Below are 57,671 nucleotides of genomic sequence, written 5' to 3'. Positions count from 1 at the left end.
ATGGACGTCGTCATAGGCATTGATGTGGGAACCGGCAGCGCGCGGGCGGGCGTTTTCACACTGGATGGACGCAAGCTGGGCGCGGGCACGACGCCAACCCGGACGTGGCGGCCACGCACCGACCACATGCAGCAGTCTTCCGCTGATATCTGGCGTGCGGTGTGCCAGAGCGTCGCCATCGCCCTGCCCATGGCGCGGGACACGGCGGGGGAGGCGCTGGCTGTGCGGGGCATCGGGTTTGATGCGACCTGTTCGCTGGTGGTGGTGGGGCCCGATGGCCAGCCACTTTCCATTGATGCGGACGGCGCACCGGATCAGGACGTGATCCTGTGGATGGATCACCGCGCCATGACGGAGGCGGCCGCGATCAACGCAGGTCACCACGATGTGCTGCGTTACGTGGGCGGCGTGATTTCGCCCGAGATGGAAACACCAAAGCTGCTGTGGCTCCGGCGCCACCTGCCCGATGTGTTCGATCGCGCCGCCCTTTTCCTTGACCTGCCGGATTACCTGACCTGGCGCGCAACCGGAGCCACTTCACGCTCACGCTGCTCAACCGTGTGCAAATGGACCTACCTTGCCCACGAAGACCGCTGGGATGACACCTATTTCCGGGCCATTGGCCTCGGCATGCTGGCCGATGAGGGTTACCGCCGCATCGGCACGGACATCAGGGCACTGGGCGATCAGGTCGGGAACGGGCTGGACATGCGGGCAGCCATGGAACTGGGGCTGCCGGTGGGTACCCCCGTGGCGGTTTCCGCTATTGACGCACATGCCGGCGGCATAGGTGTCATGGGGGCAACCCCCGATGACACGCCGCCCGATTTCAACCGGCGCCTGGCCCTGATTGGCGGCACTTCAAGCTGCCACATGGCGGTCTCCCCCCTGCCCCGCTTCGTGCCCGGTGTGTGGGGACCATACCGGGATGCCATGCTGCCCGGCATGTGGCTGAATGAAGCCGGGCAGTCGGCCACCGGCAGCCTGATCGACTTCATCATCGCCACCCATCCCGCCACCCCGGCCCTGCGCCAGCAGGCCGAAAAGGAAGGCAGGACGATCTATCAGGTCCTGAACGACCTGCTGGCCACCGCCGAAGGCGACCGGCCCGCCGGCACCCTGACGGAATCCCTGCATGTCATGCCCGATTTCCATGGCAACCGTTCCCCCCATGCCGACCCGACCCTGCGCGGCATGATCAGCGGGCTGGGCCTGGGTGCCACGGCGCAGGACCTGGCCGTCCTGTATCTGGCAACGATACAGGCCCTGGCCTATGGCACGCGCGACATAGTGCGCGTGCTGAACGGACAGGGCTATGCGATCGATACGGTCATCGCCACGGGCGGGGGCACGAAAAACCCCGTTTTCGTGCGTGAACACGCCAATGCCACCGGCTGCCGCATCCTGCTGCCAGAAGAACCGGATTCCGTTTTGCTGGGCAGTGCCATACTGGGGGCGGTTGCTGCGGGGGCCTATCCCTCCATCCGGGCGGCCATGGCCGGCATGGCACGCATACGGGCGGAAATTCGGCCCTGCGCCGGAAGCGCCCCCTTCCATGCCAGGAAATTCCGCGTCTTTACCCGGATGTATGCCGACCAGATCCGCTACCGGCAGATCATGAACAAATAAGACAGGCACCACGGGAACCGGACGGTTCCCGTGGCGCTTTACAGAAAAACCCAAGAACCGGACCTCCAGACCAAATACCGAAAAAAAACGGAACCAATCAATAAAGGGTATTGCAATGGTGACTTCCAGGATCCTGGCCGGCATGACCGTGCTCGGCATGCTGCTGGCCGGGCGCGCGCAGGCGGCCGGCACACTGACCATCGCCACGGTCAATAACGGTGACATGATCATCATGAAACAGTTGTCAGGTGAATTCGAAAAAGCCCATCCCGATATTCACCTGAACTGGGTCACGCTGGAGGAAAATGTCCTGCGCCAGCGGGTCACGACGGATATCGCCACCCATGCGGGACAGTTCGATGTCCTGACCATTGGCAATTATGAAGTGCCGATCTGGGCAAGGCAGGGATGGCTGGCCGAACTCAGGCCCGGTGCGGATTACGACATGGATGATATCGTGCCCTCCGTGCGCGCCGGGCTGAGTGTGGACGCAAAGCTGTACGCCCTGCCGTTCTATGCGGAAAGTGTCATGACCTATTACCGGACCGACCTGTTTCAGAAGGCCGGGCTGACCATGCCGCAGCACCCCACCTATGACCAGATCCGCACCTTTGCCGACAGGATTACGGACAGGGACAGCCAGACCTACGGGCTGTGCCTGCGCGGCAAGCCGGGCTGGGGGGAGAACATGGCCTATGTCACCGCGCTGGTAAATACGTTTGGCGGCCAGTGGTTTGGCGATGGGTGGAAGCCGATGCTCGATACCCCGGAATGGAATGCGGCGCTGACGTGGTATGTATCGGCCATGAAGGCCGACGGGCCACCCGGTGCGACATCCAACGGCTTTAATGAGAACCTGGCCCTGTTTGCCAGCGGCCATTGCGGCATATGGGTTGATTCAACCGTCGCGGGCGGCCTGCTGTTTGACCCCAAGCAGTCGCATGTGGCGGACAGGGTCGGTTTTGCCGCCGCCCCCATCGGGCCGTATGGCAAGGGACCGACATGGCTGTGGAGCTGGAACCTTGCCATTCCCGCATCGTCCAGACATGCGGATGATGCCCGTATCTTCATCGAATGGGCAACCTCCAGGGCCTATGTCCAGCTTGTGGCCCGGCATGAAGGCTGGGTGGCCGTGCCTGCGGGGACCCGTATCTCCACCTATGCCAGCCCCGATTACCAGAAGGCGGCACCGTTCGCGGCCTTTGTCCATACCGCCATCGACACGGCCGATCCCAACGGCCAGACAAAGCAGCCACGCCCCTATGGCGGTGCGCAGTTTGTCGGCATTGCGCCGTTCCAGGCCATCGGCACGCAGGTTGGCCAGAGCGTGGCCGCGACCCTGTCGGGCCAGATGACGGTGGAACAGGCGCTTGCCGCGGCACAGGCATCCGTGACCCGCACCATGCGCCAGTCCGGCTACCTGCATTAGGAAAGGGGACGAAGATGGACAAAGTGGCAATCCGCGCCCCCCTGACGGCCAGCCCTGCGGGCGGCGGTGCCCGCGGCCGGGGCCTGCAGGGTTTCCTGCTTCAGTCACCCGCCATCATGCTGCTGCTGGTATGGTCGGTGGTACCGCTGCTCATGACGCTGTGGTATTCGCTGCGCAACTACAACCTTGTGGACCCGACCCGGCAGGGCTTCGCGGGTATCAGCAATTACTGGTACCTGCTGACGGACCCGGATTTCCTGACATCGCTGGAAAACACCGCCATACTTGTGGGTGGCGTGCTGGCCATCTCGGTCGGGCTGGGGACGTTGCTGGCGGTTCTTTACAACGAGGAATTCGCGGGGCGCGGCATTGCCCGCATCCTGGTCATCTCGCCCTTCTTCATCATGCCCACGGTTGCCGCCCTGTTGTGGAAGAACCTGATGCTGCACCCGATCTATGGCGTGTACTCCGCCATGATGCGCGCCGTGGGCCTGACACCCGTTGACTGGCTGTCACGCTACCCGCTGGCAACGCTGGTAATGATCGTGGCATGGGAATGGCTGCCCTTTGCGGTCCTGATCCTGCTGACCGCCATCCAGTCGCTGGATACGGAACAGAAGGAAGCCGCGCGCATGGATGGCGCGGGCATGGTGGCGCAGTTCATCAACATCACCCTGCCCCACCTGTCACGCGCGATTACGGTCGTGATCATGATCGAGACCATTTTCCTGCTGACGGTATTCGCCGAAATCTCGGTCACCACGGCGGGCGGCCCGGGTGTGGCGTCGACCAACCTGGCGTTTCTCATCTATTCGCGCGCCCTCCTGCAGTTCGATGTGGGCGGGGCCTCGGCAGGTGGCGTCGTGGCCATTGTCGTCGCCAATATTGTCGCAGCCTTCCTGCTGCGCGCCGTGGCCCGCAATCTGGAGACCTGACATGGCAAGAACCCGCACACGCCTGCGCCAGGGCGTAGTCACCATCCTGGGCTGGGCCATTGCCCTGTGGATGTTCTTCCCCATCCTGTGGATGTTCCTGACGGGTTTCAAGAACGAACCCGATGCCATCTCCACGCCACCGCACCTGTTCTTCAGTCCGACGCTTTCAAGCTACCGGGACGTTTTCGCGCGGGAGGATTACTGGCATTTCGCCACCAACAGCGTCGTGATTTCGGTCCTGGCAACCGTGGTGGCCCTGCTTGTGTCCATTCCCGCGGCCTATGCCATGGCGTTCCTGCCGGGACCCCGCACGCGCATGACGCTGCTTTGGATGCTCTCCACGCGCATGCTGCCCCCGGTGGGCGTGCTGGTGCCGATCTACCTGCTGGCCCGCGCCACCGGCCTGCTGGACAGCCGGACGGGGCTGATCGTGATATACATGCTGACCAACCTGCCCATTACGGTATGGATGCTCTACACCTTTTTCAGGGAAGTGCCGGTACCCATACTGGAAGCCGGGCGGATGGACGGGGCAACCCGCTGGCAGGAAGTCACGCAGGTCCTGATGCCGCTGGCACTGCCGGGCATTGCCTCGACCGGGCTGCTGTCGCTGATCCTGTGCTGGAACGAAACGTTCTGGTCACTGAACCTGACGTCTTCCATCGCGGCACCGCTGACAACGTTCATTGCCTCCTTCTCCTCACCCGAAGGGCTGTTTTTCGCCAAGCTTTCCGCGGCCTCCACGCTGGCGGTCGCCCCCATCATGGTCTTTGGCTGGGCCAGCCAGAAGCAGCTTGTGCGCGGCCTGACATTCGGGGCGGTGAAATAGGACCAGGCGGCCCGCACCCCGCGTAGCAGCGACAGGAACAGACATGCCATGGCGACCGTAGAACTGCGCAACCTGCGCAAGACCTATCTGCATGAAGAAATCATCAAGGGCATCTCGCTTGCCATCACGGACCGGGAATTCGTGGTTTTTGTCGGCCCTTCGGGCTGTGGCAAGTCCACCCTGCTGCGCATGATCGCGGGGCTGGAGGACATAAGTGCCGGAGACCTGCTGATCGATGGGCAGCGGGTAAACGACACCGATCCCGCACGGCGCGGGGTCGCGATGGTTTTCCAGTCCTATGCGCTGTACCCGCATATGAATGTCTACCGCAACATGGAGTTCTCGCTACGGCTTGCCGGCATGCCCGAAGCCGAACGGCGGCGGCGCATCGGTGATGTGGCGCGCATCCTGCAGCTTGATCCCTACCTTGATCACAGGCCCGGCCAGCTTTCGGGCGGCCAGCGGCAGCGTGTGGCGATCGGGCGGGCGATCGTGCGCAACCCCAGGGTCTTCCTGTTCGATGAACCGCTGTCCAACCTTGATGCGGCGCTGCGCGGGCAGATGCGCGTGGAACTGGCCAGCCTGCACCGGCGGCTGGGCGCCACCACGATCTATGTCACCCACGACCAGGTGGAGGCCATGACCATGGCCGACAGGATCGTGGTGCTCAACAGGGGTGTTGTGGAACAGATCGGCACCCCGCTGGAACTCTATCACCGGCCACGCAACCTGTTTGTCGCACGCTTCATGGGATCGCCCGCGATGAACCTGCTGCCCGCGCGTATTCATGCCCTTACCCCCGACGGGATGGCACAGGTTCAGGCGGGGGCGGTCAGCGTCTCCATCCCCACGCGGCATGGTGGGCCGGAAGCAGGCACCGCGGGCACGCTGGGCATCCGGCCCGAGCATATCCTGATTGACCCGCAGGGGGCGATCACGGGCATGGTCACGATTAGCGAGCGGCTGGGGGCGATAACCCTGCTGCATGTCCGCCTGACTGACGGACAGATGATTGTCGTGCAGACGGGCGGGGACAATACGGACCGTGCCGATACCCCCATCCGCCTGACATTAGGCGAAGAACACTGCCACCTGTTTGACGCGGATGGCATGGCGCTGGCCCGTGAAGCGGACCATCCCCTGCTTTCGGACCTCTGAAAACGGCTTTCCTGTTCAGGATACAGACATATGTATACGCAAAAACTCCGCCTTGACGGGCGGGTCGCGGTTGTCACCGGTGGCGCGCGGAATATCGGCCTGGCCTGCGTTACGGCGCTGGCGGAATTTGGCGCCCGCGTCATCATTGCCGATCGTGATGCGGAACTGGCGGCTCGCGCCGTGACCGAACTGACCGCACAGGGGCTGGATGTATCGGCCACGGCCCTTGACGTGACCGATACGACGCAGGTGGATGCCTGCGCCACGCGCATCGGCGCCGAAGAAGGGCATGTCGATATCCTGGTCTGCAGTGCCGGACTCTGCATTTCCGAAGTCCGGGCCGAGGACATGACGGATGGACAATGGCTGAAACAGATGGATATCAACCTTAATGGCATTTTCCGCTGCTGCCGGGCGTTTGGGCGGATCATGCTGGCGCAGGGCCGTGGCGCGATCGTGAATATCGGGTCCATGTCGGGCCTGATCGTCAACCGGCCGCAGGAGCAGGCGGCCTATAACGCATCAAAGGCCGGCGTGCACCAGTATACCCGTTCGCTTGCGGCGGAATGGGCCATGCGCGGGATAAGGGTGAACGCGGTGGCACCCACCTATATCGAGACAACCCTGACCCGCTTTGGCATGGAAAACCCACGCCTTTACGCCGCCTGGCTGGATGGCACGCCCATGCACCGCGTGGGCCAGCCCGATGAGGTGGCCTCAGTCGTGCAGTTCCTGGCATCTGATGCAGCCAGCCTGATGACGGGGGCGATTGTCAGTGTCGATGCCGGTTTTACCGTATGGTAGAAAGCGGGCCACGACCCGTAATGATCCCCCATGACCCAGTCGGCCAGGGCCGGACAGAAAGATTTTTCTGGCCCGCCTATCGGCAATACCGCCCTGGCGGGCCATCAGGAAAGCGGATCGGCACGCCGCATGAAGGCGATGTAGCACAGGCCCCCGGTCAGGCACCCCGTAAACCAGGCAAAGCCGGACAGGGCCGATAGCGCAGGCACAAATACACTGGCCCCCCCTGCCACCACCGCGGCAAGCAGGGACAGGACCGCCGCTGGATTGACCCCGTTACGATACCAGTAACGCCCCTGCGGGCTGGTTGTATAAAGCGCATCCACATCCACCCGGCAGCGACGCACGATATAATAATCGCATACCAGAATGCCAAATAACGGGCCAATAAATGTTGCCAGCACGTCAAGTGTCAGATGCATCACCTGCGGACTGCCGTACAGCTTCCATGGCATGATGGCCATGGACCCGATGGCGGCAATCATGCCGCCACGCCGCAGGTTGATATGCCGGGGCGAAAGATTGGAAAAATCAAACGAGGCCGAAACGAAGTTGGCCACGATATTGATACCCGCCGTTGCAATGATGAAGGTCAGCATGCCGAATACGACCGCACTCAGGCTGTCGATATGCGCCACGGTTTCCACCGGATCAGTCATGACATGGCCAAAGGCTGGCGCCGTCAGCGCAATGGTGCAGACCGTCAGCGCTGAAAACCCGACGAAATTGAACGGCAGCCCCCAGAAATTACCACGCCTGATATCCGCCGCGCTGCGTCCGTAGCGGGCAAAATCACCAAAATTGAGCATCGGCCCCGAAAAATAGGAAACCACAAGCGCCACGGCATTCACGCTGGCCCAGACAAGCGCGCGCCCATGCAGGGGCGCACCGCCATCCGTGACATGAAAGGAAAAATGACGCCACCCCACACGATGGAGCAGATACACATCCAGCGCGATCATGACAGCATAGACTGCCGGCCCCGCCAGTTCGATGAACCGGCGGATCGTCTCGATCCCCCGCCAGAAAATGGCGGCCTGCACCAGCCATAACAGGCCAAACGCCCCCCACCCCACAGCGGACAGGCCCAGCATGCCATGGCGTTCAGCCTGCGCCCATGGCGTCATGCCTGGTGCAAGCCGCAGCGCCAGCACCACCAGCGCGTTCGATGCCAGCCACGTCTGTATGCCGTACCAGCACACGGCTATCACGCCGCGGATCAGCGCGGGAATATTGGCGCCCAGCACGCCAAAGGACATGCGGCATACAACCGGGAACGGCGTGCCCGTGCGCTGGCTGGGCACCGCCACAAGGTTGCACAGGGCATTGACGATCAGCACACCAGCCAGCAGGGCCGCAAAAACCAGTCCCGCCGGCAGGCCAAGCATGAACAGGTTGCCCGCCGTGACATAGCCACCAACACTATGCACGTCCGACATCCAGAAGGACAGATAGTCATACCAGGTCCAGTCCTGCATGGCTGCGGGCAGCAGGTCACGGTTACGCAGCCTGTCATCATTCCCCCCTGTTCGTGTGGTGGAAGAAAGGGAAACCGGTTCCGGTCGGACCTGCACATTCATACGCGTAACCTCCGCCGGTCAGTATGCTGTGGCGCACCCGCCATGTGAAGGTTGTACCAGCCCGCACGCCCCATTACATGATGCCCGCTCAGAACCCGGCCCGGAACGTGACAACCGCCGAGAACCGGCCCAGCGTGTTATAGGTTGGCGCGGTGCCCTGAATCCTGCCGATTGTCGTATTGGTCAGGCTGACACTATTGATGGCGGAATAGGCGTGGCTATCGATCATGTTGTTGACCCACAGCATGATTTCCGGGCTTTTGAGAAAACTCAGGCCACGGCCCACCAGGCTGTTGCGCGGCAGGCGGGCGCCCACGGTTGCATTCATGGTGTAAAGGGAAGGCAGCGCTTCCTGATTCATGAAGGTTGAATACTGCTTTGAAAAGTAGTTCAGGCCATAATTCCAGAAAAATATGCCGTTATCCCAATCTATGCCAAGTGATGCCGCCCAGGTCGGGGTATTGACCGCCATCTTGCCCTTGGTCGGCAGGCCATCAATGTTGTTGTCGATCGTGGAGTGAAGATACTGCATGGAGGCATAGGGACGGAAATGATGGATGGGCCGCGTCCCGATTTCCGCATCGAAACCGTTGGTGGTCTGGTTGCCTGCATCGATCACCTGTCCGATCGCCTCGTTCCCAAGGAACAGGGAGGTGGACACCTGGTGATGCGACAGGTTGTAATGGAAGTAGGTAAATGACCCGATGATATATTTCCCGGTATAGCGCACGCCCACTTCTTCGGTAATGTTGTATTCATCATGAATTTGGGTGGCACCCTGATTGGCGATCTGCCCGGTATTGGGGTTGATGGTCGTGATCATGGCGCTGTCGGGTGGCGCCTTGGCTCCGGTCGAGACACCGCCGAAGATCTGCACGTATCTGTTCAGCTGGAAATGACCACCCAGCGTGGGCAGCGGCATGAATTCATTGGCGCTGACCTTGCGCTGCAGGCCGGGAATGTTGTCCGTGCCATCACGGTGGATCATGGTCACGCGCATACCGCCGTCCAGCACCAGCCGCCCGTCAAGAAGTGTGACCGTATCCCCCGCATAGATGCCATTGACGGTGGAAATGTCGCTGTAATTCTGGGAATAGAAGACCTTGCCATTGCTCAGGCGCAGCGAGTCACGCGCCCGCCCCCATGATGTCGCGGGGTCCCCGCCACTGCTTACGCCCGTATAACCAACCAGGTTGGTTGAATTGTCGTAATCGAACCAGTAGCCCAGGTAAATATGGTGATGCCCGACCTTGTAACTCAACTTGGCGTTCACGCCGCCACGCATTTCATTCAGGCTGCTGTACTGTTCGGTCACGCCATAGGACTGTCCGGCCTGCTGGCCCGGAATGACAATGGATTGCGGGCTGCTGCCATATCCATCATAGACCTGATCGTTCAGTTCAAAACCCGAACCGTAAACCTTCTGGTTGGCCGCGACATAGGGCGTCACATCCAGCCCCAGCCGCCCGAAGTTGAAATGCGAGGGGGCTGCGATGTTGAAGGTCTTGGAATGCAGCCAGTTAAGCTTCCAGTAATCAGTGCCGCCATCAGCGTCATTCAGGTTGTACGAACCTGCCAGTTCGTTCTTGAGCCCCTTCTGGCGCCAGCTTGCCATGGTCATGTCCCAGTATGGCTCATTGCCGATGATACCGCGCGTAAAGCCACCAACCAGCGAAACCCGGTTGCCATCACCCCATTCCTTGAGGATCTTGAAGTCGATATGCTTGAAATCTTCCTGGCCCGGGCCATGGTAGAACGTGTCATGTTGGTTGGAAAACGAGATGTAGGAACGGATGCCCGTCTTGCCCCACTCTCCCGTATCCACGCGCAGGAACTGGCGCGTGTAGTCACGGTTACCCACACCGACATCACCCAGGCCGCCGAATTTCTTGGATGGATCGCGGGTCTTGAACTCGAACATCCCCCCCGAACCGTTAATGGCGGGCGTATCAAGGTTGGACGAACCGGGCTGCACGGATACGCTGCCAATATTTTCGCTATCGGTTACCCATGCCACATCAAGGTTATAGCCGCCAATACTGCTAAGCGGCATGCCTTCCCACACATTCGCGATCTGGTCCTGTGTCAGGCCACGCATGCTCAGGGCGGATTTTTCATGCCCGGCGGGATCTGTATTCGCCACCACGATACCCGGTAGCAGCTTGACCGCATTATAGGCGTTCTGTGCCGGGGACTGTTTCATGATATAGTCAGGGGTGACGGTGCTGCGGGCCTTGGGGGCTGTCTGCTTCTGGATCAGGCCGCCGCCGGGGGCACGCCCGGTCACGCCATCGGCGGAATGAACGATCGCGGCCCCTACATGGATCTGTTCGGCCGCGCCCGTGGCGCGTATGCCGCGTGGTGGCGTGGTGGCCGTATCCTGCGGCCGGGGAGTGGTGGCGCGCGAATGGGCGTCATGCCCCGCCACCGTGCGCGCAAGGGCCACCCCACGCGGCGCACCCAGCGCCAGCGCGCCTGTCAGCAGCAGAAGAAGCCGGAAACCGGATTGCGGGGCGGGCAGCGGGCATGTGCGCATGTGCGCATGTCATGTATGAAACAATATGATCCGGTCGGACTTTTTCCGTCAAGGCACATCGCGGGTGTCCTTATTGTCTATCCCGTACGGCAGGCGGGATTACGGCGGGAAATGATACTTGAGAGCAATATGTCTCGTTACGGATAGAGAATAATATGCACCCAAAATCCGAGTCAACGCATATTGTTTACAAAATTGGATTTCAATTATGGGTCACACAGATATCGGGCCCGGATACCAGATAATGCTGCAGTTCAGGTGACAGGCCCACCGTTTCCATCCCGCCCCGACAGGGGGTGGTGGACAGTGCAGGCCGCGCAAGCTGCCGTTGTGCTTCCAGCAGGCTTTCCCGCAACGAACACAGGACCGGGGCCACAACCTGCGACGCAATACGTGGGGCAAAACCCGCAAGCCCTGCCCCGCCCAGTACGATTCGGCTTGCGCCGTCCTCATGCACGGCCCGATTGCAGGCCTGGACCAGCTGACGGCACGTACCGTCCCCATCAAGGGCCAGCACGTTCCCCGTTTCGGGCAGAATACGGATGGATGCCAGACGGTCCCGCAGCCCCATGGCCTGTACCAGTTCCGCCAGCATGGGTTCCCATTTCGCCCCGCCCGTTACAATGGAGAACCGGCCCGGCAGGCGGGCTGCCCGCATGATGGAAGCCTGCGCCATGCCCATGACCGGCACCGGACAGATGCTGGCCAGTGCCTGCCGTCCCGGATCGCCAAAACAGGCCACCAGTACCCCGTCAAATGGCTCCTGCATGCATGCCAGTGCATCCAGTACTGCATGGCCTGCAATCGTAAGCGAAACCCGGTCCGTTATGTAGCGTGCGCCAAAACGTGCGGTTACAGCCTGAACCGTAACGGTCCCGGCAAAAAGCGCCCGGGCATGGGCCGCCATGCGTTGCGTCATGTCCATATCGGTATTGGGGTTGATCAATAGCAGGCGCGGCACGGGCAGGCATCCAATCATGAACTGAAAACAGGTCGGGACGGGAACCTGTCCATGATCAGTATGGTTTGAAAACCATTTACGTCAACCATGATTGTTTACAATGTTCAGGCTCTTGACGCAAACGCCAGACTGCCGCAACAGAATGCGTTTCTGTTCAAGGGGGGGGAGAGCGGGCCATGGGATCAACAGCCAAGGAAGAAACGCGCATTGCTGATGCTTTGTGCAAGGCTGTCCTTGAACGCAGGCTTGCACCGGGCAGCAAGCTGCCGGAAGAGGAACTGGCCCAGATCTTCCGCTCCAACCGCGCCAAGATCCGTCGGGTGCTGCTCTCGCTTTCGCGTTACCATATCGTAACGCTGGAACCGGGGCGGGGCGCGTTCGTCAGCCGTCCCTCCCCCCAGGAAGCCCGTGACGTACTGGCCAGCCGCCGGCTGATCGAGGTCAGCCTGCTTGCCAACCCCCATCGCAGCCTGTCAGCCGAAGGCGCGGAGCGCCTGCGCAAGATCATGGCGCAGGAAGCAAAGGCCCATGCCGACCACGATGCGGCGGCCATGATCCACACATCCGGGCAGTTTCATCTGACCCTGATCGAGGAGCTGGGCAATACGGTCATCAAGAACATTATCGAGGAACTGATCCTGCGCATGTCACTCATCATCACATTGTATGAGCGCCACAACACGACATGCTGCCTGTCATCCGACCATAATGACCTGCTGGACCTATTGCTGGCGGAAAAGCACGCGAAAGCCTCCGCGCTCATGGCCCGTCATCTGGAAGGGATCGAAAGCTGTCTCGATTTCCACCGTGAACCGGCCAGCACCACCATCCTGAGCCAGATCCTCAAGCCCGTCTGACGCCCGCGACATCACACGCCCCGCCAGGCACACGCCCCGCCCGGACGGCACGACCCTGGCCATGGCTGGCGGCTGCCCCCCCATGGGCGCGACGCATATCACGGGCCCTTACGCTGCGGGCCGCGGCCCTGATCCGGCAGACGGCACGCCCCCCATGACCGGGTCCGTCCGCCCCGGCTGCCCGGTCTCGATCCGCCCGGCAAACTGGTAGAGGAATTCCGGCTCATGCGCGCAGGTCAGGGAAATATCATACCATAGCAGGCCCAGCGCCAGATCGAATGGGAGTTCAGCCACATGGCCCGGCGCCACCTGCACGGACCGTGCCATACCCGACAGGGCCAGCGTGCAGGTCAGGCCAGCGGCCCTGGCACCATGGTTGCTTACGCGCACGACCAGATCCTGCCCCGGCCCGCAGAGATAACGGCATTCCACCTGTAACCGCAGGCCGCCGTACATCCCCCTGTAGCGCCGGTAAAAACCATTGGGCGCATGCACATCCACATCATACCGGCCACTGGCGGAATGTGTGCGGGCAAAGGCCGTGTCCAGCACATCTCCGGCCGCCACGGCATAGGTGCCAGCCTGCATGCCACCGCCAGCACCCGTGCCATGGCGGTAGATGTTGAACGGCACACCCGCCGCACGGGCGCCGAAACGGGTGTTGCCGGCACGCAGGCGAATGGCCACCCGCCTGCCATCTCCCGACAGGCCGCCATCGCAGTATGGTTCATAAGGCAGGGCACAGGCGGGGCGCGTGCCCGCTTCCTGCGTCAGGACGGCGCGCAGCCCTGCCGGATCGTTCCGCAAGGCCGCGACCTGGGTTACATCCAGCGCACTGAACCCGCCGGGCAGCGGCCGGTCACGTGTCTTTTCAATGGTGCGCAGGTAGGCATCGCGCCCAAGAAAAGGCAGGCGGGGTACGGTCCCGTCATAGGGGCGGAAGCATGAAGTCAGGTCACCGCTGATCGCGCGACGCCACGGGGAAATATTGTGCTCGGTAACATCCTTGCCGAATTTGTCCTGCACGAAAGCTTCAAGGAAACGCAGCGTGGACGTATGTTCAAACAGTTGGGAATTGACCCATCCCCCACGGCTCCATGGGGAGGCGACGATCATCGGCACGCGAAAACCCAGCCCGATCGGGCCACTGCGTGCCAGATGTTCCGGCACACCCCGATCCGTTTCATCCTGCGCTGTCGTATATTCCAGCCCCGGCTGGCCAATACTGCGGGAGGAACAACCGGTTTCCGGCCGCCTGGGATCGGGCGCGGCATAGGAACAGCAATGATCGAAATAGCCATCATTTTCATCATAGGTCATGATGAAGATCGTTTTTTTCCACACCTCGGGATTGTCGGTCAGGATATCCATGATTTCCGAAACGTACCATGCGCCATACCAGGGCGAGGTCGGATGGTCGGAGAAATGTTCGGGCGCGGCCAGCCATGACACCGTGGGCAGCCTGCCCGTTTTTACATCCTTCCTGAACTGATGAAGGATATCGCCGCGTGGGGCCTTCATATGGATGGTCTTCCTGCCATCATGAAATTTGAGTTTTTCCAGCTTGCGGTAATGCCGGTCCCCCCTGTTGGTGACAAAGGCCTTTTCAAACAGGCTGCGTTCCGCCGGGGTCAGTTCCTCCGGTGTTTCACCTGCCGATGCCCGCCGGCGCATCAGTACGGCCAGCAGGGCATGCGCTTCGGCCAGTTGTTCCGCATGGGTCTGGGAAACCAGCAGTTCATGACTGTTCAGCCGGTCGATATGATTCTGGCATTCACTGATACGCTCTTCCAGCCATGTACCAAAACCGGGATTGGCCGTGATGTGGTACCGGTCAAAGCATTCCAGGACATTACAGCCGAAATTGGACAGCCATGCCCGTTCATCGCGGCTCATGCCACCAGTCTGTGACAGTTCGTTCTGGTAGAATTTCCATGAAACACCAGCCTGTTCCAGACGCTCGGGGAATGTGGTCCAGTTCATTCCCCCTTCCAGTATCTCACCATTGCGCATGTAAACCCTGGATGCGGGGTCCTGCCGGTCCCGCACGGTACCGGTCCAGAACATCAGCCTGTTGGGCGTTGTACTGGTCATGGCGCCACAGTAATTCTGGTCACATACGGTAAAGGCATCAGCCAGCGCGTAGTAAAAAGGAAGATCCTCACGCGTGTAATGGCCCATGGTCAGCGGATAATGCGCATAATCCTTATGGTATGACTTCTTGGCGTCGATCCATCCATCATGGCCGCCACCGTTCCAGGCATCAACCTGACTGTCACGCGAATGCGGGACTGATCCCATCCATGTCACACGGGTATCATGGATATTGAGCCGCCAGGGCAGGTAGGTTTCACCGGACCGGCTGCCCTGGGCAAAAACCGGGTTCCCGTCGGGCAGGCGCATGGCACGCGGGTCATGAAAGCCACGCACACCCTGCAGGGTACCGAAAACATGGTCAAAAGAACGGTTTTCCTGCATCAGGATCACGACATGTTCGGCGTCCCGCCATGTGGACCCCATTTCCGGCGCAATGGCGAAAGCGCGGGAGATGGAAGCCGGCAGCCGCGCGGCGGAAGCCGCCGCACCGGACATGAGAGCATACTTCAGGAAATTCCTACGTGTTGTCATCAATCGCCCCCCGCAAATACAAATAAAACAAAAAAATACCCATTGAAAATATTCGAATTCAATAATAATTCATGAATTCTTCACAGGAAACAGGGCGCCTGGGCAATTCTTCCTGAATCCTTTCAGCTATCCATATATGAAAATCTTACAGTCCGGCCTCTTTCGTGTCTTCCATCCTGATCCTGGAAATCAATGAAGCATGTAGCCATAATCACAGACGGGAACCCGAAAGGCACTTTCCACTCACGCCGCATCGTTGCGTTGGTGGCATAGTCATACATTGAAAACAGATAATGCCGCCCCTTGCCGGAATTGACAAGATTCAGCCTGCCCCTCAGCACAGCCCCACCACTTTCCGACCGTTTTCTACCAATGGCCAGGCGGACGGAAGACCCGAAGGCGGTACGGTGCGTGGTGCACGACCCGCACCGGATGCCATCACCAGACATCAGGCCAGGTGGCGGCAGCATGCATGCCACTTTCCATATCCGGTCCATGCATAAAATATATTTCCATATTACTGATACTTACCTGCGGTAACAGGAAGGAAAATCTGGTAAAGCCACCCATTCCCACCCGGACAGACAGGCCGCCGTGCCGACGGTTACGGCTGGGAACGGGCGCGATCGGTCCCGATGGCGTCCATCCCCTATTCCGGCGGGGCGGCATGGCCGTTACCGTAAATCAAGGATGCATATCTTGCCTGTTGCGTTGCTGGCCCTTGCCATCGGGGCGTTTGGCCTTGGCACGACGGAAACCATTGTCATGGGGCTGCTGCCACAGCTTTCCGCAGGGCTGCATGTCTCCATCGCACAGGCGGGGCTGCTGGTGTCGGGTTATGCCATCGGGGTTACCATCGCATCACCGCTTGTCGCCATCCTGACCAACAGCCTGTCGCGCCGTGCAACGCTGCTGCTGACAATGGGCATATTCATCGCGGGCAATGCCTGCAGCGCCCTGGCGCCGGATTACACCAGCCTCATGCTGGCGCGTGTGCTGACATCGTTCTCCCACGGCACGTTCTATGGCGCGGCCTCCATCATGGCGGCGCAGGTCGTGCCCCCCGCCAGACGGGCAGAAGCCCTGTCCCTTGTCTATATCGGGCTGACGCTGGCCATGATCCTGGGCGTGCCCATGGGCACCGTGGTGGCGCAGATGACATCATGGCGCATGGCCTTCTGGCTGATCTGCGCGGTGGGCGTGCTGGCCTGGAGCACCATGTGGCTGTGGATTCCGCAGGACAGGGCCAGCGGGCCTGCCATTCCATTATCGGCACAGTTCAGGGCCATGCTGCATCCGCTGGTCATTACCATGATGCTGGTTTCGATGTGCACGTCATCCAGCATGTTTACCCTGTTTACCTATATCACCCCGTTCCTGCAGACCCGCTCCGGCTTCGGCACGCATGCGATTGACGGCATCCTGCTCATGATCGGGGGCGGCCTGTGCCTGGGCAACCTGCTGGGGGGCAGGCTGGCGGACTGGAAGATGCTGCCATCATGTGCCGGGCTTATGGCAACGGTGGCCGTGGTGCAGGTACTGCTTGTGCCCGGCAGCCTGCACCCGTGGGCCTGCCTTGTGCTGCTGTTCCTGTGGGGGGTGTGCATCTATGCCCCCATGGCCCCATTGCAGACCTATGTGGTTGCCTGCGCGGGGGCGGCGCCCAATATCGCCGCCGTCATGAACCAGAGTTCCTTCAATTTCGGTAACGCGGTCGGGGCCTGGGCGGGTAGCCATATCGTGGAGACCCATTGGTCCTATGGCGGGTTGCCCGTCCTGTCCGCCTGTTTCGCCTTTACCGGGCTGGGACTTGTGGGGCTGGCGGAATATTATGTCCGCCGACAGACGAAAAAACCCCGTGAAGTCGTGCCTCACCCGCTGACCAGCGCGACCCATGCCGTGGTCGCCCACCCGAAACAGAACCTGCGCCCCCACGCATAACGGGTGGCGCGGCCGGGCTCCGCGCAACGGTCCCGGCCCCACTGCACTGTCAGGACAGGTCAGCCAGCCCGATCAGGGACAAAAAACAGGCGCAGGGAGCGCACGCCCTGCGCGCCATGCACCAGCACCCCTTCAATATCCGCCGTGGCGGACGGGCCGCTCTGCAGGACCGCGTAATGCATCGTCCGCCATTCCGGGCGCTGATAGGCACGATGCAGGTTGCTGACAATCCGCGCGGGGTCCAGCAGCACGATCAGGTGCTGTGGCAGGTAACCCAGCGTATTGACCAGCAGGTCCACTTCCGTCAGGCAGACCGATCCCGTTTCCGCCACGCCAAAGGATGCGCGTACCACGCCAATATCGACATCCGCCAGCGATGCCGGGGGCGTATCGGCGCCCAGGGCACGGTTCCCCTGCACCTCCGGCACCTGCGAACAGCTGACGGGCACGGCCGCGACAATCCCGCGCACCACATCCAGCGGATCGGCCGCGCCACAATCGGGCAATGTGCCCCCCATCTGCACGAAGGACGCGCGGAAGACCGCGGTCAGGTCCGTGCCCGGGGGTGGGTCAAAGTACGGCACCTGCGGCAAGGGACGCGCAAGGGCCGGCTTGTGTGCGCGCACGCGGGCCAGAATGTCTTCGCGGCTGCTCATGACGGCTCTCCCTGCCCGGAAGCACGGTTTGCGGCGTACCACTGGTGGAATGTCTCACGCGGTGGGGCCGGCACTTCGCGGCCATGCCCCCATGTGTTCAGGCGATTGTATACCATGAAGCGCGGCAGATGCTTCAAGGCACTGTCCGCCGTTGCAATGGCTGCGCGGTACAGCGCCGGATGGGACAGCAGATGCCCGGCCTCGCGCATCATCGCCTTTTTCATCAGCGGCAGTTCATGCGTTTCCGCCAGCACCCTGCGCCAGCCCGCGATCTGTTCATGGATATTGATCTTTACGGGACAGACATTGGTGCAGCTTCCATTCAGCGTGGAGGAAAACGGCAGGCTGCTGTAGCGATGGCGGTTGAAGGTCGGGTCAATGATCAGCCCGATCGGCCCGGCATAGGTGGCACCATAGCTCAGCCCCCCGCTGCGGCGGAACACCGGGCAGGTATTCATGCACGCACCACAGCGGATGCATTTGAGCGATGTCCAGAACTGTTCCATGCCCAGCCGCTCGGAACGGCCATTATCCACCAGCACCACATGCAGTTCCCCCCCACGCCTCGGGCCACGGAAATGCGAGGTGTACTGGGTAATGGGCGATCCCAGCGCGCTGCGTGACAGCAGGCGCACGAAAACCGGCAGGTCCTCCAGACGGGGAATGACCTTCTCGATCCCGATGGAGGCAATCTGCAGGGGCGGCGTATTGGCCGACAGGTCGGCATTACCCTCATTGGTGCACACCACGAAGGTCCCGGTTTCCGCCACTACGAAATTGGCACCCGTCAGCCCGGCCTGCGCATCAAGGATCAGCGGGCGCGTCTTTTCACGCTGCTGTTCGGTCAGGTAATGCACGTCGTCATCATTCGGGTCCGTACCCAGCGTGCGGGCAAACACATCCGCCACGTCCGAACGCAGCTTGTGCACCGCAGGCACCACGACATGGCTGGGCGCTTCATCATCAAGCTGCTGGATGCGCTCACCCAGGTCGGTTTCCACGACCTCGACCCCGGATTCAGCCATGAAATCACGGAAGCCGCATTCCTCCGTCAGCATCGACTTGCTTTTGATCAGCCGTTTGACGCCATGATCGCGCAGCAGCGAAAGGATGATGGCATTATGTTCATCCGCATCCTGCGCCCAATGGACATGGATGCCATTGGCCCGCGCATTGGTCTCGAACTGTTCAAGGTAATGGTCGAGATGGGTCAGGGCGTGTTCCTTGATTTCGGATGCCAGCCTGCGCAGGTCTTCCCACTCCGTAATCCCATGCATCTGCCGGTCACGCTTCTGCCGCAGGTCCCACAGGCGCGCGTCATGCATGCGTTCGTGTTCGGGGGCGGCCATGAAGCGTTCGGCGGCTTCGGCCTGATTGATGGGCTGGTCACCATTTATCACCGCCCCACGGGGCTGGGCCTCACGCACGCGTGAGTGCAGCGGGACGGACGCCCCTTCAGCATGGTCAAGCCTGCCGGACCGGGGCGGATTGCGGTTCAGGTCGCTACCCTGTGCACCGCTCATGCCCGTGCCCCGTTCAGGATCTGGGCAATGTGGATGAATTTGAGCGGCATATCCAGCCGCTGCGCGCAGCCCTGCTGGTGCATCATGCACGAACTGTCGGCCGAGACGACATATGCCGCCCCGGCGTTGCTGTGGTCACGCACCTTGTCATACCCCATCTTTTCCGACACGCCCTTTTCAAAGACCGAGAACGTACCACCAAAGCCGCAGCATTCATCCGGCCGCTGGATATGCACGAATTCCAGCCCGCGTACCCTGGCCAGCAGGTCGGCCGGTTTTGAAAAGGCCGGTTCGCGCAGTTCACTCATGCTGGCATGGTTCAGCCCACGCAGGGCGTTGCAGTTGTTATGCAGGCTGACACGGTGCGGGAATTCCGCCCATGGAAAGGCATCGACCTTCAGGATGTCATGCAGGAATTCGACCAGTTCATAGGTCCGTGCGCGTACCTGGCGCACGTCATCGGTCTGTTCGACGGCATCCATGTCGCAGCGCACATGATGCACGCAACTGCCCGACGGGGCCACGACATAGTCGTACCCGGTAAAGTTGCGGACAAACAGGGCTTCCGTCGCAGCCGATTCCGCATGGCAGCCGGTATTGGTCATGGGCTGGCCGCAGCAGGTCTGGTTACGCGGATATTCGACATCCAGCCCGAAGCGTTCAAGCAGCTGGAGTGTTGCGATCCCGACCTCGGGATGGAAGGCATCAATGTAACAGGGCACAAACAGGCCAATACGCATGGTGGGCACTCCGGTCTTTGCGAATGGAAAGGCGGTCAGGACACGCTCTGCGCCTGCCAGTTGCGGCGCTTGGTGGTCTTGCCGATACCGGGATTGAAGCAGTTGCAGGGATCCAGCGCGCGGTAATGCTGCTGCAGTGCTTCCGGCGCCGCGTACAGGTGCCCGTAATTATGTTCCGCCGGGTAGCGCGCGCCACGCTGGTCCAGAAGGGCAAGCATCTGGGCCTCGATCGGGGCGCAGGCATTGCCCTTGCGCACGATATAGTCCTGATGCATGACGTGACACAGGAAATGCCCGTAATACAGCTTGACGATCAGCTGGCGGTCCAGGCCGGATGGCAGGGTTTCCTTCCATCTGCGGTCATTGCGGCGCAGGGCGACATCCAGGGCCACGATATCCTCCACCGTGCGGTGATGCGTGGCGCGGTAGCGGATGGCGGCACCCGCCGCGGCAAAGCGGTGCAGGAAGGCCTTTGCTCCCTCATCGGGCGTGCAGGCGAAATAGCGCGTGCCACCGCGTGCGCAGAAACCGTCAAGGAATGTCCGTGCCTCCGCTTCCAGATGGCCGCCGACCTTGAGCATGAGATGATGTTCAAAGCGGTCCCGGAAGTCATACATGCGTTTGGGCAGGTGGCGGGGGAACAGGCGGCTTGCGGCCTGCAGCAGCCGGTCGCTCATGTTGCCGGGCAGGAAGGGAAAACGTTCGGTCAGCCGGTCAAAACGGTTCTTGAACGCGAACAGCATGGGCAGGCGGCGGGTGCCAATGGCACGGATGATCAGAAATGTGTCCTTGCCATATTCCTCGGCAATGTCGAACGCATCGCGGTGGATGTATTCACCCGCGATCGGCAGTTCGGAAAACGCGGTCAGGATATGGCGGCGTATATCTTCCAGTTCATCGGGGTTGTTGGTCCCGATATAGAAAACAGCAGGATTGCGTTCAGCCGGGAACGTATCCAGCCGGACGGCAAACAGCGCCATGCGCCCCGCACATCCCGCCCCTTCAAACAGGCGGGCGGGATCGGCATTGTAGCGGGCGGGCGTATTGGCATCGACATCACGCACATGGGTTGCGTAATTGTCGTCATGTCCCTTCCCTGCGTTCCAGTTTATGGCGCTTTCGGCAATCACGCCATGATCCAGGGTGCCCAGTATCTCCTCCGGGTCCGTTCCCAGTTCAACCCCGAGGTGATTGACCAGATGCAGCGTGCCCCTGTCATCCACCTGCGCGAATACCGACATCTGGGTAAACGCCGGGCCACGCTGTACCAGCGCACCGCCGGAATTGTTGCTGACCCCGCCAAAGACCGCCGCCCCGATGCATGATGACCCGATAACCGAATGCGGTTCACGCCCCAGCGGGGCCAGCGTGCGCTCAAGCTGGTCCAGTGTGGCGCCCGGCAGGCAGATCACCTGCCTGCCCCCGCCAATGACGAATATCTTTTTCAGCCGCATGCCGCTTATGATGACGATATCACGGTCATAATCATCCCCGTCCGGGGTCGAGCCACCGGTAATGCCGGTATTGGCCGCCTGCATCAGCACGATCCTGTCCGCCCTGATACAGGCCTGCACCACCTGCCACTGCTCCACCAGCGTGCCGGGATGGACCACCGCCAGCGCCTTGCCCAGCCCGAAGCGGAACCCCCGGCGGAACGGCAGCGTCTGCGCCGGATCGGTCAGGACATGGGCGTCTCCCACAATCCGGCGCAACTGCCGGACAAGGGGGTCATGGGCCGCATCCGGCGCGGCCGTGCGCGAAAACAGTGATTTCAGGACGGTGAACATGTCGTGTCTCCTCCTGTTCCATCGGGAACGGGTTACAGGGTGCCGATAACTTTCAGCCCCACCACTTCGGCATTGGGAATGTGCGCGGTCTCGCCGGGGCGCATCATGTACTGGAACTCGGGCTGGACCAGGATTCCGGGATAGACCGGCACGCCGTAATAGGCTTCCAGCACGGCGGCATGGGTCTGTGGCCCATTGACATGGACGCCCAGCGCCATGCCCGCATCCATGCGCAGCTGCTGGCCCAGTTCGGTACGCGGACTCATGCGGTAATAGGAATACATCACGCCAAAGCGGTCATGCGGGCGATGGGGAATAATGCCCAGAAGGGATGAACCGACATAGAATTCATCCGATATGACCGATACATCGGGCGTATTGTGGATATAACCGGCCAGGACATATCCACCCGCCATCTGGCTGGCCCCGCCCTTGCGGTACAGCATCTGGTCGGCTTCCAGATAGAAGGTATCGCGGGCTTCCCCCCCGTGGGGTCGTATGGCGCTGCCGGCCGGAACATCGCCAATATTATCGGCATAGCGGGTGGTGTCGTGCGCAAAACCCAGCACGTAATGGCCAGGCAGTTTCCGGGGACCGAAAAAGGGCTGCCACGCGAATTCAACCGGGATCATGAGCCCGGTGCTTTTTTCCCCTGCCCATGCCCAGCCGCTTATGTCCTCGTTCAACGGGCTGACACTGTAGGCGCCGATCTGGACAAGCGTGTCGCGCGTTGGGCGCAGGCGCACCCGGCCGCCCCACGTCGCCTTGGGATAGACACTGAAGCCCGCATCAAGCTTGATGGCCACCGGGGCCGAACACGTCATCATGAAACTGCACAGAAGCGGTGACGTGGCGAACACATGGGTCAGCGCCATGCGCCCGAAGGCCAGGTCAACCGTGTTGTGCAGGAAGGATTTCTGCGCGTACATATCGGTCAGGTGCGCCACCGAGTGACCGGACAGGCTGTACACTTCCATCAGGCTGATATTGTAATCGCCTACCCGGTCATGCGAGACCTCGCGGCCCACACGTTCCATAAGCAGGGTGTGGACCGTCCAGCCCGTAAAACCGAACAGGCGGCCCAGGTCAAACTGGGTCTGCAGTGTCAGTTCATGAACATAATCCATGCCACGCGATATGCCGCCCCCCACATCGGCCATGGCCTCACCCTTGTAGGTAAAGGCGAAGGTGACCCCCCGGTTCTGGAGACGGGAACGCAAGGCCCCGATCTGGGGCAGGATATGGCCTGGTGCCTCGGATGACGCATAATACCCGGCCGACAGGTCACGCACGCGCAGCGCATCCTCGCGGTTGGTCAGCAGGATGGACAGTCCTTCGGTCCTGAAAATACTGTTAAGACGGGTGGAAACACTGGCATGCGGCGCCGCGGGCGTTTCACGCACCTCCGCATGCGGTTGCGACACCAGTAAACCGGACTGTGTCCGTGCAGCATGGTCGGGAACAGGTTTGCGCGCCCATGACAGGTTACAATAAAAACTGACCACAACACACATAAGAAGCCAGAAATTTTTGTATAAATGGTAAAACCAATCAGGTGATGCGCATCCTGTTATTTTCGGGATACGAAACATGAAATGTTTTTTAAAATTTATTCTCCCCTGTCATCAACACACGAAATGGGGAGTGACGCCTTCGTTACCTAAAGAATTTCAAAAAGAGTGTGATACGCAGCGTGTCATTGATTTTTTATAAATACTTTAAACTTGAAATTTTTATCTTACCGGATTCTTGCATGCATGGGATGCAACGGTTCCGTCAACCTGACGCGGCACTGTACCCTCTGTTCAGGATACAAAAACATATCCATGAAAAAACTATTAAAATTTATGTATTCGAATTCTTTAATCTGACGATTACTTAATGTTTTTAAACATAAATCCGCACAAGGCCCCTTCTACGGGTATGGTTTCCACATATTCATCATGCCAGGCAGAACCGGAAACCGCGTCCCCCTGCATACGGTCCATCCCGTCGCGTTCCTAACTGATTTCGACAGCAGGAAAACGGACCGATACGACAAAGCCCCGGCTGCTGCCCGGAACAGGCGAGGCAATCCGCAGTTCCGCATCCATCTGCCGGGCAATATTATTTGCAATCGCAAGGCCCAGGCCGCTTCCCTGCACGCGGGTTGCGCCACGGACAAACGGGTTTGTCAGCCGGGCGGCCACCGATGGCGGAAGGGAGGCGCAGTCATTGGCAATCAGCACGCGCCCGTCCCGCTCCAGTGTCAGGCGCACGGGCTGGCCTGGCGCGCTATGGATCAGGGCATTCTCGATCAGGTTCCGGAACAGGATGCCAAGCGCATCCATGTCACCGTGGATGATGAAGGCTTTCATGTCCGCCGTATCCATTTCGATACGGTGACTGTCCCGGGCGGGCGGGTCCATGTCATCAATAAGGATATGTACGATCGGCAGCAGGTCCACACGCTCACGCCGGAAGGCCATGCCGGACGAGGCACGTGAGAACTGCAGCAGTTTTTCCACGGTCCGGCCCAGCCTGCGCGTACGCGTGGTAATCACCCTTACACGGGCCACAAGGGCCGGGTCGGGGGCCACGGCGGTTTCCAGTACCTGGGCCTGTGCCAGCAGGGCGGCAATGGGGTTGCGCAGTTCGTGGGCCGCACTGGCGGCAAAGGCCCGTTCGGTGGAAAGTGCCGTTTCCAGCCGGGACAGAAGGGTATTGACGGCGTGCTGGATGGAAATCAGTTCAACCGGCAGGTCCAGCGATGCAATGGGGCGCAGGTTGCCGCTGCCACGCGACTGCATCTCATCATGCAGGCGGTCCAGCGGACGCAGCGCACGCCGCACGATCAGGCGCACCAGCACCCATATGACAGGCAGGAAAACCAGTATCGGCACAACCGCCATGGCCGTGGCACGCCATGTGGCACCACGACGGTGCAGGTTGGGTTCCCCCACCAGCACACGATAGGCCGTGGTGGTGGGCGCCGCGACATATACCCTGAAGGTGGGGGTGTTGGCAAAGCCCGTGCGCATGTCGGCCACGAAGGGCTGCACGGGCGCATTCTGGGACCGCAGCACGACATGCCCGCTGCGGTCCACGACCTGATAGGCAAGCGTCCTTGGTCCGACATCGGGCACCCAGGCAACATTGTCCGGTCGTGGTCCCTGCAGATGGGTGACGGTCGTGGCCTGCAGGCGTTCGGACACTTCCTGCAGGGAATTGTCCAGCCGCTCCGTTATCTCGTACCGGGTGAAACCGGCCACCGCCATGCTGAGGGCAAGAAGACTTATGGTGACCACGCTCAGGACACTGCTGACAATGCGGGTCGCCAGGCTCCAGTGTTTCATGTGAATGCCCCATCGGCAGGGCAGTCCCCACGGCCATGGACTGGCTTGCCGACCGTATTGCCCGGTTGCTGGTACCGGCGGTTTGCAGAAGCCTTCATGATATTGCCTTCTCCATCATTATCAATGGGTAGGGCGCGCACCACGGTTCCCGCTGGCGGGCGGACCATCCTGTCCGTTACTGATTCTGAATATCATGAATGAACATCGGATGGGGGTTTGGACCATATCGTATGGAATTTATGAATTGTTGCATTCTGCAACAGGACTTTTTTGACATTGCAATTCATTATCACTTGCGTGATAAGCGGGCGAGTCCTGTCACTATGCGAGTCATGAAATGAGCCTGCGTGCGTCCCTTCTGGTTACAATCTGCGCGTCCAGTCTCCTGGCGGAGGCTGGAAGTCCTGCGGTTTCCATCGCCCTGGCTGATGAGGTGCCGCCGGTAACAGGCAGGTCGCAGCCAGCCGCCGGGACAGTCACAGGCCACCCCGCCGCCCGCGCCAGGAACGCAGGCCAGAGCACTGCGGCGCACGGCACAACGGATGCCGGCAATGCGGACAGCAGGCACGAGGATATTGTCGTGACCGCCGCACGCAAAAACCGCATGTATGTGACAAGCGGCGGCGATCTGGGCGCACTGGGCAACAAGAAGGGGCTGGATGTACCCTTCAACATCCGCAGCTACAATTCCAGCCTGATCCTGAACCAGCAGTCACAGACACTGGGGGATGTGCTGCTCAACGATCCCACCGTGCGCACGACCATGGGATATGGCAATTACGCCCAGCTGTTCCAGATCCGCGGCTTCACGCTGTATGGCGATGACGTGGCGATTGACGGGCTGTATGGCGTGACGCCACGCCAGCTTGTCTCGCCACAGCTTTACGATTCCGTGCAGGTGCTCAACGGTGCCAGCGCCTTCCTCAACGGTGCGGCACCGGGCGGGTCGGCCATCGGGGGCAATGTCAACCTGATTCCCAAACGGGCAGGTGCTACGGACATCACGCGCATTACCGGTGACTACACCAGCAGCGGCCAGGGTGGTGGCGCCTTTGACATAAGCCGCCGCTTTGGCAAGGACCGGGCCTTCGGCTTCCGCTTCAACGCCGCGGGCATGGATGGCGAGACAGCGATCAAGGGCGAGCGGCATGATGACGTGGCCCTGGGTGTCGCCTTTGACTGGCATAATGACGACACACGCATCAACATGAACATGAATTACCAGAAACAGCAGGTTTTTGGTGGACGCAGCGCGATCATCGTCTCCAGCCTGGCAACGGACATGCCTGCGCCCAAGGCGACATCCCCTTCCGAAAACTGGGGGCAGCGCTGGGCCTATACCGATCTGTCCTATCTGTTCGGAACGTTCAATGTCGAACATGATTTTGGCAGCCACATCACCGCTTACGGCAAATTCGGCGCCCAGAGCGGCAACGAGATGGGCAACTACGCCACCACCACGCTCACGAACTCCGTAACCGGCGCCGGTACCGTCGGAGCCATGGCCGACGCCTATAATGTGATGAACGAGGCCACGCAGGCTGGCGTGCATGCGCATGTCACCACCGGCCCGATCAGACACGAGATCAATGCGGGCGGCTCAGCCATATGGGAAGAATCGGATGCCGCCTATTCCATGAGCCTGGTCTCCCAGGCGGGCAACATCTACCACCCCACGCAGTTCACCCCTTCCGAGACCTATAGCGGGGGCATCCTGAACAATCCCGGACGCGTGTCATGGAACAAGCTGTACAGCCTGTTCCTGTCCGATACGATGACATTCTGGCATGACCGCATCGCGCTTACGGGGGGCTTCCGGTATCAGGATATCCTGTCGGATTCCTTCGCCTACGGCACCGGCAAGCTGAGCACCCATTACGATGCGGCGGCGTTCTCCCCGGTCATCGGCCTGGTTATCCATCCGGTCCGGCATGCGGCCCTGTATTTCAACCGTATCCAGGGCCTGTCTGCCGGGCAGACGGTGGGGTCGACCTATGTCAATGCCGGGCAGGTTTTCGCCCCTTACCAGAGCACCCAGTACGAAGTCGGCGCCAAATACGACATCGGCCGCTTTGCCGCGGGGGTCGCCTTTTTCCAGACGTCCATGCCCTATGGCCTGACCGAGGCATACGGCAATACCGGGCAGGAAATCTACACGCAGGATGGCCGGCAGCGGAACCGGGGCATGGAACTGACATTCAATGGCGAGATCCTGCGCGGCCTGCGTTTCAACGGCGGGCTTACGCTGATCGACGCGAAGCAGACACACACGGCCGGCGGCACCTATGATGGCAAGACGGTCATTGGCGTGCCGAACTACACCATCAACGGCAATCTTGAATATGACGTGCCCTTCATCAAGGGGCTGACGCTGGTCGGGCGTGTCATCAGCACGGGCAAGCAGCAGTTCAACAATGCCAATACGACGCACCTGCCCGCGTGGTCCCGGTTCGATCTGGGCGCACGCTACACGTTCCTTGCCGCCAGCAAACCGCTTACGGCACGCTTTGAGGTCGATAACATCGGCAACCAGCGCTACTGGGCTTCGGTTTACGAGAGCGATCTGGTGATGGGGGACCCCGAGACCTTCAAATTCTCGATCAGCGCGGACCTCTGACCGGCGGAACGTCGACCCGCCGCGGGGTGGGGCCTGCAATACCCCCTGCCCCGCACGGCCAGTCCCGCCTGCCCGGCTTCATCAACGAACAGCCAGTCAAAACCCTGTTCGTGTTCCGGCCGGGCAAAAAAGGAAGGCCGTGCCGCCCACCACCCGTGCCTTACGCCAGCGCGGGATCATCGTTGGCGCCCCCATCCATAACCGCATCAGTCACAATGCTGGCATGCCCTGTATGCCTGTCCTGCATGGGATAAGGCCCAATGCCCATGCCTTCCGCCATCAGGACGAAGGGGCAACCGGCCTTACCCTGCCGGACAACACTGTATCCCACCCGCGCGCAGTTGACGCACGTCAACGACAGCCCTGACAAAGACGCCTGTTGTAATCGGCAACATTTACCATATGGCACATGGTCGCCCACGACCGCGCCAGGCAGAGGCAGGCAGTTCATGAGATACGCCCACAGCAATTTTGAAGCCTTTGTACGCCCGGCCCGACCTGCCGGGATCGGGAACCGCTCGGCGTGGATCGTGGGCGGCGGGCTGGGGGGCATGGCGGCTGCCGCCTTCCTGATCCGTGATGCGGGCATGACACCATCACGGATCACCATCCTCGAGGCATCGGATACCGACGGCGGGGCGCTGGATGGCGCGGGCAACAGCGAAACCGGCTGGCTTATCCGTGGCGGCCGGGAAATGGAGGAACAGTTCCAGTGCCTGTGGGATCTCTACCGCTCCATCCCCTCGCTGGAGGAACCTGACGCTTCGGTGCTGGATGAGTTCTATCGCCTCAACCGGGCCGATCCCAGCAGCAGCCCGATCCGCGCCATGTGCGGGCGGGGACAGAAACTGCCGGATCGGGACCGGCTGACCCTGACCGGCAGGGCACGGCGGGAAATCGTTGCCCTTATCCTTGCCGATGAAAAAACGCTTGATGGCAGGACCATCAGCGATGTGCTGTCCGACGATTTCATGAAATCGAATTTCTGGCTGTTCTGGCGCTCGATGTTCGCGTTCGAGACATGGCACAGCGCGATCGAGATGAAGCGTTACCTGGCCCGCTTCGTCCACCAGATACTGGGGCTGAAAGACCTGCACACACTGAAATTTACAAGATTCAACCAGCAGGAATCCCTCAGCCGCCCCCTGGCAACATGGCTTGTCAGTCAGGGCGTCATCTTTCGCCATGGGGTGCGGGTGACCAACGTTCTTGTTGATACCACGGGCGCAAAGAAGGTTGCGACCCGCATTGACTGGCTGGAAAGTGGGCAGTCCGGCCATACGGATCTGGGCGCAGATGACCTGGCTTTCGTCACCAACGGCTCCATGGTGGAAAACGCCCGCTGGGGCGACCACCATACACCCGCGCCGCTGGATACCACCATCGGGGAGGGCAATGTCTGGCAGCTATGGCGCAATATGGCAGCGCAGGACCCGGCCTTCGGGCGGCCCGACGTGTTTTGTGGCGATACCACGCGATCACGCTGGGAATCCGCCACCGTCACCACGCTGGATACGCGCATCCCTGCCCTGGTACATGAGGTGACGGGGCGTGACCCGTTTTCCGGCCGCACCGTTACGGGAGGCCCCATCACCATAAAGGATTCCGCGTGGCTGATGAGCTGGGTCGTCAGCCGGCAGCCGCATTTCAAGGGCCAGCCGCAAGGGCAGATGGTGGCGTGGCTGTATGGCCTGTTCAGCAACGTACCGGGCGATTACGTAAAAAAACCCATGCAGGACTGCACGGGAGAGGAAATCACCCGCGAATGGCTGTTCCATATGGGCGTGCCCGAGGACCGGATTGATGACATGGCCGCCACGGGTGCGATCACCCACCCGTGCATGATGCCCTTCATTACCGCGCAGTTCATGCCGCGTGCGACAGGCGACCGGCCAAAGGTGGTGCCGGATGGCAGCCGCAACCTCGCCTTCCTCGGCCAGTTTGCCGAAACCCCGCGCGATACCGTCTTTACAACGGAATATTCCGTTCGCACCGCGATGGAAGCGGTCTATACACTGCTGGACATTGATCGTGCCGTGCCGGAAGTTTTTGGCAGTGTATATGATATACGCATGCTGCTGCAGGCGGCTGCGGAACTGCGGGATGGAAAGAAGGTTCCGGCTTCAGGCCTTCTGCGCCACATCACGGATGGTACTGAAATCGATACCCTGCTGGAACGCTACGGACTGATCTGAAGGCCCCGTCCGTGCATGCGCGCATTTGGCCAGCCGGAGCCTGACATGGCCCGTCCGGCAGATACCGCATGCACGGCCGGTTTTTTCTGTTCCACATGACTACTACATATTTTCAGCCCCGCACATTTCCTGAATACAGGCATACGCGGGGCAGTTACTATAATTGTATTCCAGAGCGGATTTCACATTTTCAGCGTTATATGGGACGGCGCGATACAGGTTTCATTCCCTTCGATGGAAAACATCATGGAACCGGAGCCATCATTATCCCTGCAATGAAAGCCAGCGGTTTCATATAATGCCTGACATGGACCGTTATCCCCGTTTTTTATCATAACACCATTCACGGCTCCGACATGCGTGCCCTTACGCATTGCATTCACAATGCCAGCCAGGACCGAATACTCTATATCCATCCCCATGACGCGACAGCTCATCAGGAACTGCATGATGGTATGCCCCAGCACATACACGACCCCCACAAGGCCATAGTCGGCAAATCTGTCTTTTACGGAGAACGTAAAAATCAAGCCGCCGCCTGACAGGAATTCTTTTATTTCCGCATGGGTCCACCGCTTCCCTGTCGTATTGAACTGGTTTGTCCTGTTGGTCAGTTCCATGATGCGGCCCAGATTCCGGTCTGCTTCATGATCCGCTCGGGAAAGACTGACTTCCGTACCAAGATAGTCCAGGAATTCCCCACGGGTTTTTGCATTACGGACCTGTTCGCGCGCAATCTGTCCTTTAACCATGACTTCACGCCGTGCGGATTCATCTGTCAGATGCAGGACCTGGGTCTCTGCCGACCATAACAGAATGCGACGCACCAGATAGGGGTTACTGCCAATCACCCGTATGTCGGGCAGTGCGGCGCGCACGGATTCACGTTCGACCGGATTATCGTCAACAAATACGACATTCCGGGTCTTTATGTTGAATATATTGCATATTTCCTGAATGTTTTCCGGTTTGGGCTGCCAGTTGATCCGAACGGCCGCAAAATCATCCAGCGACAGGAAGCCGGGCTGGACAACACTGTCCCATCTGTCCTGCACAAGAGCCAGGTCATTTTTTGAACAGATCGCCACCAGAATGCCACGGGCACGCAGATGATGGATTGCCTCCCATATGCCCAGTGGCCAGCCATCCGTTCTGGGCCAGGGCTGACGGTCGGGGCGATAGTCCTCGGCAATCTGCCCGCGCCACAGGGTATTATCCAGATCGAATATGACCGCCTTGACCTGATCCATCTGCCGGACCGTGCGGTATGTTGAGACCATCTGCTCATAAACGGCAGCAAGCAGTTCCGCCTGATGGGATTCATAGACCGTATCAAGCGCCGGAATGGCTTCGATACGGTGATGGGGCGGGCGGTCCCATTCATCCTGAAAGAAACTGGCACCATGAGAATAGAAATACACCATGTCATCCAGGAAGTACTGCTTTCCCAGACTGTTTCCTATGGCATCGACATCACACAATATGACATTGTCATATTTGCGGATGCATTGTGCAAGATAGGCATTAAGATCACGGACAACCTGCGCAAGATCACCCGTCCCGTGCCTCTCATCCAATGAGAGCGTTATGTTCATCTGCGGAACGGCAAAATTGGCGACAAATGTCAGAAGGCCGTAAGACCGATTATAACCCAGCGCGGAATCCAGCATTGTATCCAGAATGCCATAGCCATCTTCAAGGATCTGTCTGAGAAAACCCGGCTGGCCTAGCCGTACCGCCCATATGATCCTGTCCGTCAGGATTGACCGCAGTGGAATCTGGACATATTGAAAATCATAACCGTCTGCAGCCGCCGGTGGCTGGTCCGGCAGGCTGCCCGCGTAATTGAACGCGATATAATCGAACCGTATGTCAGGATACAGGCGGCTGAACTGTTCATAATAAAGGGCGGTCAGACAGGAGCCGACAAGAAGTACGCGGCTGATTCCCGCAGGCGTTACACTCAGCTCGCGCGGAAACAGAAATTCGGCAGGCTTCATGGGCGCGGAAATCTTGATGGTCGGCCGAAGTAAAGAATGCATGTCCGGGTCGGACACGGCCTGCAGAACGATTGCCCCGTCATCCCCTGCCCGGACCTGCTGCCACATGGGTACCGCATGCATGTTATAGAGGACAAGGCGGCCGCGCCTGATATCCCACCTGGCTTCGTTCGGATGTTCATGCCCCACGATACCGCCATCTGGTCCAAAGCGCATGGTCGTGGTCAGGGGCCTGCCCGCACCCGGGCCGAAAGTCCAGTCTCCTGTCTGCAGCCGGGTGCGGATGGAAGCAATCTGATTGTTCATGACCATTCTCGAAGCAGTAGAACTGATTTCCTCCGGGCGAGGAAGAAAAATGCTAAGAGAATATTCTTTTTCAAATGTTAATACAGTTTACTGCCTCTTTCCCGCAGGCATCGTCCTGCTCCGCCATGCGGAAAAACAGGCCCGTGCCAAGCATATCGCACAAGGCCTGTATGGTGTTTTCATGAAATATTTACGGGGTGTCGCCTGTCAATACAAAGGCGACACCCGGACTGTGCACGCCCGCGCAGCCTTTAAAATGCCGTGGAAATGGTTCCTGTCATGCTGAAGCGTGGTTCCACATAGAACTGTGCCCCTGTCGAGCCCGCAATACGCTGGCCATTCAGCAGCGTTACGGCATGATAGTTATCCGTAACCCCGGTTGTTCCCGTGCGCACCATCGAGCCGGTCAGATTGGTGAAATTAAGCCGGAACGTCGGTGACTTTGCCACCAGGAAGGGAGAAAACCGGTAACCCAGTGAAATGGTATCCGTCACGTAGCCCGGTATCCGCTCATCCCCCACCAGCGTGACGGACTGGGGACCGGTGTAATGGACGGTCGCATTGGCAAAAAAGTGCTTGTTATCATAGGTCAGGCCAAAATTGGCCATGACATGGGGGGCCATGATGGCTTCCTTGCCCCTGGTCGGCAGGTAGGACGTGCCGTACTGGACATTCGAGTCCTGATGGGCATTCAGGTATTCGAATGAAACATAGGGACTGAAGTGATGTATCGGGTGCGTAGACAGCATGATATCAAAACCACGCGCCGTCTGATTACCGGCATTGATCGTGCTGTATGAATTATTGGCGTTATAGACACTCAGCAAACGGTTTGTAATCGCATAATTGAACAGGGAAAGATCAAGCATCATGTAACGGTTGTTATACCGATACCCGAGTTCCTCCTTGATGGAATATTGATTGCGCGGCAACGCGGCATTCTGTGAAAGATTGCTGGGATCGGGCGCACGAAAGTCACCCTGCGCATTCACGTAAATCTGATGATGACGGTTGATTTCATAAGATACTGAAAAACGGGGAAGCGGCACAGTGGAATTGGAACCCATATTGGCGTGGGTCAGGTAGTTATTGAACCAGTAATTGATCATGGCAAATTTGAACCCGGCCGACACCACCAGACGGTTCTGCAGGTAACGGGCCGTGTCCTGGATGAACAGCGCATGTATCTGGTCACCCGTCTGCTGGTTTGCGGAATAGTCGCGCTGCCCGTCCCTGAAATACGCGGTCGACAGGTTGTCAGGGTCAATAGCAAAACCATTCTGGTTTACCGCGCTGTTTGGCCCCCACTGCCTGCTTTGTGTATAGCCGTACCAGTACCCCAAAGTGACCTGATTATGACGAGAAATATCATAGGTCAGCTTGACCGTGGCCCCGGTGGTGGGCGTACGCTGGTCATAATAATTGACCGAAAGCTGGGTGGGGGAGACAGCGGTGCCATTGGCGTAGGTCAGGCCCGAACCGGCCTCGCCCGAGGAAGACGAACTCCATCCACGGCCATAGGCAAAATAGGGTACAAGATCAAATTGCAGCCGATGGGTCAGGCGAAGATGGACCGGCAATGTAAGAAACAGTTCATTCCACGGGCCTTCACGATGACTGCCCCAGAAATCGGTGCTGTTCGGGTCACTGCTGCCGCCCCATGTACCGGTTCCATGCTTCTTGGCGTAAAACTGGTCGGCTGTGGGGTAATTATAGATCCCGTAACGCTCCTGGTTCCAGGATGCGAAGAACTTTATGTAGGAATCGGTGCCGATATCCTTCTGCGCGCCAAAATCGATATGTTTCTTGTCAGAAGCACCGGCACCAATCCAGTTATCGGCATGTGTATGCGAAAATGAAAAGAACGTGCGCAGGCCGGTCCTGCCAATGTCACCGCTTTCCAGACGGATGAACTGCCGCGACATGTCATTGGTACCATAGGAGAAATCAACCAGACCACCATATTTATGGCCGGGTGTATGGGTTGCGACATTCATCACCCCCAGCGCTGCCGACGTTACCGGCTGGTCAATGGCTGACGTGCCGGGCGTGACTTCGATACGGTCCATGTTTTCGGTATCGATATCTTCCTGAATATATTCCGTACCCGATGTCACAACCGCGCCATCAATCAGCAGCGCCATGTCCCCATCGTTCAGACTACGGCTTTCAATCGAACCGCCGGTCATGCCCGATGTATCCTGGGTGGACACATTCAGGCTGGGCAGGTTTTTCACCATATCCAGTGCCGTACCGGCCGGGCTGCGCATGTCCATGAACTGTCGCGTAACGGTCTGGATACTATGCGATGCGGTTTCCCGACGCATCATCCCGCCGCCGCCCGCACGGCCTGAATTCACATTCAGGATTTCCGGCGTCGCCGTTGACCGTACCGCCCCCGCGGGCTGCTGCGCACCAGCCCGGGCTGGTGCCACATGCTGGCGCGCCGGACGGGATGCATGACGGGTATCCGCCACCCTGTCCGGAACCTGTGCATGCGCTACCGTCACGAAACCTGTCGTACCGAAAAGAAATGTTGCCAATAGCCAACGTCTGCCATGCGGCATAACACCCACAATCATATCGAACTCCCCACCTGGAACGATCGTATGCCTGACCTGACACAGGGCCGCGTCATCAGGAAACAGCATACACGGGAAACGATTGCCATGATTCCAGCCAGAGAGTCTATCGCGCAGCAGATTCATTTTTAAAACTAAGTTTCTTATTTTGTTGTTTATTTATAATAAAAATACGTATTTCCTGATTTTTCCTGCTGGAAGATCGTCAGTGCGGAGAGATAAAATAACCAATTATCATTGCATTAGGACAACGTATGGCAAACGATGGCAATGCCGGTTCCCTGTCATGTGATCCGCGGCGCGGCCAGGGTAAAAACCCATATTTGCAGGGCAGGTGTTGCGGATTGACTACAGTCACCGGCATCCGGTCGCTCCTGCCCCGCACGCGATGCAGATCAATCCGGGATGCATCTTCACTCCGGCTCTCGACCTGAAGGCGCAAGCACCATATCCTGTCGACCATCGCCATCCGGGTACGAACCGGACCCGCAGCCCGACCCCTCACACTGCGGAAACAAGGCATTGACGGCAAAAACCTAAGGAGACACCGGAACGGTGGCCAAGCGTGTAACCCTGGCGGATCTGGCGGAACAGACCGGCCTGAACATTTCCACAATAAGCCGCGCGCTTTCCCGGCCAGACCGGGTCAGCACCGAGACGCGGCGACTGGTGGAAAAAGTTGCATCCCAACTTGGTTACGCAACGAATATTGCCGCGCGCAACCTCAGCCGTGGCACCTCGGATACCATTCTGGTCCTGGCGCCCAGTTTTGAAGGACAGGCGATTTCCCCCGTTTTCACCCAGATCCTGCTGGGCGTCTGTGAAGAAGCGAAATCCCTGGGCCTGAATGTCATGCTGCAGCAATGCCTGGGGCAGACCGTTTCGGCCAGCGATGTCATCCGGCATCTGCAGACCGGCGTGGCGGACAGCGTGCTGCTGGTGGCGGTTGAAAACTGGCTCCCCCCCACGGATGGGCATGCCGGGGAGACAATCCTGCCCGTCGTGAGCATTTTCCGGGATCTGACGGCCTCCGGCCTGACCAGCGTCATGACACAGGAAGCCGATGGATATGTTGCAATCGTCGACCATCTGGTCGCGCGGGGGCACCGCCAGTTCGCCTTTGTGTCCGGTCCCGAAGGGATGCACCATGAACAGGTCCGTTACAATGCCGTCAGGCACAGGCTGTCCCAGCTGGGACTGGACAGGAAACTGGTCCGGCTGGAAGGGGGACCTTTTGACATGCCTTCGGGCCAGAAGGCTGCCGAATCCTTCCTGGCCCTTAAAAACCGCCCCTCCGCCGTCATCTGCTGTAGCGACGCACTGGCTCTGGGCTTCATGCATGCGATTCTGGACAGTGGCCTGCGCGTGCCGGACGATGTGGCCATAGCCGGCTTTGATGGCATGGATTATACCGCGTTCACCACCCCCAGCCTGACCACCGTCATCCAGCCCACGCTGGAGATCGGCCGCGTTGCGGTGCAGGTCCTGACCGACCTGCATAACGGCAGGATCACAACCCCCCGCCTTGTCGCCCTTGCCCCCAGCTTCGTGATTCGGCAGTCGACCTGACACATGCATTACAGGTTGCGGCAAACGTTTGCATTCCAGAGGCATTCCTGTATGTAGGATTCCGGCATTCATTGCACTCAGTCCACAAAGCCACCGGGAACAGGCTTCAGGGAGCATGCGCAGGTGAAAATCGGAACGGACCTGGTTACCTTCTACAATCCCGCGTTCTGGGGTGTTACGACAGAGGCGGACATCACCGCTCTGGCCCAGGCGGATGGCCGGGCATTCTGGACCCGGCTGCTCGATACCCTGCACGTGGCGGGCATAACCGGCATTGAACTGACATTCCCCCCCTTCGACCAGATGGGCGCGGTGGCGGCCTTTACCTCGGAAGCCGCATTGAAACATGAACTGGAAATCAGGGGGCTGGAAATATGGTCGTGTTTCTTCCCTGCCCTTGACCGTATTCCGGTAGACCGTTACGCCGATGCCGAAGCACAGATTCTGGCCGATGTCACGGCCGTAGCCCGCTTCCTGTCCGCCATGGGGGGAACCGTGCTGGTAGCCGGCCTTCCCTGCCGCGGGACGTTCCTTTCCGACCCTCCCGGCTTTGTGGACCTGGCTTTTGCAACCCCCATTGCCGGGCTGCTCAACCACATGGGGTTTGCCGCCGCCCGGCATGGCGTCACACTGGCCATCCATACGGAAGCCCACACCGTTGCCTGCGCCCCGCGTGATGTGGACCTGTTCATGCTGCTGACCGACCCGCGCTATGTCTCCCTCTGTCCGGACCCGGCCCATATCGTTCTGGAAGGGGGCAATCCGGTGGATCTTGTCGCCCGTCATCGTGAACGGGTGGTTGCCATGCACTGGAAGGACGCGACCCGTGCCATGCCGGTTGATACCCCCATTGCCGAGGACATCCATACCCGACACCGCGCCTATTTCTGTGAACTTGGCAACGGGCAGGTCGATTTCAGGCAACTGGCGCAACAGCTTGCCGGTGCGCCGCGGCTCTGTGGCCCCATTCTGGAACTGGATGCCTGCGCCGATCCCGTGCCGACACTGCGGCGGGGCATGACGTTTATCGAAACACTGGCCCAAAAGGGTGCGGCATGAAGGGGCCAGGCATTTTTGTTGCCCAGTTCATCGGACCGGACGCCCCCTTCAACACCCTGCCCGGACTGGCCCGCTGGGCCGGGGGCCTGGGTTACAGGGCCCTGCAGCTTCCGACACATCTCGATCATGTCTTCAATCTGGAGCAGGCCGCAGCCAGCCAGGATTACTGTGATGAGATACGGGGGACACTGTCGGAATACGGTCTTGTGATCTCGGAACTGTCCACGCATGTTCAGGGGCAGTGTGTCGCGGTCCATCCGGCATATGACATCCTGTTTGACCGCTTTGCGCCCCTGTCGGTACGGGGCAATGCCGCCGCACGCACGCAATGGGCGTGTTCCCGGCTTGGTCTGGCGGCGCGGGCTTCGGCACGGCTGGGACTGCAGGCGCATGTCACCTTTTCCGGTGCGCTGGCGTGGCCCTACCTCTACCCCTGGCCACCACGCGACAATGGCCTGATCGATCTGGCATTTTCAGAACTGGCGGCACGCTGGCGGCCCATTGTCGACGCATTCGAGGACGCAGGCATCAACCTGTGCTTTGAACTTCATCCGGGCGAGGACCTGCATGATGGGACAAGCTTCGAGCGTTTTGCCGCGTTGCTGGGCAACAGGCAACGCTGTGCCATCCTGTATGATCCCAGCCATATGCTGCTCCAGCAGATGGATTACCTTGCCTTCATCGACCTGTATCATGACCGGATTGGTGCGTTCCATGTAAAGGACGCCGAATTCCGCCCCACCGGCAGGCAGGGCGTCTATGGCGGCTTTGCCGACTGGCGTGACCGAGCGGGCCGCTTCCGCTCCCCCGGTGACGGGCAGATTGACTTCGGCGGCATTTTCTCACGCCTGACACAATACGGTTATGACGGCTGGGCCGTTCTGGAATGGGAATGCTGCCTCAAGGCCGCCGCACAGGGCGCGCGCGAAGGCGCCCCCTTCATACAGCGCCACATGATCGAGATGTCCCGGCAGTCCTTTGATGATTTTGCCGCCAGTCCCCTCTCCGATCAAGAGCGGCAACGCTGTCTCGGCCTGTAAGTGTGGAGCACGACATGAAGACATGGCCCGTCGGCATGATCGGGGGCGCGCCCGGTTCCTTTATGGGGGATGTCCATCGGCGCGCGCTGGCCCTGACCGGACAGTTTTCGCTGGTTGCCGGATGCCTGTCGCGGCACCCGCAGCAGGCGCTTGAGGCCGGGCAGGCCCTGGGGCTGGACCCGGCGCGGGCCTATACCGACTGGACACGGATGGCGCGGGAGGAAGCCGCCCGGCCGGATGGCATTGCCCTTGCCATTATCGTTACACCGAACGCCATGCATCTGCCCGTGGCCGCGGCCTTTCTGGATGCGGGCATCCCGGTGCTGTGCGAAAAACCGCTGGCACTGACACTGGAACAGGCACGGCATTTCGCCATTCGTTTCGAAGAAAAAACAAATGACATGATCATGGCCTATACATACAGTGGCTATGCCATGGTACGGGAAGCGCGCCGGCTGGTACAGACAGGCGCGCTGGGTGCGCTCAGGGGCATTCAGGTCGAATACCTGCAGGACTGGCTTGCCGATGCCGACAGCGATGGTGGATGGCGGCTTGACCCGCGTACCGGTGGCGCGGGCGGTTGTGTGGGGGATATCGGCACGCATGCCTTCCATCTGGCGGAATTCGTGTCCGGCCTGCGGTGTGAAGCCCTGTCGGCCCGGATCTCGCACCTTGTAGCCGGTCGCGCCGTGCCCGATGATGCCCAGATCCAGCTCCGCTTTGCCGATGATACGGTAGGCGGCCTGTGGGTCAGCCAGGTTGCCACCGGCTGCGGCAATGCCCTGCGGCTGCGCCTGTTTGGCGAGAAGGCCGGGCTGGAATGGAATCAGGAGCAGCCCGATACGCTGGTCCTTTCAACCATGGACGGCTGTCAAACCCATATCGCACGCGCTGGCAGCGCGGTGCCGACCCCTTCCCTCCTGCCGCGCGGTCATCCCGAAGGCTATCTGGAAGCCTTTGCCCGGCTTTATGCCGATACGGCAGGCCTGCTTGGTGGCCACAATGCGCCGCTGCTGCCACGTCTGGACGCGGGGCTGAGAGGACAGGAATTCATCGAAGCCGCGCTGGAATCCGGCGCACGATACGGTGCATGGACCGCACTGCGGACATAGCCATGTGGCCTGTCCCTATTTTTGCACCATCAGGAATGGAATATGACCGGAACAGGATACGATGTCATTGTCGTCGGATCGGGCGCTGCTGGCGGTTTTGCAGCGAAAACATTGACGGATGAGGGCCTGTCCGTCCTTGTGATCGAGGCCGGACGCACGCTTTCGGACAGGGACATCAAACCCCCGCGCGGGGGCAAGCAGGACAATATACAGCTTTTCCCCCGCATCAAGGCCACGCTGTCGGGACAGCATATCCAGTCCCGCGTGGCCTTTTTCAGTGAAACGCTGAAGCATCTTTTCGTCAATGACCGCCAGCATGGCTATACCACGCCAAAGGATGCCCCGTTCCTGTGGATACGCGGGCGGCAGACCGGCGGTCGGCTCCATACCTTCGGACGCGTCCTGTTCCGCTGGTCCGATTATGACTTCAGGGGTGCCAGCAAGGCAGGGGGCGGCGTGGACTGGCCCTTTTCCTATGCCGATCTTGCACCGTGGTACGACAGGGTGGAAACCTTCCTTGGCATCCACGGCACCCGTGACGGGATTGAAACGGCGCCAGATGGCATCATGGCCCAATCGACCCCCCTTACCCCGGAAGAACGTAGTTTTCGCACCGCGGTCGAGACCCGCTGGCCGAACCGGCATGTCGTGCCATGGCGCTTCAACCCGCATAACGGCAGCCCGCTGTCCAGTTCCCTCCAGGCGGCCATGGCAAGCGGCAGGCTGACAATACGGTCGGATGCCGTGGTGCGCGAAGTCCTGACCGACCCGGCCTCGGGACGCGTGACCGGCGTATGCTATATCCAGCGCCAGACAGGGGAAGCACGGGTGGCGCATGCAAGGGCCGTGGTCCTGTGTGCTTCCCCCATAGAAAGCGTCCGCCTGCTGCTGAACTCGCGCAGCCGTCTGCATCCTGACGGACTGGGTAACAGTTCCGGCATGCTGGGCCGCTATTTCATGGACCAGTGCCCAAGCCTCATGTTCGGACGCTGGCCTGCATCCTGCCGCGAGGGACAGGATGAACCGCTGCCCACTCATACCCTTTTTGGTACGACCGGGGGCCTGTACATCCCCCGCTATGAAAACGCCTGCGGCGCGCATGACCCTGCCTTCATGCGCGGTTACACGTTCCAGGGCTCCATCGGCCGCCATGCCAGGTCGGACGGCGCGGATGTACCGGTCACGATAATGGGCTTCGGGGAAATGCTGCCCTACCGCGACAATGCGATCACCCTCGACCCGCGCCGACGCGACAGATGGGGCGTTCCCCTGCCCCATATCCGCTGCGTTCCGCATGCCAATGAACGCGCCATGCTACGCAGGCAGATCCGTGACTGCGCGGACATGATCGAAGCGCACGGGGGCCACGTCGATTTCTGGGCATCCCCACTGGGCCTGGGGGAAGGCGATGCCGGACTGTATCCTGACAAGCCGTTCCCCATACGCTGGTTCATACGCCAGATGTTCCCCCGCAGCATGACAATGGGCGCCGCCATTCATGAAAGCGGTGGCGCACGGATGGGCAATGACCCGGCCACATCGGTGCTCAATCCTTTCTGCCAGGCATGGGATGCGCCCAACCTGTATGTAACCGATGCATCCTGCTTTCCCTCTGGCGGGGCGCTGGGCACGACACTGACCGTCATGGCCGTAAGCATGCGGGCCTGTCACCATCTTGCCAGCGAACTTGGGACTGGCCGCCTGTAGCCGTTCATTCCAGTCGGGAGTCCGCCATGTCATCCATCATTACCGAAGTTTCCCTACGCGAGAAAATCGCTTATGGATGCGGCGATCTTTCCTCCAACCTGATGTGGGGCATGACGTCGTCCTACCTCATGTTCTACTACACGGACATCTATGGCCTGCCCGTGGTGGCGGTGGGGTGGATCCTGCTGACGGCACGGATTTTCGATGCATTCTGTGATCCGGCCATCGGTTATTTCATTGACCGCAGGGGCGGGCATGTCGTGTCCCGCCTGATCCGCAGCCTTGCCATTCCATTCGGCCTGTTCGGCTGCCTGTGCTTTGTGGCCATGCCCCTTTCCCCACAGGGAAAGATAGCATGGGCCACCCTGACCTATATTGTATTCGGGGCCATCTATTCGTGCATCAATACACCCTATGGCGCGCTGGGCACGATGATGACCCGCAGCGCGCAGGACCGGGTGGACCTGAACGCCTTCAGGATGATGGGGTGCCAGAGCGGCCAGTTTATCGTCTCCCTGCTTACCATTCCGGCCATTACGTGGCTGGGGGGCGGAAGCGGCATGCCGCAACGCCAGCATGGCATGGCCATTTATGCACTGGTACTTGCCGTTACGGCAACCGTACTCTGGCGCTATGTCGGGCGGATCTGCGTTACCCGTTACCCCCCCCTGCCCGCGCGCCATCCACCCGCGGTCCTGCTGCGCGCCCTGGCGTGGAACCGAAGCTGGTGGATATGCAATGCACTGGTGTTTCTGCAATTTGTCGGTCTGGCAACACTATATGGCTTTGCGCTGTACTATGCCCGCGTCGTTCTGGGAGGCCGGGCTGAACTGGGCAGCATTCTTCTGACCGTTGCCACCATAATGGGCTTTGGCGGTGCGCTCGTATGCCCGCACGGCGTACGTCACCTGGGTGTTGTCGGAACGGCCATGACCTGCCTTTGCGTGCAGGTCATGGCCTATGCGCTGCTTTTCCTGGCCGGTGGCTCCACACCGTTTTTCCTTGCCGCTTTTTCCATGCTTACCCTGGCACAGGGTATCGGGTCGCCACTTTATTATGTACTGCTGGCGCATGCGATCGATCGGGGCCGGCTGATGTCATCTGCCAACACCGCCGGCATGGCCTATTCAATCAATACATTGGTTACAAAAGTATCCATGGGTGTTACCGGCTTTCTACTCGCATCCTTCCTGTCTTACGGCCACTATATGGGCGGGGCCGATACGGTCTCTATCGGGCTGAAACACTGGGTCACGGCCGGGTTCGTATGGCTGCCGCTGGGCAGCAGCGCGCTGCAACTCGTTTTCCTGGCGCTCTGGCCGCGCGGCATCACGCCACTTCCCGAAACGGCATGAAAAACGGTTTACATCTACCGGGCATGACCGGTCCTGCTTTCAGGCCGGTATGGCAGACACCATAAAAGCCGCGGGATTGGGGCATTCCGCGTGAATCCATTGCCGAGGACGCTTGTCCATCCCTTTGACAAATCAGCAAAGGGGGAGCAGTTCATCGAATATTTTGCCAGCAGACCTGTTTTCCATAAATGTATGTTGCGAGATCAGGGCTTGTCAGACCCTGATATGGTCCGCTGTGGCAGCGGTAAGGACGACCTTGGCGCGATCGTCCTTCGACATGCGTTATCTTCCCTGGGTTTCGACTGGGCATGCGTTCCGGCGCGCAGGGACGACATGGATATCCGCTGAATGTAGCCACCAAGTAAAAGAAGCGGAAGCCGATGCCATGTGCCCACCAGACATCACGCGCCGGTTCGCATCGAACAATACCAGAAACAGAAACGTGAAAGCTTCAGGAGAATTTTTCCCCGACCATGTCCTCACTTTTCGCCCACAGCGCCTCGGCATGCGCGGGATCGACCGCGTAGGCCCGCACGCCCTCACTGACCAGACTGATCGGCTGGTCATCGGGCACGACCGGACTGACGTGGCAGTCTTCGCAGTAATGGCCGCCGACCGCGTCAGCCGCCCCCACTACGCCTGCCCAGACCGACGTGGCCGCTCCCTGCGGAATGGTCTTGAACTGGAACGGCGGTTTGCCTTCAGCCGCAGCCTGTTCATTGATCCCCTTCACCATCGCCTCGATGGCGCCAGCCTGCATATGACGTGCAAGTTCGGTCATGATCCCACCGGGATGCACCGCCGTGGCGCGCACGCCGCGCGCGCGATGCCGCGCATCAAACGCAACGGCAAAGAGGATGTTGGCCGTCTTGGAGCGCCCGTAGGCGGCAAATGAATCGTAAGGTGTATGGGCGAAATTCGGGTCTTCCAGATCAACATCCGCAAAGCGGTGTCCGGCCGAGGACACGTTGACCAGCCGCGCACCGGTGCGCATCAGTCCCGCGATCCGGTTGACGAGGACGAAGTGCCCCAGATGATTGGTGCCGAACTGCGTCTCGAACCCGTCCTTCGTATGGCCGAACGGCGTGGCCATCACGCCTGCATTGGCAATGATCAGATCAAAGGGCAGACCGGTAGCATTCAACTGATCGGCGCAGGTGCGGACACTGTCCAGATCCGCAAGGTCCAGGGCGGCCAGTTCGAAACCCCCGCCCCCACGCGCAGCATCCGCGCGGACCTGTGCGGTGGCCTGTTCCGCTTTTGCCAGATTGCGCGCCGCCCCCACCACCTGGGCACCATGTGCGGCAAGGGCACGCGCGGTTTCAACGCCCAGGCCAGCGGAAACGCCGGTCACGAGAACACGTTTTCCCTTCAGGGATACGCCGGAGAGGACATCTTCCGTTGTCGAGCTTGCGCCAAAAATCTGTGTCATGGGTGGAACTCCTTGAAAGGATGCATCCGTTTTTTGCCGAAGCGGCATGCGGGGTGTTATGTGGAGTGTAGCTCCGCCTGATATATGCGGAGCATTACTCCGCTTAACAAGAGGGAAACTGGTGACCGACGAAAAAAAGCCGCGCCGCCGACCGCGCAGCGATGGACAGCGCAACAGGGAAAACCTGCTGACAGTGGCCAAGGCCGCGTTCACGGCAGGGGAAGTCGATATCCCGCTGGATGAGGTCGCCCGTCGTGCGGGTGTCGGGATCGGCACGCTTTACCGCCACTTTCCCAATCGCGATGCGCTGATCGAGGCGGTCTATCGCGCTGAACTGGACCGCCTTGCCAATGCTGCGCCGACCCTTGCCGCGCAGCATCCGCCGGTGGAGGCACTGCGGGCATGGATGCGGCTGTTTGTGGACTATATCGCGGCCAAACAGGTGATTGCCCCCGCACTCAATGGGCTGGTTGGGGGAACGTGCGCGCTTTATGCCCAATCCGGCACGATTCTGCAGAACGCGATCGAGGGGCTTGTGTCGGCGGCTGTCGCAAGTGGAGACATCAACGCGGATATCGATCCGCTTGATCTGCTTCGTGCCCTGGCCGGCGTTTCGAACTATGCGGCCGGTCCCGGCTGGGAAACCAGCGCGAAGCGCCTTGTCGATATCCTCATCGCCGGATCTCGGAGAACGACCCCGTAAACTACGACATTGGGTGGCAGCATTCCGTTACATCGGCGGTGGTCTGGCAACTCTGTATCGAACATGCCGGGTGCAGGGGCACATCTGGTTGCCAGCATACCGACAGCCTGCAGGCCCCCTGTAACAGGCCATACATCCTGTCAGGGGGCACCGCATTCAGCAGCCTGACAGGTGGTCAGTGATTGACCAGATCACGGCCACGCGCATGGGCTGCTCTCTGGCCGATCTGACGCATCTGCGCACGCAGCCCCTTTTTGCCGGGGGCTGGCCCGGCATCGTGGTGGCCACCGCGATGGAAGTCGGGGTTGAAGGCAAGCCAGTTCATGTCCTGCTCCACCACCTGCATTGCCTGGTCCACCGCCCGGGGAATGGACGGGTCATCGGCCATCTGCCATGCGGGATGTTCGTGCCCGATCACCACATGCACATCGACTTCCGCCTCATGGCCATATTCATCGCGACCGATCAGGGTCAGGTCGATGGAACCGGTGGCTTCATCCGGCGCGATCATGGAAAAGCAGCGGCGATCCGCATCGAACGAAACCCAGTCCGGCAGCGGCGCGCCGCCCGCCTGCCGTGCCGTAATGGTCAGGTTGAGGTCCGTTCCATCCGAACTGATGAAGGCACCGGCAGGCACATCAACATCATACTGCTGATTGGTCGTCACAAACCGGTACAGCGACGTGCCGCGTATCCATGTCTGGTGCGCAACGCCAAAACCCCGCTGGAACTCGTTCTCGAACGCATCCTCCACCGATGTCTTGAGCATGTTGGACGAACTGAGATCGTTGTTCAGGGTGGAGCCGGAAAGGGCGGGATTACCCTCCTGCTGCGTTACGTTCGTATTCAGCATCACGGGGGACTGCGAGACGTGGCTGGTCTCATCCGCCATCAGCGCCGACACATCGGCAACCTGTGCGGCGTTACCCGTCGCCAGCGTGCTGTTGGTCTCCACCAATGCGGCGGACAGCCCGCCCGGCGTACCGGTAAAGCCGATCACGGCGGCAAAATGCAGTTCCGCGCTGGCCGGCAGCACAAGCGCCGCCGTGGCGGAAACCGCAGTGCTGACATCCTGCCATGTCCTGCCACCATCGGTTGAGTACTGCCATGTCCCCTGCGTGGCCGGGTTGGCTGTATTGCCCACGATGGCGATCCCCTGAAGATGGTCGGCTACCGAGCCATCAGGGTTGGAGGCACTGCGCTGCTGGTCGACCTGGTCCGAAAAAGTCGGCCCGAACAGATTGGCAACGCTATCGCCCTTCACGTCCATCCTGTTGGTGTATTCGGATGGCAGGGTCGCGCTACCGCTTGCCACCGGTGCGTCATTGACCGGTATGACACTGGTATGCACATGCACCGGCACGACATCAAGCGCGGTTCCCCCGCCCGTGCTGCTTACATCCACACCCGTCGCGACACCGGTTATGGCGTCACCCGCCACAGCCTTGCCATCCGCCCCCGTAAAGGCGGTGGCCGCGGTATTGTCCACCACCGTTGCCGTAAGCGAAAGGTTGGACGGATCACCGTTAAAATTGGACGCAGGCTGGAACCACACCTGCGCATCCTTGGGCAGCACCACCGCATTGGTGGCGGAAAGATCGGTCGGCAGCGCCTGCGCCGTACCACCGGGCACGGAATACATCCACGTCCCTTCACTGGCAGGCGTGGCGTTGCCGGTAATGGCAACACCGCCCACACCATTCGGATCGTCTGCGGCGGTGAACAGGTCAGACACGGTCTGTTTCGTGCCCGGCTGGTCTTCCTGGCCGGGCGGAAGGCTGATGTCCCTGTGGCTGTCCGGTGTAACCGTGATGTCCAGCGGCTGGCTGTTGGTACTGACCGACCCGTTGGGGTAATCGTGCTGCATCCGGGTTATGTTTACGCCCGTCAGGGCCGTGGCAGTGCCGTCAAGCGCCTGCCCCGTAACACTGGTGGCGACACCGTTGCTGGTGCCGGTTATCGGCACGGCGGCCGAACTTTCGACAACCTGCGTGGTCAGGTTGCCAGGCGTGCCGGTAAAGTTCGGCACAGGGTCAAAACGCAATGTGGCCTGATCGCCCAGCACCAGGGCATTGCTGCCCGAGACATCAGCAGGCACGTCCGTCCATGTCCTGCCACCATCGGTTGAATACTGCCATGTGCCCTGGGTCGTGGGGTTGGCCGTATTGCCGGTAATGGCCACGCCGGCCAGATGGTCGGCGGTGGAGCCTGTCGGGTCGGCCGCGCCCTGCTGTGCATCGGCCCCGTCCTGCACGGCATCGCCATACAGGCTTGCAACCGTGGCGCCGGTATTGGTGCTTTCGGCACTGTTGGAGGTCACGTCAGGCAACGTATAGTGCCCTGGCGCCATGGTTGGCGGGTCATTGACCGGCGTTACCGAAGTGGACAGGTCGACCGTGCCCACACTGAGCGCTGTCTGCCCGCCACGGGTCGAGACATCGGCGCCGGCTATCGCCATCGTGCCGGAATCCAGTGCGACCCCGGTCAGGGGCGTGCCATCTGGCGTGGTCAGGGCCTGCCCGTCCGCTCCCGCAAGGGCGGGACTGCCGGATGTCGTATCCGAATTGTCGATCAACGCCACCTTGAGGTCATCGCCACCTGCGGGCTGGCCGTTATAGTTGGCCGCGGGCGTAAACTGCAGTTGCGCATCCTTGGACAGTACGAGCGCATTCGTGTCCGAGATGGCGGCCGGAAGCTGCGTCCACGTCTTGCCACCATCGGTTGAATAGGACCATGTGCCCGCAGCCGTGGGCGTGTAGCCCACTATGGCCACGCCCGCCATGGTGTTGGCTGTAGAACCATCCGGGTTGGTGGCACTGTGCTGCTGGTCGGTCTGATCCGAGAAATAGCTGCCAAACAGGTCCTGCACGCTCGCTGCCTGCGGCGTGTCTTCCGTTACCTGCCACGAAGCGGGCAGCCCCCCCGTTACCGGCGTAGCGCCGGGATCGCTGTTGCTGGCCACCACGTTCGGGGCGTCGTTCACGTTGTCGTCCATCAGCGCAACGCTATCCACGGCCGACGAATAGGCCGAACCCGGCGTGTTGATGCCCGTGCCCAGCCCAGCCACAGCCGGCAGCGTGGAGATGCTGCCATTGGCCGCGCCATCGTACTGGTCCCATGCGCGGAAGGTCAGGGCATCATTGACCTTGCCGTTCCAGTTCGGGTCGGTGGACTGGAAATAGACCCGCGCCTGCCCGTTATCGATCAGGTGCAGCGCGCTGTCGGCGCCTATCGCGTTGCTCACGCCGTTACCGGCGAATTCGGTCCATGTCCTGCCGTTGTTGATACTGTACCACCATGTGCCGTGGGTGGTATCGGCACTGGTAATGGCGATGCCGGGCAGCGGGGTCACGCCTGCGGCTGTCTGGCCCGTCAGGCCGGCGCCATCAGGATCGGTCACGTTGCCTGCGCCACCTGTTGCCCCTGCATAGCCCACAAGCTGCGAGACCGATGTGCCGACCGCACCCTGCGGCGGACCGGAGTCCTCCTGCGCATCGTTGAGGGAGACCGGAACCGAGGGATCGAGGATCGGGGAGTCATTGGCGGCAATGACCGCAATCGTGCCGTTTGTGACGATGGGCGCACTTACCCCGTTTTCAAAGACCGATATGCTCACGTTACGCGTGCCGACGACAGGCGTATCGGAACTGTCATAATATTGCAGGCTGGCCAGCGTGCTCCGCCAGTCCTGCAGTGTGGTTGCGGTGCCCGCAGTCAGTGTCAGGGTGCCGGTTGCGCTGTCCATGCTGGCGGTAATGCCACCCGCCGTGCTGGCGGCCAGTACGTCCTCTGCCGTGGCGGAGGCGATCTGCACCGTCACTTTCTGGATTGAACCTGTACCCGTGCCCGACGCATCCTCTACCGACAGATACGATCCCAGATCCGTCGCTTTGGTCATGGCCGGGATATCATTGGGTTCGGCATAGGTGGTGGCAAAGGAACTGCCGCCCACACTGACACGCGTGAACATGGGCGCACTGGTCTGCACGCCCCCCGTGCCCTGCGCGCCAGTGGTGACCTGCGTGCCCGTAAGGTTGGTATTGCCATCGGAGAACGTGGCCCCCAGCGTGACATCAAGCTGTGTTGCCGGGTCGGTTGCCGTAGGTGTGTAGGTATAGGTCAGGTCCTGCGCCAGTGTGGCGATGCTGGCCTTGGTGGCGGCTGTATTGAACGTGAAGTTCAGCACGCCGCCCGTGTCGGTATAAGTGCCGATCGCGGTACCGTTCACGCTCACCTGTCCGCCTGCCATGCTCACGTCGGTGCCCGTCACGCCAAAGCTGTCCGCGGCCGAAGGGGCGGCCTTGCCATCAGCATAGCGCTGCACCGTCAGTGTGGTACCGGCATAGCTGTAGGTGCCGCTTTCCTTCGTGGTCAAGGTATCGAGTTCGTGGTCATCCACCGTTACCCCGCCATCGCCGATTGCCGTGGGGGCGCCAGCGGTGGCCACATGCGGCGTGGTATCCTGCCAGCCTGTAATGGTGGGGACGGTATCGGGCAGTTCATAGGCCAGGTCGGCATGGGTTGCGCTCATGCCATTGGTTGAACCCGCATCGGGGCTGACAGCGGTTGTGGCTGACGTCACCGCGCCATCATGGTTGTAGACCTCCGTCTCGCTGGCAGGCACGCCATCCGTACCCCCTGTGGTTGGCACGGTAATTTCCGCAATGGAGGATGTGGGCGTGCCATAAACCGGCACCAGCACCGCGTAGTTGCCATTGCCATCGGTCTGGATGCCTGTCTGCACAAGGCCGTTGGCATAGGTGCCGTCCTGCCCGCGCGCGGTAACCGTAACGCCTACGCCCTTCAGTGGGGTATCGATGGCGCTGTCATAGGTGCCGGGCGTGTTGCCCAGCGCCTGCCATATCTGGCCCGACAGGGTGCCAAGCCCCATCGTGACCGAACGTTCATAGGTATCGGCGCTATTGGTGCCTGCCGTGCCAGCCTGCCCGGCCGAGCCATCGCGGCTCTGCGCCGTTCCGCCTGAAGTGGCGGGCGTGGCCCCGGCCAATGATTCCCACGTCACATCGGTCGTGGTCTGCGCCAGCCCCTTTGTCAGGTCGGACAGCTTGACCGTATAGGTCACGGTCTCGCTGGCACCGGCGGCCAGCGTCAGGCCGCTGGTGGTCACGCCGTCCGTATCCGCGCTCACCACGCTGCCGCTGGCATTGATCGTGGTGTCCACTGTGCCATTACCCGTGGCCGCAACAGTGCCAGCAATGGTTTCCTGCCCTGTCACCAGCGGGTCATTGAGGGCGACATCATAAGCCGTGGTATCGCCGGTATTGGTCAGGATATCGGTAAAGGTGACGGTGTCAGCGGTGTAATCGATCGCGGTCACCGCCTTGCCCAGCGTGACGGTGGGTTCCTTGACCGTTTCGCTTACGGTGGATGCGGGCGTGGATATGGGTGTCGCCGTGGAAGTTGGTGACGTACTGGCCGTCAGGCTCTCGCTCAGGGCGGTGCCATCCTTGTTGGCCGTGGTATTGAGCACCGTGCCCGCCACCTGGATGATGGCATAGTTGGGAACGGGTGATGTATCGTTGTTGGTTACCGTGCCCAGGCTGATGGTGAGCACGGTCTGGCCGGAGGAGTCCGTTGTCACGCCGGTTATGGCCGCGCCATTACTGTTGAGTGCGGCCTCCGCCGGATCCGTAAGCGTGAAGGTCTTGCCGCCACCCTGCATGGTCAGGGCCGCTGTCGTTCCTTCGGCCAACTGCGCGGCACTGCCAATGCTGGACGAGGTGATCTCCCCGTTTGGACTGGCCAGAAGCAGGCGCAGCGATGTGGGGTCAAGCTGCACATTGTCCGGCACCGCGAGGGTCAGCGTCACATTGTGGTTCTGCCCTTCGGGGATCAGGACCTCGCCCTGCAGGGTGATCTGGTCGCCGGGCACGGTATTGGCCACAGTGACCGGCGCGCGGTAGGAGATGCCGCCGGTCGTGTCATTGCTCTCACCCACAATGTCGAGCACGGACGTGAAACTGCCAACCGCTGGCGCATCGCTGACCGTGCCGTTGAAGGCTTCAGGCACATCCTGCGGTTTTGCCGATGCATCCCCCGATCCGGACGCGGTGCCCGATGGGGGCATGAATACGTAGCTCTCTGGCGCCGAATGCCAGGTGTAGGCGTCCGTTACCGTAAGCTGTGTGTCGGCCGGCAGGTCGTTGGCAACCGTGCCGGTAATGGTGTAGGTGACCGAAGCGCCACGGGCAAGAGCGGCAAGCTGGGACAGGGCAACGGATGTCTGGCCAGCGGCCACGGTGATGGTATTGCCCCCACCCGTGATGGTCACGCCAGTGAGGCCCGATGGCAGCGTGATGGCATGATCAATGTCATAGGCCGTCACATCACCATTATTGCCCAGTGTCAGGGTATAGGTCACCTTCTGGCCACTGTACAGCGGCTGGCCATTCGTATCATCGGTGATGGTTTCGGTGAGGGAGGGCTTGCGCTCGGTTACGGTCACATCGGCGGGGCCAGCCTGCTCGGCCACGGTGTTCATGCCATCCGGCCCGTCAACGGTGGCCGTATCATCATGTACGCTGTAGTTCAGCACCGCCGATGAAGTGATCGTATCCGTATTGGCCGGGGCATTGTTCTTGCCATAATAACCGTTATAGGCCAGCGTTATGGTGCCGGGGGCCGAACCGGAATTGGTAACCGTCCTGCCCAGGTCAAAGGTCAGGGTGGTGGTGCCATCAGCGTTATTGACCACCGTTGGCGCAGGCAGGCTGCCGTCGGTACCGACGCTGGAAGCGGTCACGCCCGCCAGGGTACCAACAAAGTCCCCGGCATAATCCATGCCCGCAGGCAGGGTTTCCACCACCGTCACATCACCATCGCCATTGGTAAGCGTGCCTTCGGGCACGGCTACGGTAATGGTGGTGGTGCGCGTCTCGCCACTGACAATGTTACCGCTGGACGTGGTCGTAGCAATGCCATCATTCGTGGGCAGGTTGGATGCGCTGATGGTCTTGCTGATGGTGGGCACCTGCAGGGTGATACTGGCCGGATCGGTCAGGTCCGAGGCCTGCCCGCCAATCGGTACGTGATTGGTCACGAACCCGTCTCCCTGGGCCACGGCGCCGGGGCTGTTGCCAAAGTTCACCACCGTTGCGTTGGCCACCAGCGTATCGCCAAGGTTCTGGCCGGTGGGCAGGGTCAGGTCATAGGTAATGGTCAGGTCCTGCCCCTTGGCCAGGACCGGATCCGTTGCCGATGTGGCCGGTATGGTCAGGCCACCCGTGCTGAAATAGCTGCTGGCAGAGGGATAGATCACCGTCCCATCGGGGCGCGTGATCTGGAAATTCGTCACATCCGCCGTCGAGAACCCGGCTGGCAGGGCGCCCGATACCGTCAGGTCGTACATGTCGGCCGAGCCGGTATTTTCCACCGTGGAGGCGATACGCACGGTATCGCCGCCCTTGGCCCCCGTGGCATTGAGGTCATTGACCGCGCCAAGGCCGCTGACGCCACCGGCAGGAACCGATATATAGGCCCCCCCATCCGATCCCGCGGCGTTGAAGGTGGTGGTGGGATCGGTATCCGTCCCCTCACCCGCCGTCTGGGGCGTATAGGTGACCTTTTCCGCGCTGTCACCGTTCATGACCGACACCACGCCTGTCTTGATCACGGCTGCTGGCTCGCCAACGGTAACCGACTGCAGGGTGGACTGGGCCGTCTGGGTATTCTGCCCGTTGGTGAAGGTGGACTGCTCCTGGCTGGTCAGGCTCAGGCCATCGGCAAAGGGGGTCGAGGTGGCCTTGACGGTAAACAGCACGGTGACAGTCTTGCCGGCATCACTCGATGCGGGGATGTCGCTGCTGCCCATATCAAAGCTGATGCTGTTGCTCGAAGCCTGGGTCGAGACCTGGACCTGGCTTGGATCGACACCACCCGGCACGCTCACCACACTGTAGGTGCCTGCCTTCTGGTCAAGGAGGTCCGTGCTGCTGGCCGCCGTGAAGGCGGAATCGCCGGTGCCCGTGGGGTTGCTCGTGTCATACAGCGGCACGGGCAGGTATGATGACAGGTCAAGGTCGCTGTAGGTGCCGGTCTTGAGGGTGTAGGTCGCCTCATAAGTGACCTCATCACCTGCGTGGATGACAGGTGTCGTTCCGTCCGTGCCGGATTGGTTGACGGCCACGATCTTCAGCCCCGTTGTGCCACTGGGCACGGAAAGCGTGCTGCTTGAATTATCCTGCACCTGCGAAGTTGTACCATCGGGGGCCGTTGCCAGCGCGCTGACACTCACGCTGCTGCTGACCGTATCCCCTTCGGTCACCGGCGTGTTCGAGGCGGTATAATTATCCAGCACCGTGCTGGCATAGCTGATCGTACCCTGCTTGCCTGCCCCCATGGCAGGCAGGTTATTGTCAATCAGGTACTGGGCAATGTTCATTGTTACCACGGTCTGCCCGTTATCACCCGGCGTGGCCGACCAGTAGTCACTGCCCAACTGCACTTCATGCGATGTTCCGGTGGCATCGGTATAGGTAAAGGTCGGGTCCGTGCCGGGCTTCAGGGCCTGACCATCGCCCAGCGTGGCGGTCACCATCATGCCGGTGCTGGAATAATAGTCCGAATTTTCGATATGGATCTCATGCGTGACGGTATCGCCGGGCATGACCTGCCCATCGGTCTGGCTGCCCGCCGCATCTGTGACCGTATCCGTCTCCTGTACCGCGAACGCCTTGGCGTTGAACGCGGTGGGTGCCGTATCCACCGTCGTCCTGGCCAGAGTTATGGCGCTGTCCCGCCCGGGCGGGGTCCAGTCGCCGCTATAGGTTACGGTGGCGGGCGCGATGGTCGTGGGCGCAGTGGTACCGCCGGAAGTATTCAGGATCGTATTGTTTACCGCATCTGTCTGGCCGACATAGACAGGAACATCAACCTTGTAGGATGCACCCGCGTCATAGGCCACACTGGGCAGCACCACATGCAACGAGCCGCCGGTCGTGCCATCGGCGGAGGGCACATAGGTGATCTTGGCGCCGGTAACTACAGAACCATCAGGTGCCGTTATGGTAACCGACTTGTCGCCGGTATAGTTGACGCTATTGGGCAGCGTCACATCAAGCGTCATGTCCGTGATCGGGTTACCAGCCGTTGCCGCGGCCGGGGTAACGCTGACCTCGTATGTGGCGGGATAATCCTGACCGGTCGGGACCTCGTCTTCCCCGAGGGGCGAGGTAATGATCCCGGCGCTGACGTGAACAAGGTCCTGGGCAACGGAATTGCTTACAACCGCTCCCTGAATGGTCGGGTCCGTGGCCGGATCGCTCAGCGCATCATTGCCATACTGGTACCCCCCGGCCGCCGCGATGACAATCGGGGCCCCCGTGCCGCTTGACTGGTCAACGGTTTCGACCGTTTTGTTGGCGAACTGGGCCGTAAGCGTGATGGCAGGCTGGCCTGGCGTGTAGCTGCCAAATGGCAGGGAAACCACGTACATGGTATCGCCCGCCTTGAAGCTGGATGGTGCATCCACAAATTCCGGCTGGCCGTTTGCCCCGGTGCTGTACGGGTTCAGGGCGCCCACGACTCCGTTGGAATCCGTCGTCAGCGTCACCGCCTTGACCGTCAGGTCGTTCCCCAGATAGCTGACGGAGGTCAGCGGCGTGGTGCTTGGTGCAAAGACCTCGACAAAGGGACCATACCCCACGCTGGTGGAAGGATTGGTAAAGGTGATATCCTGTGAAAAGGAATTGCCCAGCAGGGTGCTGGTGCCGGCTGTATTCGCAATCGCGACATCCGCCGTAGCGCCCGGGCTGTCCAGCACGCTGTCATAACCGGCCTCGGCCACGGCGGAGAACGGGTTATCCACCGCATTCGCGGCCACATCATCGGTCAGTTCCAGGGTCCAGTCACCACCGAGTGTCGCAAGACCCGTGCGGTCGGTCGAGGCGGCAACGCCCGCGCCGGTCAGGGTATGCAGGTCCTCCACCAGTGCCTGCCCGGCCGTCCCCTGCCCCACATCGCAGCCCCAGAACAGGATCTGCCCGCTTGTCCCCAGCGCATCGCCCCACTGCGCAACCTGCCTGCTGTCGGCCATGATGGTGGCGGCGTTTATGGTGGCGCTGCCAAGATCGATCTGCCCTGACTGCCCGTATGTGAGGAAGCTGACACTGTTGAGGTCCTGCTGGTGCGACAGGACACGCGAGACGACGGACATGCCATCACGCGCGCTGTCCACCACCACCACGCCCACGTTATCGCCCAGCGAGGCAGTGAGTTCGCGCCAGTCGCTGACCCGGGAATCTACAAAGACGATATCGGTAAAACTGTCTTTTTTTCCACCATCACGTTCATGAAACGACCGGCCTGTACCAGTGGTTGCAGGTAAATCCGGCAGGGAACCGACGGCTTCATCCACAACAGGGGCATCATGGGCATTTTCCCCCTGATTCTCGTGATGGTGCCTGTCCACCCCATGATGATGGGTAACATGCGCCACGCTGCCATCAAAAAGATATCTCTGCTCAAGAATCAGACGCATGAAAAATCCAGTTTTATCAATAATTTGTTTATGAATGCCAGACTATGGTTTCCATGAGATGAATCATTGCCACTCCGCAGTGGCGCCACGGCTGCATTTTCAATTCTCGCATTCCATCTACAATTTTTTTGCTCATGTTACAACGAATGAAGTTGACAGAAATGTGTTGGCACCATAACTACCATGCCGCGCCCGGTATCGAGCGCAGCGCAACTGTAAAATAGGCTGGTATTCCAAAACCATACCTATATACACCCCTATATAGTCAGGTAACCAAAACCCTGATTCTGCCAGATTTTATTGAAATTTTTCTTCCCGTCCTGAACACAACCCGGAAATTCATGGTAAATACTGTGACGCATCAGCTTACCCGCGACAAATTACGTCTGGTCTCCTGCGCTGCGCTCTCGACAGTCATGCTTCTGGCGGGGTGTGGCATGCGGCCCATGCCGCTGGCTGACCATATAAAGCGTGCGGATGCGGATCACGCTACGATCGAGGCCCGTTATCTGCCGCTGGACGGTGACCTGACACTGGGCACCGCCATCGCGCGCGCGCTCAAGTTCAATTATGATTCACAGGTTGCCAAGCTTGAGATCAACCAGCAGGAAAAGCAGCTTGATCTGGCCCTGATGCAGATGCTGCCGCACCTTGCGGCCGATGCGGGCTATACCGACAGAAGCAACAACAATGCTGCTGAAAGTATTGATGAATTCAGCAACCAGCGCTCACTGGATTATTCCTATTCCGAAATGCCCAGCCATGGCAGCGGGGATATCAGCTTTTCATGGAACGCGATGGATGCGGGGATCAGCTATTTCTCCGCCCGCCAGCAGGCCTTCCGCGCCCTGATTGCCGTGGAACGGCGCAGGCGCGCCATCAATGATCTGGTCAAGGCCGTTACCACCAATTACTGGGAAGCCGCGGCAGCCCAGGTCATGCTGCCCCGCCTTGACCCCATCATCCACGATGCGGAAACCATGCTGGCGGCATCGCAGGATGCGGGTAACGCGCACCTGCAGTCCCCCCTTACGCTGCTTGATTACCAGCAGAACATCATCCAGATCCTGGGTGAAATGCGGCGCATAAAGGATGAACTGGTCGGTGCGCAGATCCAGCTCGCCTCCCTCATCAACGTGCCGCAGGATGAAAAGCTCAACCTTGCCACCCACCCGCAGGATGTGCAGCCGCTGGGTAACCTGGACATCCCCACGCTGGAACGCATGGGGCTGGTCATGCGCCCCGAACTGCGCATGGAAGTGTACCAGCAGAAAGTTGACCGGCAGGATGTCTATAAGGAAATCCTGAAGATGATGCCCGGTATCGGGGCCATCGGCAACGGCAACTTTGATTCGAATGCCCTGCTCTACCACCATATCTGGGGCCAGATCGGGGTCCGGGCGACTGTCAACCTGATCAACATGATCCAGGGGCCGCGTGCCATCGCCGTGGCCAAGGGCAATGTCAAACTCTCGGAAATGCGCCGCCTTGCACTGAGTGTCGCCATTCTGGCCCAGATCAACCTGAGCGCGCAGAAATACGTCACGGCGGTGGATTTCCTCAAATCCTCGCGGCAGATCAATGATGTCAGCCTGCAGATGGAGCAGCTGGCCGTCTCCGCTTCCGCCGCAGGCGCGCAGTCCGAGGCCAATCGCGTGCGCCATCAGATGGCGGCCCTGCTGGGCCAGCTTGAATACAGCCGCAGCCTTGCGCATACCCATCAGGCGCTGGCCAACCTGTATGCCTCCATTGGCGTGGACCTTGTGCCCGCCAATGCCGACATTCAGGATCTCAAGCACCTGACAGCACAGGTCGAGCATTCCATTGCCCTGTGGGAAAACGGCCGCCTGCCTGACCTGACGCTGCCCGATAATGTCAAGAAACCGGATGCGGGCAACAGCACGGCACCCGTCGCGGCACCGGTGCAGCAGGCTGCGCCGCCTGCCACCCCTGTCGCACAGATGGATACGGCACAACCTGCCGCTACGCCCGGCTGATCTGCCAGCTTGCAACTCATTATCAATAAGTAATGTCATAAAGCCACCTCGTCCCCGGGCGGGAGTGGCGCCTTTATTTTGGAAGGCCGGTTGTGTATATGCGTATGTACTCGTTTGTCTCCGCACTGGCGCTTGCCCTTATGCCCGGTACGGTCCTGGCCCAGACAGCAC

The 57,671-nt window shown here is 60.4% G+C and carries 34 protein-coding genes (1 of these 34 cut by a window edge); 20 read left to right on the top strand and 14 right to left on the bottom strand.

Going from position 1 to position 57,671, the window contains the following annotated elements:
- The 6 genes from GWK63_RS05785 (at position 1) to GWK63_RS05760 (ending at position 6,784) form a co-directional block, all read left to right on the top strand.
- A complete protein-coding gene (locus tag GWK63_RS05785) occupies positions 1 to 1,629 on the top strand; it encodes an FGGY-family carbohydrate kinase (RefSeq protein WP_007398012.1) in 1,629 nt (542 codons plus the stop codon).
- Positions 1,630 to 1,771: 142 nt separating this feature from the next.
- A complete protein-coding gene (locus GWK63_RS05780) occupies positions 1,772 to 3,058 on the top strand; it encodes an ABC transporter substrate-binding protein (RefSeq protein WP_223846656.1) in 1,287 nt (428 codons plus the stop codon).
- Between the two features lie 14 nt (positions 3,059 to 3,072).
- Positions 3,073 to 3,993, top strand: a complete 921-nt coding sequence (locus tag GWK63_RS05775) for a carbohydrate ABC transporter permease (RefSeq protein WP_007398010.1) — start codon at positions 3,073 to 3,075, stop codon at positions 3,991 to 3,993.
- Position 3,994: 1 nt separating this feature from the next.
- Positions 3,995 to 4,822 (top strand): carbohydrate ABC transporter permease, encoded by an 828-nt coding sequence (locus tag GWK63_RS05770; protein WP_007398009.1) that lies wholly within the window; start codon positions 3,995 to 3,997, stop codon positions 4,820 to 4,822.
- A gap of 48 nt (positions 4,823 to 4,870) precedes the next feature.
- Positions 4,871 to 5,980, top strand: a complete 1,110-nt coding sequence (locus GWK63_RS05765) for an ABC transporter ATP-binding protein (protein WP_007398008.1) — start codon at positions 4,871 to 4,873, stop codon at positions 5,978 to 5,980.
- A gap of 30 nt (positions 5,981 to 6,010) precedes the next feature.
- Complete coding sequence (locus GWK63_RS05760; protein ID WP_007398007.1) at positions 6,011 to 6,784, top strand: SDR family NAD(P)-dependent oxidoreductase; 774 nt, start codon at positions 6,011 to 6,013, stop codon at positions 6,782 to 6,784.
- A gap of 104 nt (positions 6,785 to 6,888) precedes the next feature.
- Here GWK63_RS05760 and GWK63_RS05755 read toward each other — a convergent pair whose 3' ends face one another.
- From GWK63_RS05755 to GWK63_RS05745, 3 genes are all read right to left on the bottom strand, one after another.
- On the bottom strand, positions 6,889 to 8,364 hold the full coding sequence (locus GWK63_RS05755; RefSeq protein ID WP_007398005.1) for an NCS1 family nucleobase:cation symporter-1: 1,476 nt from the start codon (positions 8,362 to 8,364) through the stop codon (positions 6,889 to 6,891).
- Positions 8,365 to 8,452: 88 nt separating this feature from the next.
- Positions 8,453 to 10,900, bottom strand: a complete 2,448-nt coding sequence (locus GWK63_RS05750) for a TonB-dependent receptor (RefSeq protein ID WP_223846655.1) — start codon at positions 10,898 to 10,900, stop codon at positions 8,453 to 8,455.
- A 202-nt stretch (positions 10,901 to 11,102) separates the two neighbouring features.
- A complete protein-coding gene (locus GWK63_RS05745) occupies positions 11,103 to 11,861 on the bottom strand; it encodes an aspartate/glutamate racemase family protein (protein WP_223846654.1) in 759 nt (252 codons plus the stop codon).
- Positions 11,862 to 12,037: 176 nt separating this feature from the next.
- Here GWK63_RS05745 and GWK63_RS05740 point away from each other — a divergent pair, with 176 nt between their 5' ends.
- Positions 12,038 to 12,718 (top strand): GntR family transcriptional regulator, encoded by a 681-nt coding sequence (locus tag GWK63_RS05740; RefSeq protein ID WP_007398002.1) that lies wholly within the window; start codon positions 12,038 to 12,040, stop codon positions 12,716 to 12,718.
- A gap of 108 nt (positions 12,719 to 12,826) precedes the next feature.
- Here GWK63_RS05740 and GWK63_RS05735 read toward each other — a convergent pair whose 3' ends face one another.
- Positions 12,827 to 15,346 carry a phosphocholine-specific phospholipase C gene (locus GWK63_RS05735; protein WP_112209959.1) on the bottom strand — a complete coding sequence of 840 codons (2,520 nt, stop codon included), beginning with the start codon at positions 15,344 to 15,346 and terminating at the stop codon, positions 12,827 to 12,829.
- A gap of 690 nt (positions 15,347 to 16,036) precedes the next feature.
- Here GWK63_RS05735 and GWK63_RS05730 point away from each other — a divergent pair.
- Positions 16,037 to 17,287, top strand: coding sequence for an MFS transporter (locus GWK63_RS05730; protein WP_007397997.1), 1,251 nt, complete (start codon positions 16,037 to 16,039; stop codon positions 17,285 to 17,287).
- 59 nt (positions 17,288 to 17,346) lie between these two features.
- On the opposite strand, the gene GWK63_RS05725 is transcribed toward GWK63_RS05730, so the two are convergent.
- The 6 genes from GWK63_RS05725 to GWK63_RS05700 all read right to left on the bottom strand — a co-directional run bounded on the left by GWK63_RS05725 (position 17,347) and on the right by GWK63_RS05700 (position 25,328).
- Entirely contained in the window at positions 17,347 to 17,943 is a 597-nt protein-coding gene (locus GWK63_RS05725; RefSeq protein ID WP_007397996.1) for a LutC/YkgG family protein, read from the bottom strand.
- Positions 17,940 to 19,466 (bottom strand): lactate utilization protein B, encoded by a 1,527-nt coding sequence (locus tag GWK63_RS05720; RefSeq protein WP_007397995.1) that lies wholly within the window; start codon positions 19,464 to 19,466, stop codon positions 17,940 to 17,942. The genes GWK63_RS05725 and GWK63_RS05720 overlap by 4 nt, the downstream gene beginning before the upstream one ends.
- On the bottom strand, positions 19,463 to 20,206 hold the full coding sequence (locus GWK63_RS05715; protein ID WP_039998727.1) for a (Fe-S)-binding protein: 744 nt from the start codon (positions 20,204 to 20,206) through the stop codon (positions 19,463 to 19,465). Before GWK63_RS05715 ends, GWK63_RS05720 begins: the two co-directional genes overlap by 4 nt.
- Positions 20,207 to 20,241: 35 nt before the next feature.
- Complete coding sequence (dld, locus tag GWK63_RS05710) at positions 20,242 to 21,993, bottom strand: D-lactate dehydrogenase (protein ID WP_007397993.1); 1,752 nt, start codon at positions 21,991 to 21,993, stop codon at positions 20,242 to 20,244.
- A gap of 32 nt (positions 21,994 to 22,025) precedes the next feature.
- Positions 22,026 to 23,507: a carbohydrate porin gene (locus tag GWK63_RS05705; RefSeq protein ID WP_007397992.1), complete on the bottom strand. Its 1,482-nt coding sequence runs from the start codon at positions 23,505 to 23,507 to the stop codon at positions 22,026 to 22,028.
- Between the two features lie 486 nt (positions 23,508 to 23,993).
- Positions 23,994 to 25,328, bottom strand: a complete 1,335-nt coding sequence (locus GWK63_RS05700; RefSeq protein WP_039998726.1) for a sensor histidine kinase — start codon at positions 25,326 to 25,328, stop codon at positions 23,994 to 23,996.
- Between the two features lie 337 nt (positions 25,329 to 25,665).
- Between GWK63_RS05700 and GWK63_RS05695 the strand changes: the two genes are divergently transcribed.
- Positions 25,666 to 27,945: a TonB-dependent receptor gene (locus GWK63_RS05695; RefSeq protein WP_007397987.1), complete on the top strand. Its 2,280-nt coding sequence runs from the start codon at positions 25,666 to 25,668 to the stop codon at positions 27,943 to 27,945.
- Positions 27,946 to 28,394: 449 nt separating this feature from the next.
- Positions 28,395 to 30,140, top strand: a complete 1,746-nt coding sequence (locus tag GWK63_RS05690; protein ID WP_007397985.1) for an oleate hydratase — start codon at positions 28,395 to 28,397, stop codon at positions 30,138 to 30,140.
- Between the two features lie 182 nt (positions 30,141 to 30,322).
- Here the strand turns inward: GWK63_RS05690 and GWK63_RS05685 are convergent, their stop codons facing one another.
- Complete coding sequence (locus GWK63_RS05685) at positions 30,323 to 32,446, bottom strand: HAD-IIIC family phosphatase (RefSeq protein ID WP_007397983.1); 2,124 nt, start codon at positions 32,444 to 32,446, stop codon at positions 30,323 to 30,325.
- Between GWK63_RS05685 and GWK63_RS05680 the strand changes: the two genes are divergently transcribed.
- Positions 32,445 to 32,732 (top strand): hypothetical protein, encoded by a 288-nt coding sequence (locus GWK63_RS05680; RefSeq protein ID WP_007397982.1) that lies wholly within the window; start codon positions 32,445 to 32,447, stop codon positions 32,730 to 32,732. The genes GWK63_RS05685 and GWK63_RS05680 overlap by 2 nt on opposite strands.
- Here the strand turns inward: GWK63_RS05680 and GWK63_RS05675 are convergent.
- Positions 32,698 to 35,013: a TonB-dependent receptor gene (locus GWK63_RS05675; protein ID WP_408885913.1), complete on the bottom strand. Its 2,316-nt coding sequence runs from the start codon at positions 35,011 to 35,013 to the stop codon at positions 32,698 to 32,700. The two genes, GWK63_RS05680 and GWK63_RS05675, sit on opposite strands and share 35 nt — an antisense overlap.
- A gap of 570 nt (positions 35,014 to 35,583) precedes the next feature.
- On the opposite strand from GWK63_RS05675, the gene GWK63_RS05670 reads away from it, so the two are divergent.
- The 6 genes from GWK63_RS05670 to GWK63_RS05645 all read left to right on the top strand — a co-directional run bounded on the left by GWK63_RS05670 (position 35,584) and on the right by GWK63_RS05645 (position 42,870).
- Positions 35,584 to 36,597, top strand: coding sequence for a LacI family DNA-binding transcriptional regulator (locus GWK63_RS05670; RefSeq protein WP_007397977.1), 1,014 nt, complete (start codon positions 35,584 to 35,586; stop codon positions 36,595 to 36,597).
- 123 nt (positions 36,598 to 36,720) lie between these two features.
- Positions 36,721 to 37,656 (top strand): sugar phosphate isomerase/epimerase family protein, encoded by a 936-nt coding sequence (locus GWK63_RS05665; protein WP_039998725.1) that lies wholly within the window; start codon positions 36,721 to 36,723, stop codon positions 37,654 to 37,656.
- Positions 37,653 to 38,696 carry a sugar phosphate isomerase/epimerase family protein gene (locus GWK63_RS05660; RefSeq protein WP_039998724.1) on the top strand — a complete coding sequence of 348 codons (1,044 nt, stop codon included), beginning with the start codon at positions 37,653 to 37,655 and terminating at the stop codon, positions 38,694 to 38,696. The genes GWK63_RS05665 and GWK63_RS05660 overlap by 4 nt, the downstream gene beginning before the upstream one ends.
- 14 nt (positions 38,697 to 38,710) lie before the next feature.
- A complete protein-coding gene (locus tag GWK63_RS05655) occupies positions 38,711 to 39,808 on the top strand; it encodes a Gfo/Idh/MocA family protein (RefSeq protein WP_034930163.1) in 1,098 nt (365 codons plus the stop codon).
- Between the two features lie 42 nt (positions 39,809 to 39,850).
- Positions 39,851 to 41,515: a GMC oxidoreductase gene (locus GWK63_RS05650; RefSeq protein WP_007397975.1), complete on the top strand. Its 1,665-nt coding sequence runs from the start codon at positions 39,851 to 39,853 to the stop codon at positions 41,513 to 41,515.
- Positions 41,516 to 41,541: 26 nt separating this feature from the next.
- Entirely contained in the window at positions 41,542 to 42,870 is a 1,329-nt protein-coding gene (locus GWK63_RS05645; protein ID WP_007397974.1) for an MFS transporter, read from the top strand.
- Between the two features lie 451 nt (positions 42,871 to 43,321).
- Here the strand turns inward: GWK63_RS05645 and GWK63_RS05640 are convergent, their stop codons facing one another.
- Entirely contained in the window at positions 43,322 to 44,302 is a 981-nt protein-coding gene (locus GWK63_RS05640) for an SDR family NAD(P)-dependent oxidoreductase (protein ID WP_007397971.1), read from the bottom strand.
- Between the two features lie 121 nt (positions 44,303 to 44,423).
- Here GWK63_RS05640 and GWK63_RS05635 point away from each other — a divergent pair, with 121 nt between their 5' ends.
- Entirely contained in the window at positions 44,424 to 45,005 is a 582-nt protein-coding gene (locus GWK63_RS05635; protein WP_007397970.1) for a TetR/AcrR family transcriptional regulator, read from the top strand.
- Between the two features lie 175 nt (positions 45,006 to 45,180).
- Here GWK63_RS05635 and GWK63_RS05630 read toward each other — a convergent pair whose 3' ends face one another.
- Positions 45,181 to 55,503, bottom strand: coding sequence for a DUF4347 domain-containing protein (locus GWK63_RS05630; protein ID WP_039998723.1), 10,323 nt, complete (start codon positions 55,501 to 55,503; stop codon positions 45,181 to 45,183).
- A 341-nt stretch (positions 55,504 to 55,844) separates the two neighbouring features.
- Here GWK63_RS05630 and GWK63_RS05625 point away from each other — a divergent pair, with 341 nt between their 5' ends.
- On the top strand, positions 55,845 to 57,500 hold the full coding sequence (locus GWK63_RS05625) for a TolC family protein (RefSeq protein ID WP_223846650.1): 1,656 nt from the start codon (positions 55,845 to 55,847) through the stop codon (positions 57,498 to 57,500).
- Between the two features lie 98 nt (positions 57,501 to 57,598).
- Positions 57,599 to 57,671 carry the beginning of an efflux RND transporter periplasmic adaptor subunit gene (locus GWK63_RS05620; RefSeq protein ID WP_039998722.1) on the top strand. Its footprint extends 749 nt past the window's final position, so only the first 73 of its 822 coding nucleotides appear in the window; its start codon is at positions 57,599 to 57,601; its stop codon lies off the right edge, out of view.

Source organism: Komagataeibacter rhaeticus (assembly GCF_011611525.1).
GTDB lineage: Bacteria > Pseudomonadota > Alphaproteobacteria > Acetobacterales > Acetobacteraceae > Komagataeibacter > Komagataeibacter rhaeticus.
This window is presented reverse-complemented; position numbering and strand designations above follow the sequence as displayed.

Coding starts and splice junctions, on each gene's coding strand:
- GWK63_RS05785 (WP_007398012.1), top strand. CDS start 1: ATGGACGTCGTCATAGGCATTGATGTGGGAACCGGCAGCGCGCGGGCG.
- GWK63_RS05780 (WP_223846656.1), top strand. CDS start 1,772: ATGACCGTGCTCGGCATGCTGCTGGCCGGGCGCGCGCAGGCGGCCGGC.
- GWK63_RS05775 (WP_007398010.1), top strand. CDS start 3,073: ATGGACAAAGTGGCAATCCGCGCCCCCCTGACGGCCAGCCCTGCGGGC.
- GWK63_RS05770 (WP_007398009.1), top strand. CDS start 3,995: ATGGCAAGAACCCGCACACGCCTGCGCCAGGGCGTAGTCACCATCCTG.
- GWK63_RS05765 (WP_007398008.1), top strand. CDS start 4,871: ATGGCGACCGTAGAACTGCGCAACCTGCGCAAGACCTATCTGCATGAA.
- GWK63_RS05760 (WP_007398007.1), top strand. CDS start 6,011: ATGTATACGCAAAAACTCCGCCTTGACGGGCGGGTCGCGGTTGTCACC.
- GWK63_RS05755 (WP_007398005.1), bottom strand. CDS start 8,364: ATGAATGTGCAGGTCCGACCGGAACCGGTTTCCCTTTCTTCCACCACA.
- GWK63_RS05750 (WP_223846655.1), bottom strand. CDS start 10,900: ATGCGCACATGCCCGCTGCCCGCCCCGCAATCCGGTTTCCGGCTTCTT.
- GWK63_RS05740 (WP_007398002.1), top strand. CDS start 12,038: ATGGGATCAACAGCCAAGGAAGAAACGCGCATTGCTGATGCTTTGTGC.
- GWK63_RS05735 (WP_112209959.1), bottom strand. CDS start 15,346: ATGACAACACGTAGGAATTTCCTGAAGTATGCTCTCATGTCCGGTGCG.
- GWK63_RS05730 (WP_007397997.1), top strand. CDS start 16,037: ATGCATATCTTGCCTGTTGCGTTGCTGGCCCTTGCCATCGGGGCGTTT.
- GWK63_RS05725 (WP_007397996.1), bottom strand. CDS start 17,943: ATGAGCAGCCGCGAAGACATTCTGGCCCGCGTGCGCGCACACAAGCCG.
- GWK63_RS05720 (WP_007397995.1), bottom strand. CDS start 19,466: ATGAGCGGTGCACAGGGTAGCGACCTGAACCGCAATCCGCCCCGGTCC.
- GWK63_RS05715 (WP_039998727.1), bottom strand. CDS start 20,206: ATGCGTATTGGCCTGTTTGTGCCCTGTTACATTGATGCCTTCCATCCC.
- dld (WP_007397993.1), bottom strand. CDS start 21,993: ATGTTCACCGTCCTGAAATCACTGTTTTCGCGCACGGCCGCGCCGGAT.
- GWK63_RS05705 (WP_007397992.1), bottom strand. CDS start 23,507: ATGTGTGTTGTGGTCAGTTTTTATTGTAACCTGTCATGGGCGCGCAAA.
- GWK63_RS05700 (WP_039998726.1), bottom strand. CDS start 25,328: ATGAAACACTGGAGCCTGGCGACCCGCATTGTCAGCAGTGTCCTGAGC.
- GWK63_RS05695 (WP_007397987.1), top strand. CDS start 25,666: ATGAGCCTGCGTGCGTCCCTTCTGGTTACAATCTGCGCGTCCAGTCTC.
- GWK63_RS05690 (WP_007397985.1), top strand. CDS start 28,395: ATGAGATACGCCCACAGCAATTTTGAAGCCTTTGTACGCCCGGCCCGA.
- GWK63_RS05680 (WP_007397982.1), top strand. CDS start 32,445: ATGACCATTCTCGAAGCAGTAGAACTGATTTCCTCCGGGCGAGGAAGA.
- GWK63_RS05685 (WP_007397983.1), bottom strand. CDS start 32,446: ATGAACAATCAGATTGCTTCCATCCGCACCCGGCTGCAGACAGGAGAC.
- GWK63_RS05675 (WP_408885913.1), bottom strand. CDS start 35,013: ATGCCGCATGGCAGACGTTGGCTATTGGCAACATTTCTTTTCGGTACG.
- GWK63_RS05660 (WP_039998724.1), top strand. CDS start 37,653: ATGAAGGGGCCAGGCATTTTTGTTGCCCAGTTCATCGGACCGGACGCC.
- GWK63_RS05655 (WP_034930163.1), top strand. CDS start 38,711: ATGAAGACATGGCCCGTCGGCATGATCGGGGGCGCGCCCGGTTCCTTT.
- GWK63_RS05650 (WP_007397975.1), top strand. CDS start 39,851: ATGACCGGAACAGGATACGATGTCATTGTCGTCGGATCGGGCGCTGCT.
- GWK63_RS05645 (WP_007397974.1), top strand. CDS start 41,542: ATGTCATCCATCATTACCGAAGTTTCCCTACGCGAGAAAATCGCTTAT.
- GWK63_RS05640 (WP_007397971.1), bottom strand. CDS start 44,302: ATGACACAGATTTTTGGCGCAAGCTCGACAACGGAAGATGTCCTCTCC.
- GWK63_RS05630 (WP_039998723.1), bottom strand. CDS start 55,503: ATGCGTCTGATTCTTGAGCAGAGATATCTTTTTGATGGCAGCGTGGCG.
- GWK63_RS05625 (WP_223846650.1), top strand. CDS start 55,845: ATGGTAAATACTGTGACGCATCAGCTTACCCGCGACAAATTACGTCTG.